The organism is Bradyrhizobium sp. 160 (assembly GCF_023073735.1).
In the GTDB taxonomy this organism is placed as follows: Bacteria; Pseudomonadota; Alphaproteobacteria; order Rhizobiales; family Xanthobacteraceae; genus Bradyrhizobium.
Map to the genome: position 1 here is coordinate 1 of NZ_JADPKD010000028.1, position 56,300 is coordinate 56,300.

Here is a 56,300-nt window from a genome sequence, read left to right on the forward strand (position 1 = left end):
GCGTCCGCAACAACGTCTCGCCGTCCAGCCTGTCCGTCTTGGCTCGCCGGCGCCGGCGCGGCGTCGCGATGGAGGCCGGATCCACCACGTGGCTCTCGATGCCTTCCTGCTGCAGGGCCCGGTGAAGCCAGAACCCGTCCAACCCCGCCTCCTGGATCGTGATGATTGGATAGCTCTCGCCCATTCGCACCTGCGCCTTGCGCTTCAGCTCCGCGAACAGCTTCAGCAGTTCCGCAAGACCGCCGGCCTCCACGCTGTGTTTCGACATCTTCTCGCCCTTGCCCGGCGAGAGCGAGGTCACCAGCCATGTCGAACGACTCAGTTCCAACGACACGAAAATTGCGCCAAACTGCGTGCGGATAGCGGCCGGTCCGTCGATAGGATGATCGAGCAACATCGTCGTCTCCAGGTTGAATGGATGCAACCTCAGTCTGGCCTCAGACTTGGTCGCTATCCACCCCCATGGAATCTTCGCTTCGCTCGCAATGACGAAATCAAGACCGTTACCCGCACGACGCTTCGCCTACGGCTCTCACCGGTGCCCGAAGATCGCACTTCCCACGCGGACATGGGTGGCGCCGAGCATGATCGCGGTCACAAAATCCGCGCTCATGCCCATCGACAGGTTCTTCAGGCCATTGCGCGCCGCGATCTTGGCGGTGAGAGCAAAGTGCGCCGCCGGCGGTTCGTCGATCGGCGGGATGCACATCAGGCCGGAAATCGTCAGCCCATAGGTGTCGCGGCAGCTCGCCAGGAAGGCATCGGCCTCGCCGGGCGCGACGCCGGCCTTCTGCGGCTCCTCGCCGGTGTTGATCTGGACGAACAGCTGCGGGTGCTTGTTCTGGGATTCGATTTCCTTGGCTAACGCTTGGCAAATGCTCGGACGGTCGACCGAATGGATGGCATCGAACAGCGCGACCGCCTCCTTCGCCTTGTTGGATTGCAGCGGCCCGATCAAATGCAGCGCGACGTCCGAGTAGACAGACATTAACGCGGGCCACTTGCCTTTGGCCTCCTGGACCCGATTCTCGCCGAATACGCGCTGTCCGGCGTCGATCACCGGGGTAATCATATCCGCGGCGAAAGTCTTGGACACGGCGATCAGCGTCACGGAGGCGCGATCGCGCTGCGCATCCTTGCAGGCACGTGCAATTTCGGCCTCAACTGCGGCGAGTCCGTTTGGTGAGTGGCCGGTTGCCGGCGCGGCGTTGGCTTCTGTCATGACGTCGATCAGTTGTGGTCGTAACCGCAGGTAAGTCCAATTTTACCGAGTTCAAGAAAGAGTTTTTGAACCCTTCGCTTTACCTTGCCCATGGGGTGGGTAGCGAAGATGGCAAGCGTCAGTCTCAACCGCAAACGAGCCAAACTCAAGCAGGTTCTCGGAATCCGGGCGCGGCTCGCGTTGCTCGCGGTGATTCTGGTCGCCCCCTTGATGCTCGAGCGCATCCGTTCGCTCGAAGACACGCGCGCGCGGCAGATCGCGCAGGCCGCCGCCGAATTCACCACGGTCGCAAGGCACAGCGCCGATGCGCAGCGCGAGGTGATCTCGTCGGTCGAGACCATCCTGAAATCGGAGGCCTTCATCCGGGCCTCCGCCGGCGGCATCAGCAAGAGCTGCGACGTGCTGCGTGCGAGCCTGCCGTCGAGCCTGCCCTGGATCCGCACGCTTCTGATCGCGGGCCAGGACGGCCGCATCCAGTGCGCCACCAACAACATGTATGTCGGCCTCGATCTCAGTGACCGGCCCTACTTCCTGCAGGCACAGGAAACCGGCCGCTTCGTGCTGAGCGACTTCATCCTGTCCCGGCCCGCGCCGACGCCGACCGTCATGGCGGCTTACCCGGTGTCCGCCTTCAGCGGCGTCCCGGATGCCGTCGTGCTCGCCACCGTCAACCTCGACTGGATGTCGAAGGTTATGAGCAATCTCGGCGGACGCGCCGGCATCACGGCGGTTCTCGTCGACAGCGCCGGCGCCGTACTGGCCGCGCCCGCCGACCAGCACAGCGCGGTCGGCCGTCCCCTCGACAACATGCCGCTGATGTCGGCGATCGCCGACAGGGCGCTGCGGTCCGACCAGGATGAAGGCGCGCTGTCCTTTCTAGCTGCCGACGGCTCCCGCCGCGCGGTCAGCTACATCCGCATCGCCGGCACCAATGCGCGCCTGATCGCGAGCATCGACGAGGACAAGGTGTCCGCGGCGGTGAGCCGCGACATCCGCACCGCCTATCTTCAGCTCGCCTTCGTCGTCGTGTTCGTCCTGCTCGGCGCGCTGATCGCCGCCGAGAAACTGGTGATCAAGCCGATCGAGATGCTGGCCGACATGGCCAAGCGTCTCGGCGAAGGCGATCTGTCGGCGCGGGCGGCGCGTACTCGCCTGCCCGCCGAGTTCGTGCCGCTGGCCCGCGCGTTCAATGCGATGGCCGCGCAATTGAGTCAGCGCGAGCGCGAGCTGATCGCGAGCAACGACCGCCTAACGGTGATGGCATCGATCGACATGCTGTCCGGTCTCGCAAACCGTCGCGGCTTCCAGAGCCGGCTCGATTTCGAATGGATGCGCGCCCAGCAATATGGCAGCGACCTCGCGCTTCTGATGATCGACGTCGACCACTTCAAGCTCTTCAACGATACTTATGGCCATCTCGAAGGCGATTCCTGCCTGACCCGGCTCGGCGAATCGCTGTCCGGCATTGCCGCCGACACGATGGGTTTCGCGGCGCGCTATGGCGGCGAGGAATTCTGTCTGCTGCTGCCGAACACCGACGTGGCCCGCGCCGTCGAAATCGGCGAACTCGTGCGCGCGGCCGTGTTGAAACTCTGCCTGCCGCACATCACCTCCGCGCATATGATCGTCACCGTCTCGATCGGCGTTGCAGCGACGAAGCCAAACGAGACACTGCGCCCCGGTGACCTCATCGAAGCCGCCGACGCCGCGCTCTACGCCGCAAAACACCGCGGCCGCAACAACGTCGTCGAGCACGGCGTGCAGGCGATCGAGACCGGCGCGACTGAGATCGCGATGGCAGGCTAGCCGGCCACCCGCCCCGCTCGAGCGCGCGCTCCGCAACGGCGCGATTGCGGGCGCTGAGCTTTGCAAGATAGAGCGCGCGGTTGCCGCGCGCGAGACTGGCGCTCAGCTCGTTAATTGCACCTCAAACTGGACCTACCTCGGTAGCGAACCGGAAGTTTGAAGCGGAAAACGTGAAATCTGTCGGCGTTCGGCAACCCATTGACCCCTTACAGGCTTTTATGGCCTAGTCCGCCGTCTTTAGCCGGCCGAACCCACGAAAACCCAACGATTCCATGACCTCCGAACGCTACAATGCTCGCGACGCCGAACCGCGCTGGCAACGCCTCTGGGACGAACAGGCGATCTTCGTCTCCCGAAACGACGATCCGCGGCCGAAATATTACGTCCTCGAGATGTTCCCCTACCCCTCCGGGCGCATCCATATCGGTCATGTCCGCAACTATACACTCGGCGACGTACTGGCCCGGTTCATGCGCGCCAAGGGGTTCAACGTGCTGCACCCGATGGGCTGGGACGCCTTCGGCCTGCCGGCCGAGAACGCCGCGATCGAGCGCAAGGTGGCACCCAAGGCCTGGACCTACGACAACATCGCCGCGATGAAGAAGCAGCTCCGCTCGATCGGGCTGTCGCTGGACTGGTCCAGAGAGATCGCGACCTGCGATCCCTCCTACTACAAGCACCAGCAGAAGATGTTTCTCGACTTCCTGCGCGAAGGGCTCGCCGAGCGCGAGAAGCGCAAGGTGAACTGGGACCCCGTCGACATGACCGTGCTCGCCAACGAGCAGGTAATCGACGGCCGTGGCTGGCGTTCCGGCGCCGTCGTCGAGCAGCGCGAGATGAACCAGTGGGTCTTCAAGATCACGAAGTACTCGCAGGAGCTGCTGTCGGCGCTGGACGGGCTCCACCGCTGGCCCGACAAGGTGCGGCTAATGCAGCGCAACTGGATCGGCCGCTCGGAAGGCCTGTTGATCCGCTTTGCGCTGGACGCGGCGACGACGCCGGCCGGCGAAAGCGAGCTGAAGATTTTCACGACGCGCCCGGACACGCTGTTCGGCGCGAGGTTCATGGCGATCTCGGCGGATCATCCGCTGGCGCAGGCGGCCGCCGCGAAGAACCCTGCGCTTGCGGAGTTCATCACCGAGATCAAGAAGATCGGCACCGCGCAGGAGGTCATCGACACCGCGGAGAAGCAGGGCTTCGACACCGGCATCCGCGCGGTGCACCCGTTCGATTCCTCCTGGAAGCTGCCGGTTTATGTCGCCAACTTCGTGCTGATGGAATACGGCACCGGCGCGATCTTCGGCTGCCCCGCGCACGACCAGCGCGACCTCGACTTCGTCAACAAGTACAACCTCGGCAACACGCCGGTGGTGTGCCCCGAGGGGCAGGATCCCAAATCGTTCGTCATCACCGATACCGCCTATGACGGTGACGGCCGCATGATCAATTCCCGCTTCCTCGACGGCATGACGATCGATCAGGCCAAGGAAGAGGTGGCGAAGCGGCTTGAAGGCGAGCTGCGCGGCAACGCGCCGGTCGGCGAGCGGCAGGTTAATTTCCGCCTGCGCGACTGGGGCATTTCGCGCCAGCGCTATTGGGGCTGCCCGATTCCCGTCATCCATTGCCCGAAATGCGATGTGGTGCCGGTGCCGGATGCCGATTTGCCGGTGAAGCTGCCGGATGATGCGACATTCGACAGGCCGGGCAACGCGCTCGATCATCATCCGACCTGGAAACACGTCACCTGCCCGAAATGCGGGGCTAAGGCGCAGCGTGAGACCGACACCATGGACACTTTCGTGGATTCGTCCTGGTACTTCGCGCGCTTCACCGATCCCTGGAACGAGAGCGCGCCGACGACGCCTGCGGTCGCCAACCGGATGCTGCCGGTTGATCAGTATATCGGCGGCGTCGAGCACGCGATCCTGCATCTGCTCTACAGCCGCTTCTTCACTCGCGCGATGAAGGCGACTGGACACATCGCGCTCGACGAGCCGTTTGCCGGCATGTTCACACAAGGCATGGTGGTGCACGAGACCTACCAGAAGGCCGACGGCTCCTATGTGCAGCCGGCCGAGGTCAAGGTCGAGGTTGGCGGCAATGGTCGCCGCGCCACGCTGCTCGCGACCGGCGAAGACATCCAGATCGGTCCGATCGAGAAGATGTCGAAGTCGAAGAAGAACACTGTCGATCCCGACGACATCATCGAGACCTACGGCGCCGACGTCGCCCGCTGGTTCATGCTGTCAGACTCCCCGCCCGATCGCGACGTGATCTGGAGCGACGAGCGCGTCCAGGGCGCATCGCGCTTCGTGCAGCGGCTGTGGCGGCTGGTGAACGATGCGAAGGAACTCGGCAAGGACGCGCCGGCGGCCCGGCCGGCTTCGTTCGGAGCAGATGCCACGGCCTTGCGCAAGGCCGCCCATGGCGCCCTGGACAAGGTCACGACCGGCATCGAGCGACTGCATTTCAATGTCTGCCTGGCCCATATCCGCGAATTCGCCAATGCCCTGTCCGAGGTGCTCCAGCGCCCCGGCCAGCCTGCCGCGGACCTGGCCTGGGCCATCCGGGAGGCCAGCCAGATCCTGGTCCAGCTGTTCTCCCCGATGATGCCGCATCTGGCCGAGGAGTGCTGGCAGGCTTTGGGCCAGAGCGGGCTGGTTTCGGAGGCCAATTGGCCCCAAATCGAACGCGATTTGCTGGTTGAAGACAGCGTGACCCTGGTGGTTCAGGTCAACGGCAAGAAGCGGGGTGAGGTCACAGTTGCAACACTGGCCCAGAATCCGGAAATCGAGGCTGCCGTTTTGGCCCTCGATGCGGTAAAGCTGGCCCTGGACGGCAAGCCCGTCCGCAAGGTGATCATCGTCCCCAAGAGGATCGTGAATGTTGTCGGCTAGGATCCGCATCGCAGCCCGCTTGCTGGCGGTCGCCGCCCTGGCGGCGCTGACGGCCGGCTGCTTCCAGCCGATGTATGCCGAACGCAACGACGGCACCCCTGGGCTGCGCGAGAAGCTGATGGGCGTCGAGCTGCCGCCGATCGCCAAAGCGAACGCCTCCCGCGAGGCGCGCGTTGGCGTCGAGGTCCGCAATGCCCTGGCCTTCAAGCTCTACGGCACGGCGACGGGAATGCCGCCGACCCACCGCCTGGAGATCCGCTTCACCACCTCCCGCTCGTCCCTGATCGTGAGCGCCGCGACGGGACTGCCGACCAGCGAAAATTACGGCATCGATGCGCAATACAATCTGATCGACGTCGCGACCGGAAAATCGGTGATGACCGGGACCACCTTCTCGCGTGTGTCCTACGACATGCCCGGCTCCTATCAGCGCTTCTCCCGCAACCGCGCCGTGCGCGACGCCGAAGATCGTGCCGCCAACGAGATCGCGGAGAACATCAACACCCGGCTCGCCTCGTTCTTCACCGCGGGTACCTGACCCTCGCGGTCATTCCGGGGCATGCGAAGCATGAACCCGGTATCCAGAAACTGCAGATACAGATTCCGGGTTCGGCTCTTCGAGCCGCCCCGGAATGACGCCCTTGAGGCAACATGGTCGCGCTGCGCGGAAAAGAGATCGATGCCTTCCTCGCCCGCCCCGATGCGGGCCGAGCGATCATCCTGCTCTACGGTCCCGACGCGGGCCTCGTGCGCGAGCGCGCCGATGCGCTGATCGCATCCGCCGTCGACGATCCCAACGATCCATTCTCGCTGGTCAAGCTCGACGGCGACGAGCTCTCCGCCGAGCCGTCGCGCCTCGTCGACGAGGCCATGACGGTGCCGCTGTTCGGCGGCCGCCGCGCCATCCGCGTCCGCGCCGGCTCGCGCAGCTTTACCAGCGGCATCGACACCCTGGCCGAGATGAACGTAAAGGATTGCCGCATCGTGATCGAGGCCGGCGAGCTGCGCCCGGAATCGCCGCTGCGCAAGGCTTGCGAGCGCGCCAAGACGGCGGTCGCGATCGGCTGCTATCCCGACACCGAGCGCGACCTTGCCAAGCTGATGGAGGACGAGCTCCGCATCGCCAATCTGCGCATCGCGCCGGACGCCCGCGCGGCGCTGATGTCGTTCCTTGGCGGCGACCGCCAGGCCTCGCGCAACGAGCTGCGCAAGCTCACGCTCTATGCCCACGGCAAGGGCGAGGTCACGCTGGATGATGTGATGTCCGTGGTTGCCGACGCCTCCGAGCTGAAGCTCGATCCCATCGTCGATGGCGCTTTTGCCGGCCGGCCCGACATTGTCGAGACCGAATTCGCCAAGGCGATGATCGCCGGCACCTATCCCGGCGTGATCATCTCCGCCGCGCAGCGCCAGGCCGCGTGGCTGCACAAATCGGCGCTCGCGATTGCCGACGGGACGCCGGCCTCAGCCGTGCTCGACGGCGGCTTTCCACGGCTGCACTTCTCGCGCAAGCCCGCGGTCGAAACGGCGCTGCGCAATTTCAGCCCGGCCCGGCTCGCCGCCATCATCGAGCAGCTCGCGACCGCCGCGCTCGACACCCGCAAGCAATCCACCCTCGCCGCCGCCATCGCCCAGCGCACGCTGATGGCGATCGCCGCGAATGCGAAGCGGCGAGGCTGAGCCGGCTCTCTCCACGCGTCATCGCGACCGTAACTCTCGCAACGCCGTCATTGCGAGGAGCCCTTGCGACGAAGCAATCCAGAATCCCTCCGCGGAAAGATTCTGGATTTGCTTTGCTTCGCTCACAATGACGATGTGGAAGTAGATTCGATCAGAAACTCAGCCTCATTCCGGGATGCCTGACGGAGGCGAACCCGGAACGACGCGCAAGCTACAGCGCGCCCTTCGCGAGCCGCTTCATCACCTCGTCGAGCTGATCGAGGTTGCGATAGTTGATCTGCACGGAGCCGCCAGGATCGCGGTGATTGACCGTGACCTTGAGACCGAGCGCGTCGCTGACGCGCTTTTCGAGATCGACCGTATCGGGGTCCTTTTCCTTCGCCCCAGCGCGCGCCTTCTGCGGCTTGCGCTCCGGCACGCCCTCTTCATGCGCAAGCGCCTCGGTCTGACGGACGTTGAGGCCCTCCTCGACGATGCGCTTGGCGGCCGCGAGCGGATCGGGCACGCCGATCAGTGCGCGAGCATGGCCAGCCGTCAGCTCGCCGGTTGCGATCAAGGCCTGCACCTCGGCCGGCAGCTTCGTCAGACGCATCATGTTGGCGACGTGGCTGCGGCTCTTGCCGACGACTTTTGCGATGTCGTCCTGGCTGCGTTTGAACTCGTTGGCAAGCGCGTGATAGCCCTGCGCCTCTTCCATCGGGTTGAGGTCTTCGCGCTGCACGTTCTCGACGATCGCGAACTCCAGCGCATCGCTGTCGCTGATGTCGACCGGGACGATCGGCACTTCATGCAGGCCAGCCATTTGCGAGGCGCGCCAGCGCCGCTCGCCGGCGATGATCTCGTAGCGATCCTGCGCGCCCTTCACCGGACGCACCACGATCGGCTGGATCACACCGTGCTGCTTGATGGAGTCGGAGAGCTCCTTGAGCTCGGCCTCCGAAAAGGTGCGACGCGGATTGCGCGGATTGGCTTTGATGAATTCGATCGGCACCTTGCGCTGCGCGCGCGGGCGATCGACATGCTGAGCCTCGCCGCCGACATCACCGATCAGACTCGCAAGACCCCGGCCCAGTCGCGAACGCGCTTCGTCGGCCATCGCCAGCTCCCTTGGATTCACTTGAGCGCACTCCAGAACTGAATTTCGAATCGTAGGGTGGGTTAGCGAAGCGTAACCCACCTCTTTTGTTTCCGTGGAGATAGACATGGTGGGTTACGCCTTCGGCTAACCCACCCTACAAGTCAGATCAATGCGTCGTCCGCAGCTCGCGCTCGCGCTGGATCACCTCGGTGGCGAGCCGCAAATACGCTTCGCTGCCGACGCATTTGAGGTCGTAGACCAGCACCGGCTTGCCGTAGGACGGCGCTTCCGAGATGCGCACGTTGCGCGGGATCATTGTCTTGTAGACTTTCTCGCCCATGAACTGGCGGACGTCGGCGACGACCTGGTTCGAGAGGTTGTTACGCGAGTCGAACATGGTCAGCACGATGCCGTGGATCGACAGGTTCGGGTTGAGCGTCGAGCGCACCTGCTCCACGGTCTGCAGCAATTGCGACAGACCTTCGAGCGCGAAGAATTCGCATTGCAGCGGTACCAGGATCGCATCGGACGCCGCCATGGCGTTGACCGTGAGCAGGTTGAGCGAAGGCGGGCAGTCGATCAGCACGTACGTGTAGTCGGCATCCGGCGAGACATTGTTGTTGAGCGCACCGATGGCGTCGCGCAGCTTGAAGGCGCGGCCGGGCGTGGTGCCGAGCTCGAGTTCAAGGCCGGACAGATCCATGGTCGAGGGCGCGATGTGCAGCCGCGGCACCGCGGTCGAGACCACAGCCTCGCGCAAGGCGGCTTCGCCGACCAGCACGTCGTAGGTCGAACAGCTACGGTTGCGGCGATCGATGCCGAGGCCGGTCGAGGCGTTGCCCTGCGGATCGAGATCGACGATCAGGACGCGTTCGCCAATCGCGGCGAGCGCCGTGCCGAGGTTAATCGCTGTGGTTGTTTTTCCGACGCCGCCCTTCTGATTTGCCAGCGCCAGGATGCGCGGGTGGCCATGCGGCACCTCAGCTGCCTGTTCTTGCGCGGTCTTTTCTTGCTGCGGCTCGTCAATCACGGTCATCGCAATTCCCCACTCAAACCCCTTAGCGCCTCAGCTCCGCCGTTCGGCGGTCTCAAGCTCCACGATCCAGCCGTCGCCGGTGCGGCTTGGATGAAGCCGAGGCCGAATATTCCAATGTTTAGCGGCTTCGGTCAATTCAGCCTCTACATCTTGACCCTTGAGAAATAACGCTTTTGCGCCCTGGCGTATCAGCGGCTCCGCAAAGCCGATGAGTTGATGTAGCGGAGCGAGCGCACGCGCGGTGACGCAATCGACGGGGCCGGTGATTCTATCCACATTATCCCCGATTTCAGCGAGATGTACGATCCCCGGAGATGTCGTGACGCGGATCGCTTCGCGCAGGAACGCGGCCTTTTTGGCGATTCGCTCGACAAGATGGACGCGAGCATCGGGCCTCCCGGCCATGGCGCAGGCCAGGACGATGCCCGGAAAGCCACCGCCGCTGCCGAGGTCGGCCCATCGTTTTGCCGCCGGTGCGAGATCCACGAGCTGAAGCGAGTCGGCGATGTGCCGGGTCCAAAGGTGCGGCAGGGTCGATGGCGCAACGAGGTTGGTCTTGGCCTGCCACTCGCGGAGCAAGGCGATGTAGCGATCGAGCCGGTCTTCCGTTTCAACCGAAACAGGCGCGAGCTTGAGCGCCGCAATCTTGTCAGCAGCGATGACGGCGTCCAGCGATTGATCGTTGGTGCCGGCGTTGTCGATCTTCGGTCTGATCAGCCTCGGCTCGGGCCGTCGACCGGCACCCTCGCCCGCCGCAGGTTTTCCTGATGACGATCTGCCGCCCCCCGGCCCGCGCTGTTTCACGTGAAACCTCTATGCAATCGCCTTTGAGGTCTTCCGTGCCTCACGCCGCAGATAGGCTGCGAGAATGCCGAGCGCCGCCGGCGTCATCCCATCGATCCGGCCGGCCTGGCCGACCGTGAACGGTCGGGCCTTCTCCAGCTTGGTCCGCACCTCATTGGAGAGACCGGGGACCTGCTGATAATCGACCTCCGACAGCACCATCCCCTCGTCGCGCCGGAAGGCTTCGACGTCGGCGCTCTGGCGCTCCAGATAGACGTCGTATTTGGCGTCGGTTTCGAGGTGGGTCGCGATGACGGGGTCGATCGCCGACAGCTCCGGCCAGATCGCCCGGACCTGGCTCCAGCCGATATCCGGATAGGCCATCAGTTCGAAGGCGGACCGGCGCTGGCCATCGCGGTTCAGGGAGAGTCCGTGCTTGATCGCCTCGTTCGGGGTGATCGCAAGCGACTTCGAGAGCGCGCGGGCTGCGTTCAGCGCATCCATCTTGGCGCGATGATGCTGCATGCGGGCACTGCCGACACACCCCAAGGCGATGCCCTTCTCGGTCAGACGTTGATCCGCATTGTCGGCCCGCAGCGTCAGCCGGTATTCCGCCCGGGAGGTGAACATCCGATAGGGCTCGCTGATCCCGCGGGTGACGAGATCGTCGATCATCACACCGAGATAGCCATCCGCCCGGTCGAACACCGTTAGCGCCGCCCCGCTCGCGGAGAGCGCTGCGTTGACGCCGGCCACGATGCCCTGCCCGGCGGCTTCTTCGTATCCGGTGGTGCCGTTGATCTGCCCGGCCAGGAACAGACCGCGCAGACGCTTGGTCTGGAGGGTCGGATCGAGCTCGCGGGGATCGATGTGGTCGTATTCGATGGCGTACCCCGGACGGACCATCTTCACCCGCTCCAGGCCGGGGATGCTGGCGAGGATCGCGAGCTGGACCTCCTCAGGGAGCGAGGTCGAGACGCCGTTGGGATAGACAGTCGTATCGTCGAGCCCTTCCGGCTCCAGGAAGATCTGATGGCCGTCACGGTCGCCGAAGCGGACGATCTTATCCTCGATTGACGGACAATAACGCGGACCGGAACTCTTGATCTGGCCGGAATACATCGGGGAGCGATGGACATTGGCGCGGATCACCTCATGCGTCGCCGAGGTGGTCCGGGTGATGCCGCACTGGATCTGCGACGTCGTGATCCGTTCCGTCATCACCGAGAACGGCTCAGGCGGTTCGTCTCCGGGCTGCATTTCGACCGCCGACCAATCGATCGTGGTGCCGTCCAGGCGGGGGGGAGTCCCCGTCTTCAGCCGCCCGAGGGTGAAGCCGGCGCGCTCAAAGGAGCCAGAAAGGCCCATCGCCGGTGCCTCGCCGACGCGACCGGCGGGCCAATTCTTCTCCCCGAGATGGATCAGACCGCGCAGGAAGGTGCCGGTGGTGACGACAATCGCCCCTGCCCGAAGCTTCCGGCCGTCGGTCAGGCGCAGGCCGATGACCCGGCCTTCCACCACGATCAGCTCGTCGGCCTCCCCCCCGAGGACGGAAAGACCCTCGGTCTCCCGGATCGCGGCCTGCATCGCGGCCGCATAGAGCCTTCGGTCGGCCTGAGCGCGAGGACCACGGACCGCCGGGCCCTTGCGGCGATTGAGGACACGAAATTGGATGCCGCCGGCATCGGCGACCCGGCCCATCAGACCATCGAGCGCATCGACTTCGCGGACCAGATGACCCTTGCCGAGACCGCCAATGGCGGGGTTGCAGGACATCGCGCCGACGGTCGAGAAACGATGCGTCACAAGAGCGGTTGTTGCACCCATCCGAGCAGCAGCCGCCGCGGCCTCACAGCCGGCGTGACCGCCGCCAATGACGATGACGTCGTAGTTCTCTCGCTCTGTTCGCATGAGCCAACTTCTAGCTCAGAGGTGTGAAAGCCGGAAGTGGAAACTAGGCGGAGATGTTTCACGTGAAACGGAGCATTCGAGGGGAAAGCGATTCCGCGAAAACAACCCCATGCACAGTAGACGAGCTATTGAACCTGCTGCGTTTCAGGTGAAACAAAATCACTGAAATGATCAAAAGATATCGCCGCGACGCGATCCCAGAATCTTTCGTGGGCAGTCTGGATTATCGTGCAGTGATGCTCGTAAGGGCGGCCGGCGCCCCAACCGTTTCACGAGGCAAAGGAACCACAGCATTTGTTCACGTGAAACGCAAAGAGTGGAACAAAGGCTAGTTCTACAATGAAGAACTAATCCTACTTTCCGATGCAAAATTTCTGGAAAATGGCGCCGAGCACGTCTTCCACGTCCACCCGGCCGAGCAGCCGGCCCAAGGCATAGGCCGCGCCACGCAATTCTTCGGCGGCGAGCTCTTCGCCCTCTTCTACAAGCTCCAAACTCCGGCGCAAGCTGTCTGCCGCTTGGCGCAACAGCTCGCGTTGGCGTGCCCGAGTCACCAATGCACCCTCGCTGCTCCCGAAGAATTCAGAGGCGAATTGCACGAGAGCATCGACCAGCTGAGGGATGCCATCGCCCTGGCTCGCGGAGATCGCGAAGTCGCCGTGCCCCCCCGCTTCCCCGCCCCCACCGAGATCGACCTTGTTGCGCACGATCCAGATCGAGCCGCCAGGCGGACCATTCCCGCCGCCGGCCTTCCGCAGCAACCGCGTCGCGTCCGGATCGATGGTCTGCGATCCCTCCACCAGCCACAGCACGAGATCCGCGTCTTCGGCCCTGGCCCGTGCCCGGCGCACGCCCTCTTGCTCGACAGGATCGTCGGTCTCGCGAATGCCGGCGGTGTCGATCAGCGTGACGGGGTAGCCGTCGAGGTCGAGCTGCACCTCGATCACATCGCGTGTGGTGCCGGCGTACGGCGAGACGATCGCAACCTCGCGGCGTGCGAGCTGATTGATCAGCGTCGACTTGCCGACATTCGGCTCGCCTGCGATCGCGACCACCAGGCCATCGCGCAGCCGTTCAGCTTGGCCCTGTGCCGCAATGACTCCTGCAATTTCGCCATGCAGCGCTCCGATCGCCTTGACGGCGGGCGCCAGAAGCTCGGCAGGCACGTCGCCCTCATCCGAGAAATCGATGCCGGCTTCGATCAAGGCCGAAGCTTCGATGATACGTTCGCGCCAATCGCGTGCACGATTGCCGAGCAGGCCCTGCAACTGGCGCAGCGCTTGACGCCGCTGGCGCTCGGTATCGGCGTGGATGAGATCGTCGAGGCCCTCGGCCTCGGTGAGGTCGAGCTTGCCGTTCTCGAATGCACGCCGCGTGAACTCGCCGGGCTCGGCCGCTCGCGTGTTCGGGATTGCAGAAATTGCAGCGAGGAGCGCCGAGAGCACAGCGCGGCCGCCATGGACGTGGAATTCGGCGACGTCCTCGCCGGTCGCACTTGCCGGCCCCGGAAACCAGAGCACGACCGCATCATCGATCGGCTGGCCCGTGGCGTCACGGAGCAACCTGCGGCTGGCGTGCCTCGGCGCCGGCAGTTCACCGGCCAACGTCGTCAGCGCCAAGCCAGCCCGTGGCCCGGAGACGCGCACCACCGCAATCGCGCTTGGCGGACGGCCGGACGACAGCGCAAAGATGGTCTGGTCTTGCGGATGCATGGCCTATTTGTCCGGCTGCCGGAGAAAAGGCAAACCTCCATTTCGGACGCCAGGTGGCATGATTTTGCTGCGCCACATCCCGCAGCGGAAAGATGATATTGCGGTGCAGCATTAGTACAGCATTTTTGCTGCAGAACGCAGCCGCTCAACTCGGCAGGCTCACCGAATTCAAAACATTATCGTCCTATATCAATGACTTAACTAAAATCGGGCTATGTAACAAGCCGCTTGCTATGCTGCAGGTTCACTGCAGCATAGCTGCACAAGAAGGGCGCCCCGAGGGCGCCCTCCAACTTTCCGTTGCACTGCACTCAGGTGTTCATCGAGTCGAAGAACTCCGAATTGCTCTTGGTTGAGCGCAGCTTGTCGAGCAGGAAGTCGATCGCGTCCATGGTGCCCATCGGGTTCAGGATGCGGCGGAGCACGTACATCTTCTTGAGCACCTGCGGATCGGTGATGAGCTCCTCCTTGCGGGTGCCGGAGCGCGAGATGTCGATCGCCGGGAAGGTGCGCTTGTCCGAGACCTTGCGGTCCAGGATCAGCTCCGAGTTGCCGGTGCCCTTGAACTCTTCGAAGATGACTTCGTCCATGCGGCTGCCGGTATCGACCAGCGCCGTCGCGATGATGGTCAGCGAGCCGCCCTCCTCGATGTTGCGGGCCGCGCCGAAGAAGCGCTTCGGGCGCTGCAGCGCGTTGGCGTCGACACCGCCGGTCAGCACCTTGCCGGATGACGGCACCACGGTGTTGTAGGCACGACCCAAGCGCGTGATCGAATCGAGCAGGATCACGACGTCGCGGCCATGCTCGACCAGGCGCTTGGCCTTCTCGATCACCATCTCGGCGACCTGGACGTGGCGCACCGCAGGCTCGTCGAACGTCGAGGACACCACCTCGCCCTTCACCGAACGCTGCATATCCGTGACTTCTTCCGGGCGCTCGTCGATCAGGAGCACGATCAGATAGCATTCGGGATGATTGTGCGTGATCGAATGCGCGATGTTCTGCATCAGCACGGTTTTGCCGGTGCGCGGCGGCGCGACGATCAAGGCGCGCTGGCCCTTGCCGATGGGCGCGACGATGTCGATCACGCGTGCGGAGAGATCCTTTCGCGTGGGATCGTCGATCTCCATGCGGAAGCGCTGATTCGGAAACAGCGGCGTGAGGTTGTCGAAATTGACCTTGTGCTTGGCCTTCTCCGGATCCTCGAAATTGAGCGTGTTGACCTTCAGCAGCGCGAAATAGCGCTCGCCCTCCTTCGGGCTGCGGATATGGCCTTCGAGGGTGTCGCCGGTGCGTAAGCCGAACCGGCGGATCTGCGAGGGCGAAACGTAGATGTCGTCCGGACCCGGCAGATAATTCGCATCGGGCGAGCGGAGGAAGCCGAAGCCGTCGGACAGCACCTCGACGACGCCCTCGCCGACGATGTCGGTCTCGGCCAGCGAAAGCTGCTTGAGGATAGCGAACAACAGCTCCTGCTTGCGCATGGTGCTGGCATTCTCGACCCCGTTCTCTTCCGCGAACGAGACCAGCTCGGCCGGGGTTTTCGACTTGAGGTCCTGAAGTTTAATTTCCCGCATTGGGATGGTCCTGTGGGGTAACCTTGGAAGGGGTGCGAGGAGGCTGAAATGCGGACGTGAGAAGGTAAGGTCCGCAGGTCTGGCAAGGAGAGTGCCGGTGAGGCTTCAAACCTGATGCGGTGTCCGGCCTCTGGAAAGCTCAGACACAACCACATCCGCCTGCGTTGGGTGGGATACGGATAATATAGAAAATCGCTTCCTGCTCCGCAAGCCGAAGCGCCGAGGGATTCGTCGCGCGCGTGCCTAGAACGGCTTCACGATCACCATGATCACGATGAAAATCATCAGGACTGTCGGCACCTCATTGATAATCCGATAGAATTTCTGGGTCCGCGGGCGCCGGTCGCGGGCGAAATCCCTCAGCCAGCGGGAAAAAAAGCCGTGGACCGCGGACATTGCCAGGACCAGTGCCAGTTTTACGTGCAGCCAGCCGGAGGTGAACCAATGGCCGGACCAGGCGAGATAAAGCCCGGCCAGCCAAGTGACCATCATGGCGGGGTTGATGATCGCCTTGAGTAGCCGGCGCTCCATTGTCTTGAACGTTTCGGACTGCTTCGAGCCGATTTCGGTCTCCGAATGGTAGACGAACAGCCGTGGCAGATAGAGCATGCCGGCCATCCAGGCGATGACGGCGATCACGTGCAGCGCCTTGATCCAGAGATAGAGGTCTTCAAACATGTGCCGCCCCGGATTCCTGCCGAGCATTCCAAACGCTGGGGATAGTAAGAACTCGTTAAGGTCTTACCCTGCACACTTATCCGTCCGTAGCGCCTTCCTCAAATCTAGAATCTTAGATTCTTAAGGTTTGAGTCTATGTGACCGTGGATTGGACTCACACAATTCCGTCCGCGGCTTCACGCGCGCTTGTTCACATCCATCAACATATCCTGCGCTAGTCTGGCCTGTCGGAATAATTGACCCGCGCTCAGGGGCTTGCGCCCGCCTGTCGGCAGCTTATCAAGAGGGTTGTTCGCGCAATCCCGTTGCCGTCGCGGAGGACCGGCAAACTTGTCCTGACGGGCAGCGGTGTGAAGAAAATTGGCCGTTGTCCCGCCCCTGCTGTCGCGCAACCCTTTCCGAGGGGTTAAGCTCCACAGAAATCCACAAATCACACCGCCTCCATACAAAGGGTTTTTGTGCCGACCTCGAACAATTATTTCCATCTGCACCTCGTCTCCGACTCCACGGGTGAGACGCTGATCACCGTGGCCCGCGCGGTCGCGGCCCAATACGCCAACGTGACGCCGGTCGAGCACGTCTATCCGCTGGTGCGCAGCCAAAAGCAGCTCGATCGCGTGCTCGATGAGATCGAGGAGGCGCCGGGCATCGTGCTGTTCACGCTGCTGGAGAAGGATCTGGTCTCCAGGCTCGAGAACAAGTGCAAGGCGATCAACGTCCCGAGCCTGTCGATCATCGGCCCGGTGATGCAACTGTTCGAAGCCTATCTCGGCGCCGCGACCACGGGTCGCGTTGGCGCCCAGCACGTGCTCAATGCGGAATATTTCAAGCGCATCGACGCGCTGAACTACACCATGATCCACGACGATGGGCAGCATGTCGAAGGCCTCGACGAGGCCGACGTGGTGCTGGTGGGTGTGTCCCGCACTTCGAAGACGCCGACGTCGATCTATCTCGCTAATCGCGGCATCCGCACCGCCAATGTGCCGCTGGTTCCGGGCATTCCGGTGCCCTCGCAATTGGAAACCCTGACGCGGCCGCTGGTGGTGAGCCTGCATGCGACGCCGGAACGCCTGATTCAGGTGCGCCAGAACCGCCTGCTCTCCATGGGCGCCAATTCCGGCAGTGACACCTATACCGACAAGCAAGCGGTCGCCGAGGAGGTCGCATTCGCACGCAAGCTCAGCGCCAAGCATGACTGGCCACTGCTGGATGTCACAAGGCGCTCGATCGAGGAAACCGCCGCGGCGATCATGAAGCTCTACACCGATCGCCAACGCAACCGGCCTTCGGAATAGTTGTCGCCATGGGTCTGTGGCGCGGCACATCTCCGCTGATCCTGGCCTCGCAGAGCAGCGCGCGGAAAATGCTGTTGGCGAATGCTGGACTCGAATTCGTGGCCGTCACGGCTGATATCGACGAGCGCGGCATCCAGGCGGCCTCGAAACTCTCAAATCCGCGCGAGATCGCCCTGCTGCTGGCGCGTGAGAAAGCCAAGGTGGTCTCGGCTCATCATCCCGGAAGCTATGTGATAGGCGCCGACCAGACGCTGGCCCTTGGCGAGCACCTCTTCAACAAGCCAGCTGGCCGTCCCCAGGCGATGGCGCAATTGTGCGATCTCTCCGGCAACAGCCACGAGCTGAATTCGGCGGTGGCGGTGGCGCATGACGGAAGGATTGTTTTCGAGGATGTTTCCGTGGCCCGTATGACGATGCGGCAAATGACGGAAGCGGAGCTTACGGCCTATCTCGACGCCGCCGGCGCTGCCGTGACCACCAGCGTCGGCGCCTACCAGCTCGAGGGTCTCGGCATCCATCTGTTCGAGCGCATCGAGGGCGACCATTCCACCATTCTCGGCCTGCCGCTGCTGCCGCTGCTTGCGTTCCTGCGCCGCGAGAGGCTAGTTGCGGTGTAAACGACAGACAGGCTGGGCGCTGATGCGGATCCTGGGATTGACCGGCTCGATCGGGATGGGCAAATCCACCACCGCGAAATTGTTCGCGGAGGCTGGTGTTCCCGTCTACGACGCCGATGCCGCAGTTCATCATTTGTATGAGGGCGAAGCGGCTCCCGCGATCGAGGCTGCCTTCCCCGGCACGACCATCAACGGCAAGGTCGACCGGTCCAAACTGTCCGCGCGCGTGGTGCACGATCCCGCCGCGATCAAGCAGCTCGAGCAGATCGTCCATCCGATGCTCGGCGCCTCCCGGCAAAAATTCTTTGCCGATGCGGAAGCGGCCAAGGTCCCCGTCGTGGTCCTGGACATTCCCCTCCTGTTCGAGACCGGTGGCGAGAAACGGGTCGACGCCGTGGTCGTGGTCTCGACCTCACCGGAACTTCAGCGCGAGCGGGTGCTGGCGCGGGGAACGATGGACGAAGCAAAACTCGATGCCATCATCGCCAAGCAGATGCCCGACGCCGAAAAGCGCAAGCGCGCCGATTTCGTAGTGGATACGTCACACGGACTTGAGCCGGTGCGGGCGCAAATCAAGCACATCCTGGCCGAGGTCGTTAAGATGCCGCAGCGGCGAGCCTGATTCGCCGGTTTTACACGGCCATCTCGATCATGCGCGAAATCGTTCTCGATACCGAAACCACCGGCCTCGATCCGCTCCGCGGCGATCGGCTGGTCGAAATCGGCTGTGTCGAGATCTTCAACCGCATGCCGACCGGACAGACCTTCCACCGCTACATGAATCCTGAAAGGGACATGCCGGCCGAGGCCTTTGCAGTGCACGGGCTGTCGGCCGAATTTCTGGCGATCAAGCCGCTATTCCACGAGATCGTCGACGAGTTTCTGGAATTCATCGGCGATGCGCCGCTGGTGATTCACAACGCCTCGTTCGACATCAGCTTCATCAACGCCGAGCTTGACCGGATCAAGCGCGCAGCGATCCCGCGCGAGCGGCTGGTCGACACGCTGCTGCTGGCACGGCGCAAGCATCCCGGCGTGTCCAACCGGCTCGACGATCTCTGCTCGCGTTACGCGATCGACAATTCACACCGCACCAAGCACGGTGCGTTGCTCGATGCCGAGCTTCTGGCCGAGGTCTATGTTGACCTGGTCGGGGCGCGGCAGTCGCAGTTGCTGCTGGCCTCGGAAACCGAGGAAATTCGCGTCAGTGCAAGTGGCGAAGCGCCGCGGCGGCAGCGCCTGGTGCCGCTCGCGCCGCGGGTTTCTGCTGCCGAGCGCGAGGCCCATCGCACCTTCATCGCAACGCTCGGCGACAAGGCGATCTGGAACGAGTACCTGCCCGCACCAGCTGCCGTGGCGGCCGGTCAGGCCTGACCGGCTTGGCCCTGAGCGGCCATCTGCCGCTCCATGTTCTGACGATAGAGGCCGACGAAGTCGACCGGATCCAGCATCAGCGGCGGGAACCCGCCGTCGCGGACCGCGGTCGCGATGATCTCGCGGGCGAACGGGAACAGCAGACGCGGGCACTCGATCATGACCAGCGGATGCAAATTCTCCTTCGGCACATTGGCGATCCGGAACACGCCGGCATAGGCGAGCTCGAACGAGAACATCACCTTGCTCGCAGTCTCGGCCTTACCCTCGACCGACAACGTCACCTCGAACTCATGTTCGCTGAGATTGTTGGCGCTGACATTGATCTGGATGTTGATCTGGGGGGGCTGGCTCTGCTGCTGGAGCGAGCTCGGCGCGTTCGGATTTTCGAACGAGAGGTCCTTGGTATATTGCGCCAGCACGTTGAGCTGGGGAGCCTGGGCCGCCTCGGGAGGGGTGCCGTTACCGTTGGTCATGAAAGTCTCTCCTTACCCGATTTGGGCTGAATTTCGCGGCGGTTGGCTAACATAGGGCCGCCTCATTCCACAAGGACGAACGACCCCAGGCGAGGCATCGGAGTCGCGCCCGCAACTGTGACGTTCACCCCGGTCTTTTGCGCGAAATTGCGCCCTAAACGATTGAAGAAGCGCGATTTCCGGGCAGGATCGGGTTTCCCCTTGAGCATAAAACGCGCTACACTCGGCACTGTGCCAAAAGGCGCCATTGGCCGGGCAAGATTTCGTGCCTACATCCCGGGGACCAGACGCGCGGACCTGAAATGGTGATGTAGACTTGCCGTTCCCCTATGGAACGGTCTACTGGCCGGAACGATTTTCCCGGCAAGGACCCTCGGAAAAGACCAGAAAGCGAATACGACGTGGACATCTACACCATCATCTTCCTGGCGCTGGCGGTCTTCATCTTTCTGCGGCTGCGCAGTGTGCTGGGGCAGCGCACCGGCAGCGAACGGCCGCCGTTCGACCGCAACGCGCTCCAGGGTGCCCAGGACAAGAACGTCGTGACCATGCCGGGCAAGGTGATCGACCAGGCCCCGCTGGCGCCGACGACCGAGCCGACTCCGCCCACCGACCGCTGGAAGGGCCTGGCCGAGCCGGGCACCCCGCTCGCGCAGGGTCTCGACGCCATCGTCGACAAGGATTCCACCTTCGACCCGCGCCATTTCATCTCGGGTGCCCGTGGCGCCTATGAGATGATCGTGCTGGCCTTCGCCAATGGCGACCGCCGCGCGCTGCGCAATTTGTTGTCGCCGGAAGTCTATGAGAGCTTCGACGCCGCGATCAAGGAGCGCGAGAAGAACGAGCAGAAGACCGAGACGCGTTTCGTCTCGATCGACAAGGCCGAGCTCGTCGGCGCCGAGCTGCGCGACCGCACCGCCCAGCTCACCGTGCGCTTCGTCTCGCAGATGATCTCGGTCACCCGCGACAAGGCCGGCAATATCGTCGACGGCAGCGCCGACACGGTCGCCGACATCACCGACATCTGGACTTTCGCCCGCGACACCTCCTCTCGCGATCCGAACTGGAAGCTGGTTGGTACCGGAAGCGCGAATTAAGATCTTCTTGAAGACCAGCGCGACGGCGCTTTGCGCAGGTGTCGTCGTGCTGTCGTCGTTTTCGCTCGGCGCCGAGGCGGCGCGGCGCCACTACCGCAGTCACCACCGTCATCTTCCAACATTGCCTGCCGCTCCGCCGCGCGCCTTGCCCTATCCGCAGCTTTCGCTGCCGTTCGAGATTCCCGGCGCGCAATATCTGCCGCTGGCCTGGGCGGACGTGAAGGGCTGGAGCGACGATAATCATCTCGCCGCCTACAAGACCTTCCGCGCGAGCTGCCGTTCGATCAACACGCAGACCGGCGCGTCCGAGCCGAAAGCCGAAGCCAAAGCACTCGGCGCTTCGCTGGGCGAGCCCTGCCGGGTCGCCAAATCGCTCGAACTCACCGACGACGCCAGAGCCAAGACCTTCTTCGAGGAGAATTTTGCGCCGCTGCGCATCTCCCGTCTCGGTGAGCCCGACGGCTTCGTCACCGGCTATTACGAGCCCGTGCTCGAGGGATCGCGCAGCCAAACCGATGTTTACAACGTTCCGGTCTATCGCCGGCCCTCCAACCTGTTCGTGCGTGGCTACAAGCAGGACTCGGTCAGCCTGCCCAACAAGGGCCCGGTCTATCGCAAGATCGGTCGCCGCAAGCTGGTGCCCTATTACGACCGCGGCGAGATCGAGGACGGCAAGATCGCCGGCCGCGGGCTGGAGATCGCCTGGCTCAAGGACCCGACCGATCTCTTGTTCGCACAGATCCAGGGTTCGGCACGGATCAAGTTCGACGACGGCGGCACGGTCCGGCTCAATTACGACGCCTATAACGGCTATCCTTACACGGCGGTAGGTCGCATCCTGATCGAGCGCGGCATCATTCCGAAGGAGGAGATGTCGATGCAGAAGATCAGGGAATGGATGGCGCAGAATCCGGATGGGGCCAAGGAATTGCGCCGCCAGAACCGCGCCTACATCTTCTTCCGCGAGGTCAATCTCTCCGACAAGGAGGAGGCGGTGGGCGCGCAAGGGATTCCGCTGACGGCCGGCCGCTCGATCGCGGTCGACAAATCGCTGCACGTCTACGGCACGCCGTTCTTCATCGAGGGCGAGCTGCCGATCGAGTCCGAACGCGCCAAGACGCCGTTCCACCGGCTGATGATCGCCCAGGACACCGGCTCGGCCATCATTGGACCTGCGCGCGCCGACCTTTATTTTGGCGCGGGCGCGGATGCCGGCCGCGTCTCCGGGCGGTTGCGCCATCCCATGCATTTCGTGATGCTGGTGCCGAAGAGCCTCGATCCCAGTGTGCGCGGCGCGCGATTGCCGGTGCCGGATCCGCGGCCGTCGGAAAAGATCGCAAAGCTGTTTCCGCAGACCGATCCGGCGAAGCCCGCCTCTCCTGCTGCAGCGGCGACGGTCGGTAAAAACGAAACGGTCGCCACTGCCGGTTCCGTCCCGCTACCGGTGCCGCGTCCGGCGATCGAGCCCGTTCGCGAACCGCAGCGGCCGGTGAAGAATCGCTCGCATCGGCAGCAATGAAGCGATCCTCCCGTCCGCCCGTGCTGGAGCCCCGCCCCGTGCCGCGCCGCCGCGCCCTGAGCGAGGAGGAGCGCGAGCTGTGGGACACGGTTGCAAAGCAGGTGAAGCCGCTGAAGAAGCTTCGGGTGTCGAAGGCGCCGGCGGCGCCGCGCGCTGAATCCTCGCTTGCCGCCCAGGGGGCCAGACCTGCATCACCGTCAAGGCCGGTCGCGGCTGCGCCGGAGCCGCGCCTAGCAAAACCGTCCGTGCCGCCCTTGGCGCCGCTCGGCAAGCGCGAGCGCGCAAAGCTGTCGCGCGGACGACGCGAGATCGAGGCGCGGCTCGACCTGCATGGCATGACCCAGACGCGTGCCCATCGTGCGCTGACCGGCTTCCTGCACCGCGCCCATCACGACGGCCTGACCTTTGTCCTGGTCATCACCGGCAAGGGCCGCAGCGGCGGCGAAAGTGGCGTGCTCCGCCGCCAGGTCCCGGAATGGCTGAGCCTGCCGGAATTCCGTGCCTTCGTCGTCGGCTTCGAGGAGGCCCATATCGGCCACGGCGGCGAAGGTGCGCTGTATGTACGAATTCGGCGGGCAAGGCACTAAACCTCTCCCGCTCGCAGTGGGAGCGGGAGCGCAGCTTCTAAAACGGCCGGATGATTCCGACGCGCGGGATCAGCGTGATGATCAAACCGAAGATGTTGGTGTTGCGATCCTCCGCCTGAATCGGCGGCGCCTTCCGTGCGGCGGGCAGCATCTTCACCGCATGCAGGATCAGGAACATGCAGACCGCCCAGTTCGAGATCCAGCGCGAATAGTCGAACACCATTGCGAACATCACGAGATAAGCGAGGCTGACGCCGATCAGCGCCGCGATCACGAGACGGCGATGCGTTTCGCTGGCGAGCGCGTCGATCAGATTCGCAAAGAAGCGCCATAACGGCGTGTGCAGCCAGATCAAAAGCGCGAAGACCGGCACGCCGAGGATGTTGTGTGGCAGCCGGCCCCAGGTATCGGCAACCTCCTTCGCCAGCGGCTGATACCAGATGTAGCTGAATTGCAGCAGGTCGGTGCGGGATGGATCGGCCATCCGGCTCTTGAGATAGGCGACGAATTCCGCCTCCGGGATCGGCATCGTTCCCAGAAATTGCGCCGCGAAGAACAATGCGGAGACGATCGCGAAAGCGGCGACACCGAACGCGACGTTGGTGCGATGGCAGCCGCAAGCCAGGTAATGTCTGATCACGACGATGGTGATGATCGTCGGCACATACATCAAGAGATGGATGTGGTGGATCAGGACGAGCATGATCGAGAACAGCGCAGCCGTCGCCACGAACAGCAATGAGCCCGCCGGCATCAGCAGCAGGACGGTCGCCAGCGCACAGCCATAGATGTCGAAATGGCCGAGCGTGTGCATGAAGTTCTTGAGGAAGAACGGCGAGCCCGCGGTGAAGACGAACAACGGCAGCGTCTTCGCGGTGAAGCCGAACGTGTTCTGGAACAGTCTTGCGTAAAGGCCCAGCGTGACCAGCCACGTCGCGCCGCCGAGCGCGAACACCAGCCATACCGGTACCTTCGCCGTGAACAGCGCGACGATCGCCCCGATCAGCGCGCGCTTGATGAAGCCGAAATGGTAGTCGACGAGAAGGTGGATATAGGGGACGTAAGGCGGAAGCTGGATCTTGTGGACGAACACGCCGACGAGGACGGCGGCGTTGATCGCGAGCAGCAGGCGCCAGGGGTTTTGCAGGACGCTAGCGCGCATATGGCACTCGAGGCGCGTCAATCTCCGCGGTCCTTCCGGACAAGCGCGCATAGCGAGCGCTGATCCCGGACCCATAACCACAGAAGGTCGTTTGAGCCGAGATCGGAGTCGCCATCTGTTTCAACAAACACCGCCGGGGGGTAATGGGTCCTGGCGTTCGCCAGGACGACAGCGGGATAGATAGCGGACCCCGACCGAATTACAAAATGAACCGGCTCAAATCCGCATTTTTGGCGAGGTCGCCGACGTGCTTCTGCACGTAATCGGCGTCGACCCGGACGGTCTCGCCATTGCGGTCGGGAGCGGTGAACGAGATCTCGTCCAGCACCCGCTCCATCACGGTCTGGAGCCGCCGCGCGCCAATGTTCTCGACGGTGGAATTGACGGCGACCGCGACGTCGGCCAGCGCATCGATCGCGCTGTCGGTGATGTCGAGCGCCACGCCTTCGGTCTGCATCAAGGCGACATATTGCTTGATCAGCGAGGCTTCGGGCTCGGTCAGGATCCGGCGCATGTCGTCGCGGGTCAGCGCCTGCAATTCGACGCGGATCGGCAACCGGCCCTGCAACTCCGGCAACAGGTCGGACGGCTTTGCGACATGGAAGGCGCCGGAGGCGATGAACAGGATGTGGTCGGTCTTGACCGCGCCGTGCTTGGTCGAGACCGAGGTGCCCTCGATCAGCGGCAAGAGATCGCGCTGCACGCCCTCGCGCGAGACGTCGCCGCCGACGCGGCCGTCGCGCGCGCAGATCTTGTCGATCTCGTCCAGGAACACGATGCCGTTGTTCTCGACTGCGCTGATCGCCTCCAGCGTGAGCTGCTCGGTGTCCAAGAGCTTGTCGGATTCCTCGTTGACGAGGATTTCATGCGAGCCCTCCACCGTCAGCCGTCGCGTCTTGCTGCGGCCGCCCAGCTTGCCAAAGATGTCGCCGATCGAGATCGCGCCCATCTGCGCGCCCGGCATGCCGGGGATCTCGAACATAGGCATGCCGCCGCCGGACGACTGCGTCTCGATCTCGATTTCCTTATCATTGAGCTCGCCCGCACGCAGCTTCTTGCGGAACGATTCCCGCGTCGCGGAAGAGGCATTAGCGCCGACCAGCGCATCGAGCACACGCTCCTCGGCAGCGAGCTGCGCCCGCGCATGCACGTCCTTGCGCTTGCGCTCGCGCACCTGGACAATCGCGACCTCGACGAGATCGCGCACGATCTGCTCGACGTCGCGGCCGACATAGCCGACTTCGGTGAACTTGGTCGCTTCCACCTTCAGGAACGGCGCATTCGCGAGCTTGGCGAGCCGCCGCGCGATTTCCGTCTTGCCGACGCCAGTGGGGCCGATCATCAGGATGTTTTTCGGCAGCACCTCCTCGCGCAGGGAGCCTTCGAGCTGCTGCCGCCGCCAGCGGTTGCGCAGCGCGATCGAGACGGCGCGCTTGGCATCGGCCTGGCCGACGATGAAACGGTCGAGTTCAGAAACGATTTCGCGGGGAGAGAAGTCTGTCATGGCACCTTAGCTAGGGTCAGATTCAGGCCGGGACAAGCCGCTTTTTTCGGCCATCAGATGATCGGCGGGCCGGATTGCCATTGCTTCACGGCCTCGATCGGATGGATCAGCATCAGGATATTCAGCGTCAGATTGTCGCGAATGTGGAGCGCCAGCATGATCTCGAAGGCGAGCCCGATCGCCACCGTTGCCGGGACCGGCAGCAGGCGTGCGGCGAGGAAGCCCAGCACCATGAACAGCGTGTCAGAGACCGAATTGACGATGCTGTCGCCGTAATAGTCCAGCGAAATCGTACCAGCACGGTAGCGTTCGATGAAGAATGGCGAGTTCTCGACGATCTCCCAGGCGCCTTCGATCAGCATGGCGATGATCAGCCGTGCCGGCCATGACAAAGGCAGCGAGGGCAGTCGCGCGAACAGCAGCCAGGTCAGGCCGTAGAACAGGAAGCCGTGCAGGACGTGGGAGAAACTGTACCAGTCGGCGACCTGTTGCGAATTTTCCGAGCTGTTCACCACGCCATGCCACAACTTCACATAGCCGCAGGTGCAGATCGGCACGCGCCCCGCCGCGAACAGGATGGAGGCTTGCAACGCCAGCAGCAACAGCGCCATGCCGAGCCAGGCTTGCGGGGGTACGGCGAGCTTGCTCGGTTGCGTGTTCGCCAGCGTCACGGTTGGCGCACCATCAACAGCGCCGGTCCGTCCGGCGTCTCGACCAAGCGGTCGCGCACGAAGCCGGCCTTCGCATAGGCGCGTACCGCGCGTGCATTGAGCGGATCAGGATCGGTGACGATCCGCGGCCGACCGGCGCGCAGCTGCGCGTCGACGAATTGGCGAATGAAGGCCGAGCCATGGCCGCGCGCGATCATGTTGCTTTCGCCGATGAACTGGTCGATCCCACGCGTGCCCTCCGGTTGCGGCCCAAAGCCCGTATTCCAGGCCGTCAGCCGGTAACACTGAAGATAGCCGAAGGGCTTGTTGTCGGCCAAGACGATGAACTGGTCCATCGCCGGCTCGTCAAGATCGCCGCTGACCAGCTCAAGCTGCTCGTCCGGATCGCCCCACCATTCCCGCACATGCGCTTCGCCCAGCCACCGCCGGATCAGCGGCAGATCGGCCGTTGTCATCGGTCGAAAGGTGTAGGTGGGCCTCATCTAGTAGCCACGGGTGGGACTGCGCTCCCTCTCCCGCTTGCGCTACCAGATTCACACATCTCGAAAATAGAATCATCTTCAATGAGTGTAGCAAAAGCCAGGTTTTGGACGCTCACGCGCTGCAGAATCGAGACAAGTGACTCAAATGACTCACTTTTTGGGCTTAATCGGCGAATGGCTCCGACAGAGATGTGTCAATACGGTAGCCCGCTTGCGGGAGAGGGTCGGGGAGAGGGTGCTTCCGCAATGGGACAATCCCCCAGAGGAGAGAGCCCCCACCCGGCGCTTCGCGCCGACCTCCCCCGCAAGCGGGAGAGGTTGCACCGAGCATCCGGACAAGCCTTCGGACAAATGACGCTCCGCCTACCCGCTCGCGAGGCTCTCGATCGTCACATTCCGGTTGGTGTAAACGCAGATGTCGGCGGCGATGTCGAGGGAGCGGCGGACGATGGTCTCGGCGTCCTTATCGGTATCGAGCAGGGCGCGCGCCGCCGCCAGCGCATAATTACCGCCGGAGCCGATCGCCATCACGCCGGCCTCAGGCTCGAGCACGTCGCCGGTGCCGGTCAGGACAAGGGAGACGTCCTTGTCGGCCACGATCATCATGGCCTCCAGCCGCCGCAGGTAACGGTCGGTGCGCCAGTCCTTGGCCAGCTCGACCGCGGCCCGGGTCAGCTGTCCCGGATATTGCTCCAGCTTGCTCTCCAGCCGCTCAAAAAGCGTGAAGGCGTCGGCGGTGGCGCCGGCAAAGCCGCCGATAACGTCGCCCTTGCCGAGCTTGCGGACCTTCTTGGCGTTGGACTTGATTACGGTCTGGCCGATCGAGACCTGGCCGTCGCCGCCAACCACCACCTTATCGCCCTTGCGGACCGTCAAAATCGTGGTGCCGTGCCAGCTAGGCGAGCTGTTCTGGAAATCCTGCATAAATGACCCTCGTTGTCCGCCTGATTTAGGCGGTCGGGGCCAAAGGGACAACCGGCGCACAACCGGCGCACAACGGCCGCTCCGGGCCTAATTCGCTCACCATAGGCAGAAGTAGAGGCCCGGCTAGCCGTTCCCGCAGTAGCGAAGGCGTCATTTGGCTGGTAAAAGACCGGCGTTTTCGGCCCCGAACAGCATGATTTTGAAAAGCGGACACCGCTTTTCCGACCGAGATCATGCCGAAATGACAGCGAAAGCCTTCAATGCGCACCGCGACGATCAAGCGCAAGACCAAGGAAACCGACATCGAGGTCACCGTGAACCTCGATGGCACCGGCGTGGCCAATATCGCGACCGGCATCGGCTTTTTCGACCACATGCTCGATCTCCTCGCCCGCCATTCCCGCATCGACCTCACGGTCAAGGCGGTAGGTGACCTGCACATTGATCACCACCATACCACCGAAGACACCGGCATTGCGCTCGGCCAGGCCGTCAAGCAGGCGCTCGGCAACATGGCGGGTATCACCCGCTATGCCGGCGTGCACATGCCCATGGACGAGACGCTGTCGCGCGTGGTCATCGACATCTCGGGCCGCCCGTTTCTGGTGTTCAAGGCCGACTTTCCCCGCGACAAGATCGGCGAGTTCGACACCGAGCTGGTGCGCGAGTGGTTCCAGGCCTTCGCCATCAACGCCGGCGTGACTCTCCACGTTGAGACCCTATATGGCGATAACAGCCACCATATCGCCGAGTCCTGCTTCAAGGGTCTGGCGCGGGCGCTGCGCACCGCTGTCGCGATCGATCCGAAGGCTGTGGGGGAGATCCCGTCCACCAAGGGCTCGCTCGGCGGCTGACATCTCCGGCCGGCGGCACGCGCCGCTTGCGGTATCACTGAATTTAGAGAACGGGGCATCACCATGCCTGTCTACACAGTTCATGCTCCCTCTCCTGCCGGAGCCGATTTGCGCGCGACCGACAAGTTCGTCTTCGTGCGCGACGGCTTCCACTTCTGGGCGATGATCTTCGGCCCGCTCTGGCTGCTGTGGAATCGGCTGTGGCTGGCGCTGATCGGCTGGGTGATCTTTGTGGCCGCGTTCAATGCGGGGCTGTCCAGCCTGGGTGTTGGACGCAGCTCGATCTTCTTCGCCAATATCATCGTCGCGCTGCTGATGGGCTTCGAGGCCTCGAGCCTGCGCCGCTGGACTCTCTCACGCGGCAAATGGCGGCAGCTCGACGTCGTGATTGCCGACAAGGAAGACACTGCCGAGCATCGCTTCTTCGAGCGCTGGAGCCAGAAGCAGCATGGCATCGTCAATGATCAATGGGCCGTCGATCGCGGCGGCCCGCCGCCGACCCGTAGCGTGCCGGGTCAGCAATTCTCGAACCCGCCGCCGTTGCCGGCGGGCGGCATCATTGGGTTGTTTCCAGAACCGGGAGGGTCAAGATGAGCGTCGCCATCATCGATTACGGTTCGGGCAATCTGCATTCCGCCGCCAAGGCCTTCGAACGTGCCGCGCGCAGCCTGGAGGACCCGCAAAAGGTATTCGTTACCAGCGATCCGGACCAGGCCTACAGCGCCGACCGTCTGGTGCTGCCGGGCGTCGGCGCTTTCGCCGATTGCCGGCGCGGACTTGACGCCGTCAACGGCATGGTCGAGGCCATCACCGAAGCGGTGCGCGTCAAGGCGCGGCCGTTCTTCGGCATCTGCGTCGGCATGCAATTGATGGCGAGCCGCGGCAAGGAGCACGTCACGACGGAGGGGCTGAATTGGATCGGCGGCGACGTCGAGAAGATCACGCCGCGCGACGAAAACCTGAAGATCCCGCACATGGGCTGGAACACGCTGGAGGTGCTGCGCGAGCATCCGGTGCTGAACAAGCTGCCGCTTGGCCCCAAGGGCCAGCACGCCTATTTCGTGCACTCCTATCACCTCAACCCCGCCAACGAGGCGGACGTGCTGGCGCGCGCCGATTATGGCGGGCCCGTCACCGCGATCGTCGCAAAGGACACCGCGATCGGCACGCAATTCCACCCCGAGAAGAGCCAGCGGTTCGGGCTGGCCCTGATCTCGAACTTTTTGCGATGGAAACCGTGATTCTCTTCCCCGCCATCGACCTCAAGAACGGCCAGTGCGTGCGTCTCGAGCAAGGCGACATGGCGCGCGCCACCGTGTTCAATCTCGATCCCGCGGCGCAGGCGCAGAGCTTTTCCGCGCAGGGCTTTGAGTATCTCCACGTTGTCGATCTCGACGGCGCCTTTGCCGGCAAGCCGGTCAATGCGCAGGCCGTCGAGGCGATGCTGAAGACGATCAACATTCCGGTACAGCTCGGCGGCGGCATTCGCGATCTCGCGACCGTCGAAGCCTGGCTCGGCAAGGGCATCGCCCGCGTCATCATCGGCACCGCCGCGGTGCGCGACCCTGAATTGGTGAAGGCGGCGGCGAAGCAATTCCCCGGCCGAATCGCGGTCGGGTTAGACGCGCGCGACGGCAAGGTCGCTGTCGAAGGCTGGGCCGAGACCTCGCAGGTCACAGTGCTGGAGATCGCGCAGCGGTTCGAGGACGCCGGCGTTGCCGCCATCATCTTCACCGACATCGCGCGCGACGGTCTGCTCAAGGGCCTGAACCTGGACGCGACCATTGCGCTGGCGGACGCGATTTCGATTCCGGTGATCGCCTCCGGCGGCCTTGCTTCGATCGAGGACGTCAAGGCGATGCTGACGCCGCGCGCCAGGAAGCTCGCCGGCGCGATCGCCGGCCGCGCGCTCTATGATGGCCGGCTTGATCCCGCCGCCGCCCTCGCCCTGATCCGTAACGCGCGCTAGGAGGCATCCAATGTTCAAGGTGCGCGTGATCCCCTGCCTCGACGTCAAGGACGGAAGGGTCGTCAAGGGCGTGAATTTCGTCGATTTGCGCGATGCCGGCGACCCTGTCGAAGCCGCAATCGCCTATGATGCCGCTGGGGCCGACGAGCTTACCTTCCTCGACATCACTGCGACCCATGAGAACCGCGGCATCATGCTCGATGTGGTCCGGCGCACGGCAGAAGCCTGCTTCATGCCTGTCACCGTCGGCGGCGGCGTGCGTGAGGTCAACGACATCAAGACGCTGCTGCGCGCCGGCGCCGACAAGGTCTCGATCAACAGCGCCGCGGTGTCGCGACGGGAGTTCGTCAAGGAAGCGGCCGAAAAGTTCGGCGAGCAATGCGTGGTGGTGGCGATCGATGCCAAGCGCGTCAAGCGTCCGGGCGGCGACCGCTGGGAGATCTTCACCCATGGCGGGCGCAACTCGACCGGCATCGATGCCATCGAATATGCCCAGGAAGTGGTCTCGCTCGGCGCCGGCGAAATCCTGCTTACCTCGATGGACCGCGACGGCACCAGGCAGGGTTTCGACATTCCGCTGACGCGCGCGATTGCCGACAGCGTCTCCGTTCCGGTGATCGCCTCGGGCGGCGTCGGCAATCTCGACCATCTCGTCGAGGGTATCCGCGACGGGCACGCCACCGCCGTGCTGGCGGCCTCGATCTTCCACTTCGGGGAATTCACCATCCGACAAGCCAAGGAGCACATGGCCCGGCGCGGGCTGCCCATGCGCCTCGATGCCTGACGACTCCCGTTCGTAAAAGTGCTACACGAGCCGTGTGGGGACCGGCTCGTTCGGCCGTATCGCGTTTTCCGAGTATTCCGTATGCCGCGTTTCACGATCCATGATCTGGCCGAGACCATCGATGCCCGCGCGGCCGCCGGTGGCGAGGCCTCCTACACCCGCAAGCTCCTGGACAAGGGCGCCGAGCATTGCGCCAAGAAGTTCGGTGAGGAGGCAGTCGAAACCGTAATCGCAGCAGTCGAAAACGATCGCGCGCATCTGATCGCCGAGAGCGCCGACCTGCTCTACCATTTCCTTGTGCTGCTCAAGGCCCGCGGCGTAAAGCTGGAGGAGGTCGAGGCCGCGCTGGACAAGCGGACGTCGATGTCAGGGTTGGAAGAAAAGGCGTCGCGCAAGAGCGGCAACTAGCCGAGGTGGAAAAGATCGCGTCATGGATATCCGCGCACCCGAGCAGCAGTATAATCCGTACCGCGTCTATACGCGCGAAGAATGGGCGCGCTTGCGCGACGACACGCCGATGACGCTGGAGCCGGGCGAGTTCGACCGGCTGCGTTCGCTGCACGACCGCCTCGACCTCCAGGAGGTCGAGGACATTTACCTGCCGCTGTCGCGCCTGCTCTCGATCTACGTCGATGCGATGCAGCGCCTGTATTACGCCGAGCGGCAATTCCTCAACATCCGCGACCGCAAGGTGCCCTACATCATCGGCGTTGCCGGCTCGGTCGCGGTAGGCAAATCCACCACGGCCCGCGTGCTCCAGGCCCTCTTGGCGCGCTGGTCGCCGCGCCCGAAGGTCGAGCTGATCACCACCGACGGGTTTCTCTACCCCAACGCGGTGCTCGACCGGCAGGGCATCATGCAGAAGAAGGGTTTTCCCGAGAGCTACGACCTGCCACTGCTGCTCAGCTTCCTCTCCGACATCAAGTCCGGACGCCGTCATGTGCGCGCGCCGGTCTATTCGCATCTGACCTACGACATCGTGCCGAACCAGTGGGCCGAGATCGACCAGCCCGACATCCTGATCGTCGAAGGCGTCAACGTCCTGCAGACCGGCAAGCTGCCGCGCGACGGCAAGGCGGTGCCTGTGGTCTCCGACTTCTTCGATTTCTCCGTCTATATCGACGCCGACGAGGCGGCGCTGCGGCAATGGTACATCAAGCGCTTCCTGGCGCTGCGTGACACCGCCTTCACCAATCCAAAATCCTACTTCAACCGCTACGCGCTGTTGTCGGACGAGGAAGCCACCGCCACCGCGATCGCGATCTGGGAGCGCACCAACCTCGCCAATCTCGAGGACAACATCTTGCCGACCCGGCCCCGCGCGACGCTGATCCTGAAGAAGGGCGCCGACCACACGGTGGAGAGCGTGGCGCTCAGGCGGTTGTAATCGCGCCGGTGAACATGGCCCCTGGCTGGTTTGGGCTGAGTGTCTTTTGTTGCAGACCTACAATCGGTATTCCGCTATGCGTTCAAGAACGGCGGAGAGGCACTATGGTTGATCGTCTCAGAAGCGCTGCGGAGCAGCTTGAAGCTCCGATCTGCCCGGACTGCCACATCGAGATGAAGTGGTTCCGCTCCGAACTGCTCGCGGACGAGCCGACGCCGATCATCGCGCATCTTTTCGTGTGCCCACATTGCAAGCGCGCGGCAAAAGCGGACACCATCTTCAAAGCCGACCGAGCGCCGCCTGATAAGCTCACTGCGCCGCGCTTTCTTTCACATGCCGACGCACCGAGTCGCGCCGGACGGCACGGGGCATGCTCGGCGCCCGACCTGGCCGTTACCCTAGCTGGCACGCCGCCGCTGGATGGCTCACTTGCCTGTTTTCGTATTCCAGTCCGCTAGCTTGATGCGCCCCGCAAAGATGGCGGGCCCGGAGCTGCTGGCCTTGTAGACGAAGGCTTCGCCTTCCTGCACGTCGCCGGCCTCCTTGCCGAAGGCATCGGCGATGTTCGTCTTGTGGGTGATCAGGAACGTGTTGGTGCCGGCCTTCGGCGGCGTATCGACGAGATGACGCACGGCTTGGCCCGCCTTTGCATTTGCACCCGTCGGGTTGGCCATTCCCGACGCACTGGCGTTGCTGCTGTCCGTTAACGCATCGACCGGCTTGACCTCGCGGCCGGAGATCAGCTTGCCCGCCTCGACCGCGCGGTTCAGCCGGCTGGTGTAGACCTCGCCGATCGGAATCGCGAGATCCTTGACCGCTGTCCCGATCTGACGCGCCATGTCCCTGCCCTTTTCACTGAGCTGGCGCTGCGCGCTCATGTCGTCGAATTTGAAAGGGTAGACGTCCCTTTGGCTGTCGTCGGTGGCGGTGTGCCGAAACACCAGCACGTAACCGCCCTGCCTGAGGGATGTGATGAGTTCCGGCGTATCCGCCGCGGTGTGTCCAGAAATTCCAGCGAAAAGGACAATGAGTGCGAGGCGGCAAAGCACGTTCATGCGCAAAGTCCCCTATTGCAAAACGTCCCCTCAGGGGATGGTGACGCGCAACGAGGCCGATTTCAATTATCGATTGCCGGTCGGGCCGAGGTTCTCGTGAAATTCTGGATCAGACTGTCAGGTGGCGGGACGTGGCCAGCCCGGCCAGCGCCTGATCCAGCTTCTCGCGGTCGAGCGGCTTGATCAGGAATCCATTCATGCCTGCCTCGAAGCAGGCGTAGCGGTCCTCGACCAGCGTATTGGCGGTGAGTGCCAGGATGGGCACGCGCTGGCGACCCATGGCCGCCTCATGCGCGCGAATGCGCTTTGTCGTCTCAATGCCGTCGAGCTGCGGCATCTGGATATCCATCAGCACGAGGTCATAGGGCGTGCCGGCCGATGAGGCGGCGAGCCAGGATTCCAGCGCCGCTTCGCCGTGGATAGCGATGACGACGCGGTGGCCGAGTTTGGTGAGCAGCGAGCGCATCAACAGCGCATTGATCTCGTTGTCCTCGGCAACGAGGATCGACAGGCCTTTCGCCGGCGTTGCACTTTTGGATTCTGCCAATGGCTCCGGCGCGAGCTCGGGCGAGGCGACCTCCGGCGTCAGCGAAAGGCGTGTGGCGAGCGAGGCGGCGCGCAGCGGCTTCACCAGGAATCCGGTGAAGGCCGGGGACAGTTCCTCATGGCGCGAGCTCGACGTCAGCAGCACCAGGCGCTGCATCGCATGCGCCCGCGCCGTTTCGCCGAGATGGTCGGCAGCGGCGGGACCGATCGCGCGATCGACCAGCATGGCGTGCCATGAACGCTCCGGCAGCAGCGCTTGAGCCACGGCGGCGTCCGCCACCATGCAGGTCTGACCGCCCCAGCGCTCCAGGCGCCGCGCGATCAGCGACGCCTCGATGCCCTCGGCGACGAGGAGAATCGGCTTGCCGGCGAGTTCGGGGCTGGGGAATGCCGTCTGTCCGCTACCTGCTTGTGACGGGGCTAGCGGCACCGCGACCTCGAAGGTTGACCCTTTGCCCGGTTCGCTCTCGAGCGTGATCCGGCCGCCCATGCGCTTGACGATGCGCTCGCTGATGGACAGGCCTAGCCCGGTGCCGCCATAGGTGCGCGCGACGCGCTCGTCCGCCTGCTCGAACTCCCGGAAGATGCGCGATTGCGCTTCCGACGCGATGCCGATGCCGGTGTCGCGGACCAGGAAGCTGATCTCGTTCGGCCGCATGCCGGGCTCGACGATCAGCGCGACGCCGCCGCTCGCGGTGAACTTGATGGCGTTGCCGGCGAGGTTGAGCAGCACCTGGCGCAGCCGCGCGGCGTCCCCCACGACCTCGAGCGGCAGGCGCTCGTCGATATAGGACGCGATCTCGAGACTCTTGGCCTGCGCACGCGGCGCGAGAAGCTCGGTGATCTCCTCGACCAGCGTGGACAAGGCGAAAGGACGCTGCTCGAGATCGAGCTTGCCGGCTTCGATCTTGGAATAATCGAGCAGCTCCTCGATCAGCGCCATCAGTGCTTCGCCCGAGGTTTTCACCGCCCTGGCATAGGTCGTCTGCTCCGGCGTCAGCATGGTGTCGAGCAAGAGGCTGCCCATGCCGATGATGCCGTTGAGGGGCGTGCGGATTTCGTGCGAGGCCATCGCGAGGAAACGCGATTTCGCGCGGTTGGCGGCATCGGCCTGATCGCGCGCGTCGGATAAAGCGCGCTCGGTCTCGGTGCGGTCGGTGACGTCGCGTCCGACGCTCTGCAATTCGGCGGGCTGGCCGGCATCGCGGCGCACATAGCCCTCGCGCCAGGCGATCCAGCGCGCACCGAGCGGGGTTGCGATTTTCTGGTCGTGAACGCGCGTGCCGCTGCTCTCGCGCGCGCTGTCGCCCTGCTCCAGCACGTCGAAGTCGAAGCGTGTGCCGACCAGCGCGCTCCGGGCCTGTCCCGCCAGCGCGCAATAGGCGTCGTTGGCAAAGGTGATGCGGCCGCTCGTGTCGCGCAGCACGATCAGGTCGCCCTGCTGCTCGAACAGGCTGCGGGCGCGCTCTTCGGCTTCCTTGAGCTCCCAATTGCGGTCGATCAGCGCCTCGTTGTGGGCGGCGAGCGAACGCAGCCGCTTGTTGACGAAGCGCAGCCGCATGCTCAGCGTCGCAAGACCAAGGCACGCCAGCGCGAACAGAAAGCTCGCGCCGATCGCAAAGGCGTTGGGATCGTAGCCGGAATTCTCGGACCGGCTGCCGGAGACGAAGCCGTAGGCGGCGCCGAACGTCGCCGAGAAGATAATGAACGAGCGCAGCGCGAAAGCGATACGGGGATGCTGTCGCCTGAAGCGGCGCATGCGCACCTTGATCCGGAACGTCCGACCCATCGCCACCGACCCTTGTCCGAAACCCCGTGCCCGCCGTGTGCGACGATGTCGCGTCGACCTTGCGAACAGCTTGAGGCTTTGGCGCCGCCTCCCAACAGGGTTGACGAGGTGTTAACGCTTCAGAGCATGATCCGCAAAAGTGTGCAGCGATTTTCCGAAAAGATCATGCTCAAGCAAGAAGCTAAAGCGCGATCGTGATCTCAGCGCGCTTTAGAGCGAGGCGGCCTGCAGGTGGCCATGGCCGCCGCGGGCGCCGACGATCAGCGCCGCGGCCTCGCGCTGCGAGAACGTCTTCGAGCGCACATAGATGCGGTAATCGGCCGGTCCTTCGGTGGAGAGATAGATCACCTGGCCGCCGTCGACGGGCTGCGCGGCGATCGAGACCAGGCGTGTCGACGGATTGCCCTGGCAGGAATCCGATTCCGAGCCGAGGCCATCGTCGACCACCGCGAAGTCCGCAGCGTCCGCATTGTCGGTGACCTGGACCCGTACCGTGGCCTGCGCGGGATCATCGGTGAAGGCGACATGCACGCCGGCGGTCCAGAACACGGAGGTGAGCTCGACCGAGGTCTCGCCCAGGGCAATGCAGGGATGCGAGACCGATCCGATCTCGGCGCGGGCGAACACCGCCGCCGCCAACAGGGGAACAACCGACGCCAGGATCTTGAAACGCAACATGACACTCTACTCGCCCGCCCCGCGGGAACTCGTGTTGGAAACACATGCGGCTTATGGTTTGCAGAGCGTAAAGGAAACTCGTTACCGCCGGGTTGATGCGTGCGGGCTTCACGCCATCTGCCGTACATCCTCCGCGAGTGCGCGGTAGGACAGCGCTTCGGCGAGGTGCAGCCGGCCGATCTTGTCCGCGTTATCGAGATCGGCCAGCGTGCGCGCGACCCGCAGCACGCGGTGATAGCCGCGCGCCGACAGCCGCATGGTCTCCGCCGCGTCCCGCAATAGCTTGGCGCCTTGCGCATCCGGTTTTGCGATCTCTTCGAGGACCGAGGCCGGCGCCTCGGCATTGGTGCGGACGTTGGGCAGGCCGGCATCCGCATAACGCGCGAGCTGGATGTCGCGTGCCGCCGCCACGCGCGCGGCGACTTCGGCGGAGCCTTCCGCTGGCGGCGGCAGAATCAAATCGGCCGCGGTCACCGCCGGCACCTCGATGCGCAGATCAATGCGATCCATCAAGGGACCCGAGATGCGCGCCTGGTAGTCGCCGGTGCAGCGGTCGATGCGGCCGCGCTTGCAGGCATAGCCCGGCTCGAACGCGTTGCCGCAGCGGCAGGGATTCATTGCGGCCACCAGCATGAAGCGGGCAGGGTAGGTGACGCGATGATTGGCGCGCGACACCGCGACCTCGCCGTTCTCGAGGGGCTGGCGCAGCGAATCCAGCACGCGCGGATCGAACTCCGGCAGCTCGTCGAGGAACAGCACGCCCTGATGCGCCAGCGAGATCTCGCCGGGCTTGGCGCGCACGCCGCCGCCGGTGAGCGCGGCCATGCTGGCGGAATGATGCGGCGAGCGGAACGGCCGCCGCGCGGTTAGCGCGCCGCCCTCGATCTCGCCGGCGACGGAGGCGATCATCGAGACTTCGAGCAGTTCGCCTGGCGACAGCGGCGGCAGGATCGAGGGCAGGCGGGCCGCCAGCATCGATTTGCCGGCGCCAGGCGCGCCGATCATCAGCAGGTGATGTCCGCCCGCGGCTGCGATCTCGAGCGCCCGCTTGGCGCTCTCCTGGCCCTTGATATCGCGCAGGTCGAGGGACGAGGCGGCGGCCTCATGCACCTTCGGCGAGGGCCGCGACAGCACCTGCGTGCCCTTGAAATGGTTGGCGATCTGAATGAGTGATTGTGCGGCGATGATCTGGATGTCCGGGCTCGCCCAGGCCGCCTCCGAGCCGCAGGCTGCCGGGCAGATCAGGCCCTCCTCGCGCGCATTGGCGCCGATCGCGGCGGGCAGGACACCTGCGACCGGCGCAATCGATCCGTCGAGGCCGAGCTCGCCGAGAACGGTGAAGCCAGCCAGTGCATCGGGCGGGATCGCGCCGATCGCCGCCATCAGCCCGAGCGCGATCGGCAGGTCGTAATGGCTGCCCTCCTTGGGCAGGTCGGCCGGGGCCAGATTGACGATGATCCGCCGCGCCGGCAGCGCCAGCCCCGAGGCGATCAGGGCCGAACGCACCCGCTCGCGTGCCTCCGACACCGCCTTGTCCGGCAGGCCGACGATGGCGAAGGCCGGCAGCCCTGGGGCGACCTGCACCTGCACGTCGACCGCACGGGCCTCAATCCCCTCAAAGGCGACGGTAGAAACCCGCTGAACCATGCTCGAACCAGCCTGCCCTTTCGCGCGATTAGGGGTAGCAGAGTCGGGCGCCTTGCGCAAGAACAATACAGGAACATGTCCAAGGACCGACAAAAGTACTATCCGATCGTAAACGTGAAGCGGACACTACGCCTCGAATGCGAGCGGCTCCCCTCAGCACATTCCAACGAATGTCCGCTACTCCTACGCTTGCGGGATGGGCCGTGGTCTAACGGGTGAAGAATTCAAATGCTTGCAAATCGCCGGAGAAGCGAACGTCGGGTATGCAGCCGGCTCGCCAAAATCCATTTTGGCGCGGGCTCGCTGCCGCGCGACTGCACGATCACGGATATCTCGGATGGCGGCGTGAAAGTGGTGGCGGAATTCCTGGAAGTGCCGCCGCAATTCACCATCATCTTCGCGCCCGATTATTCCCGCCAATGCCGCCTGCGCTGGCGCATCGGCTGCGAGTTCGGCGCGGAGTTCGTCGATTAGACCTTAATGGTCGCGCCTCCTTAACGGGGCTTTAGCGTTAATGGGTAAGCATCTCTGATCAGTCGCCGAGTGATCAGAGTATGTCCAAGCGTCCGTCTCCCGCCTCTCCTTCGGCGAAATTCCTGCTTCCCGCGTTGATGGTGCTTGTCCTCGCCGGCTGCCAGACCAATGGCATCGAGGATGTCACCGGCGCGCTCGGCGTCAGATCTGAAGCCAGTGTGAAGGCCGACGCCAAGCCGGACATGGACACCTTGCGCGAACGCTATCGCGCCACGCCCGGTGATCCCGGCGTTGTGCTCGCCTATGGCAAGGCGCTGCGCGATAGCGGCCAGCGGGCGCAGGCGGTCGCGGTGATGGAGCAGGCCGTGCTCGGCCATCCCAGCAACAAGGCATTGCTCGCCGGCTATGGCCGCGCGCTCGCTGACAACGGCAATTTCCAGCAGGCCTTCGACGTCCTCGGCCGAGCGCATACGCCCGAGGATCCGGACTGGCGCATCCTGTCGGCGCAGGGCGCGGCGCTCGATCAGCTCGGCCGCAATGAGGAGGCGCAGCAATATTATGCGACCGCCTTGAAGATCGTGCCCGACGAGCCGCAGGTTTTGTCCAATCTCGGCCTGTCTTACATGCTCCAGAACAATCTGCCGCGGGCGGAGGAAACGATGCGCCGCGCGCACGAGCGCAATCCCGCCGATTCCCGCGTGCGCGCCAATCTCGCGCTGGTGCTGGGACTGGAAGGAAAGCAGGCCGAGGCCGAGGCTATCGTGAGGACCGACCTGCCGCCGGATCAGGCGGCGGCAAAGGTCACGGCGCTGCGGCAATTGCTGGCGAAGAAGCAGCAGCGGGCGGACAAATAGCCCGCGCCGTTTAGATCTCGTTTTTGGCGCGCTTTCTTGACGCGAACCCGGATCCGTCGCTCGAAAACGCGTCCAGCCCCTACGACGCCTTGCGATGCGGGGCGGATCCGCGGCCCGACCTGCCCTTCAGCTTCTTCAGCAGCGGGCCGAGCAGCGAGCGCCTCGGCTTCTTCACCTCGCCGCGGCCGGCGAGGCGGTTGGCCATGTTCTGGAACAGAAGGGTGGTGCGGTGGCTCTTGGAGATCTCCGCGATCATCTGGCCGTTGTTGGCGGCGGTCGAGAACAGCTTCGAATCGAACGGGATCACCGCGAGCGGCTGGCTCTCCATGGTTTTGGCGAAAGCCTTGACCTCGATCTCCGCGCGCTTGTGCATGCCGACCTGGTTGAGACAGTACAGCGGCGGCCGGTCGTTCGGGCGCGCCGCCTTGAGCACGCTCAGCATGTTCTTGGTGTTGCGCAAATTGGCGAGATCGGGCTCGGCCACGATCACGATGTCGTCGGCGTTGACCAGCGCCCGCCGCGTCCAGCCCGACCATTGGTGGGGTACGTCGAGCACGATGCAGGGCGTGGTCATGCGCAGCGTGTCGAACACCGCATCAAAAGCTTCGGCGCCGAAATCGTAGACGCGGTCGAGCGTCGCGGGGGCCGCCAGCAGGCTGAGGCGCTCGGTGCATTTGGCAAGCAGGCGCTCCATCAGCGCCGTGTCGGGCCGGTCCTGCGATAGCACCGCGTTGGCGATGCCCTGCAGCGGATCCTGATTGTAGTCGAGGCTCGCAGTACCGAAGGCGAGGTCGAGATCGATCACGACGGAATCGAGCGCGAGGTCGCGGGCGATGGTCCAGGCCACATTGTGCGCAACGGTGGACGCGCCGACGCCGCCCTTGGCGCCGACCACCGCGATGACGCGGCCGGTGATGATGGCTTCGGATGCCGAGAACAGGCTACAGATCGAGCGGACGACGTCGAGGGTTTCGACTGGCCCGACCACGTAGTCGTTGACGCCGCGGCGGACCAGCTCGCGATAGGGCGCGGTGTCGTTGGGATTGCCGATCACCACGACGCGGGTGCCGGGGTCGCAGACGCCGGCGAGGTCGTCGAGCCCCTCCAGGATGTCACGCGTGCCGTCGGATTCGATCACGATCACGTTCGGCGTCGGCATCGTTTCATAGACTTCGATTGCCGCAGCGAGACCACCGTCCCTGGCGGTGAGATGCGCCTTGGCGAGCCGCCGATCCTCCCCCGCCGCGGTCACCGCGGCGAGCGTCTGCTCGGTCTCGCAAAAGGCCTGCACCGAGATGCGAGGAACCGGTGCAATGTGTTCGTCGGGGTGCCGCGGATCGTCCGCTTCTTCGTCGTGGATGCCAGTCATTTGCCGGTGTCGCTAAGTTTGGCCTTGTCGGCCTCGGGATAGGAAGTCGCGGTCGTCGAGCCCTTGCGATAGCGGTCGAAGGCGATGTCGCGCCGTGCGGTGTAGGCGGGCGTCTCGGCGCGCGGCTGCTCGAGGTCGGCGGGATTGTCGATCATGGCCGCGAGGTTGCGCTGGCTGGCGCAGCCCAGATTGAAATACGGCCGGTTCTCATTGTAGCCGGGGTCGAGGATGTTCGGACCAACGTCTTCCGGCCACAACCCGCAGGGTCCGGCCACCGCGCTGAGTTTGGAATAGCTCAGCCGGATCGTCGGCAGGAGGCCGGGGTCTTCGGGACGATAGGGATGCTGGAGGATGGCGTGCGAGGGCACGCCGCCGGATGCGAGCGCGGAACGAATTTCTCGATAAGTCGCCGCCGCGGCACGCGAATTCGCGGTGTCGACGGGCACGTCGACGACGACGGAGCCGGTGCCTTCGCGCATCCAATCCCGGGCAATGCCAGCGACATCGGCGTGCTGCGCGGCCGAGAGGCCGCCGCGCGCCTTGCCGACGAAGATCACGATCGAGCGCCTACCCTCCTGCACCGCGATCGGGTGGCGCTGGCGATAGTCGGTCGGCACTGTCTGAGTGACGATTTCACCGGTGGTGTTGCACGCGCCCAGCATGACGGACAGCCCCGTCAGCACCAGCGCGACGCTCAAAGGGCGGCGTCGGTCGGCTATCGTCCTCGTCATCGCTTGATTCCCCTCTTGCCCCGTTTCTGCTCCGGTCCCCAGGCCGTCCGCTCGTCGTCAATCGATGATGAAGCCGAAATCGCCGGGCGTGCCGTTGATGGGATCGACGCGGCGCGTGATGCCATAAAGGCGGTTCATGCGGCCGAGCAGCGCCGTCTGCGCGTCGGAAGCCGGCGCGAAACCGTCGTCGGGCCGCGACAATTCCTTCTGGGCGACGGCGCGCACCACATAGGGCGTCACGATCACCATCAACTCGGTTTCGTTGTTGACGAAGTCCTGGCTGCGGAACAGCGCGCCGATGATCGGCACCTGGTCCACGCCGGGCAGGCCGTTGATCGCCTGCTTGGTCTGCTGCTGGATCAGGCCGGCCATCGCCATCGAGCCGCCGGAGGGAATTTCCAGTGTCGTTTCGGCGCGGCGGGTCTGAACCGAGGGAATGGTGATCGAGCTAGTCTGGCCCGCGGACACCGCCTGCGTCACCGAGATGGCGTTCTGATTCGACAGCTCCGAGACTTCGGTCATCACGCGCAGGCTGATACGTCCTTCGCTCAGCACGACCGGCGTGAAGTTCAGGGAGATGCCGAACTTCTTATAGGTGATCTGGGTGGTACAGACGTGGGTGACCGGATCGCAGGAATAGCCGGCCGGAATCGGGAATTCACCGCCGGCGATGAAGGTGGCGGACTCGCCGGAGATCGCGGTTAGGCTCGGCTCGGCGAGCGTGCGCATGACGCCGGCGCTTTCCATCGCGCGCATCGTGGCGTTGACGGTGGCCACGCCTTTTGCGAGTCCGGTAACACCGAGCCCGTTGCTGCTGACGAGAGGGCCGCCTGAGACCGAGAACGGGTTGGAATTGTTGAAATTCACCACCGCGGTGCCGGCGTTCAGGCTGGCGCTGAGATCGACGCCCAGCTGCTTGACGATATCGCGGCGCACTTCGCCGACCACGACCTTGAGCATCACCTGGTCGCGGCCGCGAACGACGATGTTGTTGACGACCTTGTCCGAGCCGCCGACGAGCTTTGCGGCGACGTCGCCCGCCTGCTGTGCCTCGACCGGGCTCGAGACCGAGCCGGTCAGCATCACGCTGTCGCCGATGCCTTCGATCTGCACGCCCGGCAGCGACTGGCGCAGCGCGGTGCGCATGCCGTTGAGGTCGCGCTTCACCGCGATGTCGTAGGAGGCGACCTGCTGGCCGTCGGCGGTGAAGAACACCACGTTGGTCTGGCCGACCTGGCCGCCGATGATATAGGCGCGCTGCGCCGAGCGGATTACGGCATTGGCGATCTTGGGATCGGCCACCAGCACGTCCTTGACCTCGCGCGGCAGGTCGATGACGACGGACTTGCCGACGCCGAGCGACAGAAAGCGCGTCCGCGCCGGCGCGATCGTCGCGACCGAGGACACACCGAGATCAGGCGCCTGCATCGGTGCCTGATCGCCGACCGGGGCATCCGCGGCACTGAGCCGGTCGGAGGCTGCGAGCAGCCCCAGCAGCAGCATCGTCCCCGCCAAGAACGAGCGCGCGCGCTTCCCCCGAATGCGCAGGCCCGTCCGATCATCCCCGTAGTTCATACTGTCCCCATCATCACTTCTGTGACGTCAGTTGGCGCGCCTGCACGCCATAACGAATTACGTTCACGCCACCGGGACGCTTGACCGCCTGGTCCTCGGGCGACCCGTCGACTGCGTTGGCATCGACGATGCTCCGCAGCGCGAGCTGGAGCGTGCCGCCCTGGCGCGCAGCCGACAGCGTGGCGACCTGGTCGGGCTTGAGCTCGAGCGTGACGGTCTTGCCGATCACGGCGGTCTGGCCGTCCTTTTCCTTCGGCGCCTGGTCGATCGCGAGCACGCGGATGTTGGTCAGGATGACCTCGGACACGATCAGATCGTTGCCGCCGGTCGATCCGTTGGTGTCGGGATTCTTCAGGCGGCGGGTCAGCACGATGTCGACGCGGTCGTTCGGCAGGATGAAGCCGCCGGCGCCGGTCTCGGCTGAAATTTCGGTGGATACGGCCCGCATGCCGGAGGGCAGGATCGCAGCCATGAAGCCGGAGCCTTCGGCCCTGACCAGCTTCTGCTCGCGGATCGGCTCGCCCTGCATCAACGGCACGCGCGCGATCGAGCCGGCGATCTGGGTCTGCGCCTCGGGCCTGCTGTCGCGGCGAATGAACGCATTGCTCGCCGTCGCTGCCGGCCAGACCTGCCATTGCAGGTCCTCGGGCTTCACGGCCTGGCCGAGCCCGATGTCGGTTTTCGCGACGAGAACCTCGACGGTCGGCAGTTTCTCGGTGACGGGCAGAACGGGCGCGGGCGCATTCTGATAGCCGCTCGCCAGATACGCAGCGACGCCGCCGGCAGCGAGCGCGATGACGAGAACGACAAGGCGTGCGGTATTCATACGCTTCTACTCATACGCGGGGCACTCGAACCGCACGTGGCGGGTCCCCCCTGTCGATGAGTAGGGAGTAAAAGTATAAGGGGTGTTGCGAGGCCGGATGTGATGGCCAGTGACGGTGCTGGTTTTCGGCTGATGGTGAACGTGGCGTTATTCAACCGGCCAGCGGCCCCGTAGATTTACGCAAGCCAGCCTATTCGTTCGCATGACCGGTGCGGCGTCATGGTGAACGGGTGGTTAGTGATGTGAGCACGTGCAGCGGCGGGGCTGTCAATGAGGTGGGCCGCGCGCAACACCAAAGGATGTCGTCCGTCCTTCGCCTGGACGAGCTAGCTCGGGGAGATTGCGCGTCCACAGCCCTTACTTCGCCCGCTTCGCTTCGATCGCGTCCCATATCTTCGCCGCCACGTCCGGCCCACCGAGCCGCGCGATGGCGCGGATGCCGGTCGGCGAGGTGACGTTGATCTCGGTGAGATTGCCGTTGATGACGTCGATGCCGACGAACAGGAGGCCGCGCTCGCGCAGCGCCGGACCGACGGTGGCGCAGATCTCGCGCTCGCGCGGGGTGAGCTCGGTCTCCTGCGCCGCGCCGCCGCGCACCATGTTGGAGCGGAGGTCGTCCGCGGCCGGCACACGGTTTACGGCGCCGGCGAACTCGCCGTTGACGAGGATGATGCGCTTGTCGCCGTGCTTCACCTCGGGAATGAACTGCTGGATCACCCAGGGCTCTCTGAACGTCACCGAGAACATGTCGAACAGCGAGCCGAAATTCATGTCCTGCGGCATCACGCGGAACACCGCGGCGCCGCCATGGCCGTGCAGCGGCTTCATCACGACGGCGCCGTGCTTGTCGCGAAACGCATTGATCTCATCTAAGTCGCGCGAGATCAGGGTCGGCGGCATCAGCTGCGGAAAGTTCATCACGAACAACTTTTCCGGCGCGTTCCGCACCGAGGCGGGATCGTTGACGACCAGCGTCTTCGGATGGATGCGCTCCAAAAAATGCGTCGAGGTGATGTAGGCGAGATCGAACGGCGGGTCCTGGCGGAGCAGCACCACGTCAAAGCCGTTGAGCGCTTCGCGCCTGGGCTCGCCGAGCGTGAAATGATCGCCCGGCTCGTCGCGCACGGTGAGGAGCTGAACCGGAGCGACGATCTCCTCGCCCACCATCGAGAGCTTGTCGGGGGTGTAATAGGACAGGCCATGGCCGCGCTTCTGTGCCTCCAGGAGCAGCGCAAAGGTGGAATCGCCCTTGATGTTGATGCGGGCGATGGGGTCCATCTGGACGGCGACGTTGAGTTTCATGGTCTGCCTTTCAGGTCGAGGCGTCGAATGCCGCCAACAAATGGCGTGGAAGTGATCGCGGCGCAATCAGCATGGCGTCGAATCGCAATTCCAATTCGGCATGCTCGGGATGCGCTACGAGCCAGCCTTGCGCGGCGTCGATGATGCGCTGCTGCTGGCGCGGCGTCACCGCGAAGGCGGCGTCATCCAGCGTCGCGCGCGCCTTGACCTCGACGAAGGCGATCAAATTACGGCGGCGCGCCACGATGTCGATCTCGCCATGCGGGGTGCGATAACGTTTGGCGAGGATGCGGTAGCCCTTGGCCATCAGATAGGCGGCGGCGCGGCTCTCGGCGGAGATGCCGGTTCGGAACGCGGCGATGCGCTCGGGCGAGGCGACTTTCGGTTCCGCCGGGACCTCAGTCTTCGCCATCGCCGCCCCGCAGGTCTTTTGCGAGCTCGAGCGCGCGGGCATAGACCTCGCGCCGCGGGCGGCCCGAGAGTGCGACCGCATGCGCCACGGCATCCTTGACGCTGTGCGCGGCCAGCTGCTCGCGCAGGAGCTGGTCCAGCGCATCCGACGTCAGCACCTCGGCGTCGACCGCAGGTGGGGCGATCACCAGCACGAACTCGCCGCGCGTCTCCAGCGTATCCGCCTCGCGAGCCAGCTCGCTCAATGTTGCGCGCGAAATCTCCTCATGCAGTTTGGTCAGCTCGCGGCAGATCGCGGCTTGGCGCGTCCCCATAATCTCGGCGAGATCGGCGAGCGCGTCCTGCACGCGGTTGCCGGATTCGAACATCACCAGTGTCGCATCGATGCGAGCCAGCTCAACAAGGCGCGACCTGCGCGCCGCCGATTTCGACGGCAAGAAGCCCTCGAAGAAAAAGCGGTCGGTCGGCAGCGCCGCGACCGACAGCGCCGCCAGCACCGAGGAGGGACCGGGCAGCGCATAGACCGCATGGCCGGCGGCGCAGACCTCGCGCACCAGCTTGAAGCCGGGATCGGAGATCAGCGGCGTCCCGGCATCGGACACCAGCGCGACCGAGCCGCCTGCGGCAAGCGCCTCCAGGATCTTCGGACGCGCGGCTTCCGCGTTGTGCTCATGATATTGTTTGAGCTGCGCTGCGATGGCGTAACGCTCGGTCAGGCGCCGCGTGATGCGGGTGTCCTCGCAGGCGATGACGTCGACGCCGGCGAGCGTCTGAAGCGCACGCAGGGTGATGTCACCGAGATTGCCGATGGGGGTCGCGACCAGATGCAGGCCCGGCGCGGCCTTCGCCACGGCAAGCCGATGGGCGTCGATGGAGAAGCCGCGCAAGGTGGCGTCTTGAGCTTCAGGCGTATTTATCGGGGCCGGCTTTGCGCGCATAATGAAGTCAACTTAGGCACGATCCGCAGGGCTGGGAACCAGCTCTTCGAAAAAGATCGTGCCGAGGTGAGGGGCGAGGAACGGACGGGAATGTGATCAATGCGGGGTCACGTTGCGCGGGAGCAAGGCCCTCGCGCCATATTCGCGACGGAAACCTCCCTTGATGCTGCGTAAGTGACGGCCAGCGGTTGGCCAGCATAGGAGGGCGGTCGCGTTAAGTGGCGATTATCCTTTTGTTTTGGTTAACTGTTTGCCGACAATATGCCTGAATCCGCGGCTTGCGTCGTGGAGCAATGTGGTGACCGGCTGGCAACGGCCGGTCGGAAGAGAAACTGCGATGGTGGGCCCGTCTAGTTCGAAGTCTTCCGGTCCGGCGCCCCGATGGCCCGGGGCAACCCGCCGGAGCGCGCTTGGCCTGTTGCTCGGCGCCCCCCTGCTGTCGGCCTGCGCCGGCGTGCAGCAGAGTCTCAGCCAGTTCTCCAGCTCCGCGCCACCGGCGCAGCCGGCTGGTCCGCCCCAACAGGGCACGACCGCTGGCACCGGCGGGGTCAAGGTCGCCGTGATCCTGCCGCTCTCGGCGGCCGGCAATGCAGGCCTCGCGGCGCAATCCATGCGCAACGCCGCCGAGATGGCGCTGGCCGAGTTCCAGAACCCGAACATCCAGCTCCTGATCAAGGACGACAATGGCAGCCCGCAAGGCGCGCAAGCCGGCGCGCAGCAGGCGGTCGACGAGGGCGCCGAAATCATCCTGGGACCATTGTTCGCACAATCGGTGCCGGCGGTGGCGCAGGTCGCGCGCACGCGCGGCATCTCGGTGATGGCATTCTCGACCGATTCCAGCATCGCCGGACGCGGCGTCTATCTGCTCAGCTTCCTGCCGGAGTCCGACGTCAACCGCATCGTCGAATATTCTGCCAGCATCGGAAAGCGCTCCGTCGCCGTGCTCGTGCCCGACAACGCCTATGGCAATGTGGTCGAAGCCGCCGTGAAGGCGGCAGTGCCGCGGCGTGGTGGGCGCATCGTCGCCTTCGAGAAATACGGCGCCGACCGCGCCACCCCAGCTCGAACCGTGGCGCAGCAGCTCGGAAGTGCGGACGCGCTGTTCATTGCCGACGACGGCGATGCCGTGGTTTCAGTGGCGGATGCGATGACCGCGGCGGGTGCGAATTTGCGCAACATCCAGCTGCTCGGCACCGGGCTGTGGGACAATCCGCGCGTCTATGCCAGCGCCGCGTTGCAAGGCGGTCTCTACGCCGCGCCGGATCCGGCCGGCTTCCGCGCCTTCTCCGGCCGTTACCGCACCAAATACGGCGCCGAGCCGGTGCGCACCGCAACGCTCGCCTATGACGCGGTCGCCCTCGTCGCCGCACTCGCGCGCACGCAAGGCACGGCGCGCTTCTCGCCCGACGTGCTCACCAACCCCTCCGGCTTTGCCGGCATCGACGGCCTGTTCCGCTTCCGCCCCGACGGCACCAACGAGCGAGGACTTGCGGTGATGAAGGTGACGACCGGCGGCGGGGTTGCGGTGGCAGGCTCGCCGAAGAGTTTTGGGGCGTAGCGCGTTACGCTGCCAGATCCGCAACCACCGCATCCAGCACGGGGAAGCCACTGCTTGTCACGCGCAGCCGGCCCGTGGCGTCCACCGTGATTGCGCCTTCCTCGCGCAATAGAGCGATGCGTTTTGGGTCGAGCGGGCGGCCGGAGAGAGCCTTGTAGCGCTGAGGGTCGATTCCCTCGGCCAGCCGCAATCCCATCAGCAAAAATTCGTCGGCGCGCTCCTCGCTGTTGAGGAGCTCGTCGGTGACCACGCCGTCGCCGTTGGTCTCGACCCGCAGCAGCCAGGCTTCGGGGCGCTTTTCGGTGGCGGTGGCGTGCCTGATGCCATCGATGTCGAGGCGGCCATGCGCGCCGGGACCGATGCCGGCATATTCCTCGCCGCGCCAATAGACCAGATTGTGCCGGCACTCGGCACCGCGGCGCGCGTGATTTGAAATCTCGTAGGCGGGCAGGCCGAGCTTGTCGCAGGTCTCCTGCGTCACGTCGTAAAGCGCGCGCGCGACCGCTTCGTCCGGCGTCTTCAATTTGCCGGCCTGGTGCAGGCCGAAGAACGGCGTGCCTTCCTCGATCGTCAATTGGTAGAGCGACAGATGTTCGGCCGCTTCGTCGATCGCGAGACGCAGCTCGTCCGCCCACATCGCCGGCGTCTGGTCGGGGCGGGCGTAGATCAGGTCGAACGAATACCGGTCGAACGAACGGCGCGCGATGGCGACGGCATCGAGGGCCTCGCGCGCACTGTGCATGCGGCCGAGCGCCTTCAAGGAGGCATCGTCGAGCGCCTGGACGCCGAGCGAGACGCGGTTAACGCCGGCGGTACGATAACCGGCGAAGCGTGTGGCTTCGACGCTGGTCGGGTTTGCCTCCAGCGTCACTTCGACGTCGCCTGCGACATGCCAGTGCTTGCCGATCGCATCGAGCACCGCGCCGACGGTTGCGGGCTGCATCAGCGATGGCGTGCCCCCGCCGAGGAAGATCGAGGTCACTTCACGGCCGGGTGCGCGCTCAGCCGTGGTTGCGATCTCGCGGGCGAAGGCGGATGCAAAGCGCGCCTCGTCGATCGCGACGTGGCGGACATGGCTGTTGAAGTCGCAATAGGGGCATTTCGACAGGCAGAACGGCCAGTGCACGTAGACGCCGAAGGCTTCCTTAGCGCGGCTCAAGGCAGATCTCCGCCAGTTTCACGAAGGCGCGGGCGCGATGCGACAGGCCGAGGCCGAGCGGCGGCAGGCCGTGCTTCTCGATGCTCTCCATCTCGCCGAAGGTGCGGCTGTGGCCATCGGGCAGAAACATCGGATCGTAGCCGAAGCCGGCGGTGCCGCGCGGCGGCCAGACCAGCGTGCCGTCGACGCGCGCCTCGACCTCTTCGCGATGATCGTCGGGCCAGGCGACGCAGAGCGCGGAGACGAAATGGGCCTTGCGCTTGTCGGGCGTGGTCGCGCCGCGCTCCTGGAGCAGGCGCTCGATGTGCGCCATCGCCGCTGCGAAGTCTTTGTTTGGCCCGGCCCAGCGCGCCGAGAAAATGCCGGGCGCGCCGTCGAGCGCATCGACCACGATGCCGGAATCGTCGGCGAAAGCGGCAAGCTTGGTCGCCTGCGCCGCCGCGACCGCCTTGATCGCGGCGTTGCTGCGGAAATGGTTACCGGTCTCTTCGGGCTCGGCCAAGCCGAGCTCACCAGCCGACACCGCCTCGATGCCGTACGGCGCAAGCAGCTCCCGCATCTCGGCGAGCTTGCCGGGATTGTGGGTGGCGATAACGAGCTTGTCCGTGATTCGGCGGTGCATGGCCTATTGACTACGCCACAGCCAGTTTCTGCAAGTCCACCAGACGCGCGACGCCCTTGCGGGCCAGCGCCATCAGCGCCAGGAACTCGGTTTCGCTGAACGGCTCGCGTTCCGCGGTGCCCTGCACCTCGATGATGCGCCCATCGCCGGTCATGACGAAATTGGCATCGGTTTGGGCTTCCGAATCCTCGGCATAGTCGAGATCGAGCACCGGCGTGCCATTATAGATGCCGCAGGAGATCGCGGCGACGTTGTCGCGCAGCACATTGGACTTGATCATGTTGCGCGCCTTCATCCAGTTGATGCAATCGGCAAGTGCGACCCAAGCGCCGGTGATCGCGGCTGTGCGGGTGCCACCGTCGGCCTGGAGCACGTCGCAATCGACCGTGATCTGCCGCTCGCCGAGCGCTTCGAGATCGACGATGGTACGTAGGCTGCGGCCGATCAGGCGCTGGATCTCGATGGTACGGCCGCTCTGCTTGCCGGCGGAGGCCTCGCGGCGGGTGCGTTCCGAGGTCGCGCGCGGCAGCATGCCGTATTCGGCGGTGACCCAGCCGCGCCCCTGGCCCTTCAGCCACGGCGGCAGGCGGTCTTCCAGCGTGGCGGTGACCAGCACATGAGTGTCGCCGAATTTCACCAGGCACGAGCCTTCCGCATATTTGACCACGCCGCGCTCCAGCGTCACGGGGCGCAATTCGTCGGGCGCACGGCGGCTTGGCCGCATGGGAAGTCCTCCAAAAACTCACGGGAAAGGCTGTTCGCGGTGCTTGTAGGTGGGGTGAGGGTGGGCGGCAAGGTTTTTTCACCCCTGATTTCGGGCCCGCAAACGCCACGCTTGTCAGAAGCGTCCGGGATGGACAAATTACGAGTATCTGAGAGGAGTTACCGTCCGTGGCCCATCACGATCCGATCCATCTGATCGCGCCGCGCGCAGGCCTTGCCCAGCTCAACGAGCGTTCCCGCGACATCTTTCGTCAAATTGTCGAAAGCTATCTCGCGACCGGTGAGCCGGTGGGCTCGCGCAATATCTCGCGCCTGATCGCGATGCCGCTGTCGCCGGCCTCGGTCCGCAACGTCATGGCCGACCTGGAACAGCTCGGCCTGATCTATGCGCCCCATACCTCCGCCGGCCGGCTGCCGACGGAACTCGGCCTGCGCTTCTTCGTAGACGCCCTGATGCAGGTCGGCGACCTCACCGAGGCCGAGCGGCAATCCATCCAGAGTCAGCTTTCGTCGGTCGGCCAGGCACAATCGGTCGAAGCAGCGCTGGACCAGGCCTTGATGCGGCTGTCGGGCCTGACCCGTGCCGCCGCGGTCGTGCTGACGCCAAAATCCAACGCACGGCTCAAGCACATCGAGTTCGTCCGTCTGGAACCAGAGAAAGCGCTGGTGATCCTGGTCGGCGAGGATGGCCAGGTCGAAAACCGCGTGCTGACGCTGCCGCCCGGAGTTCCCTCCTCGGCGCTGACCGAAGCCGGCAATTTCCTCAATGCACGGATTCGCGGCCGCACGCTGGCCGAGGCGCGGCTCGAGCTTGAGACCGCGCTCGGCGAGGCCCGGGCCGAGCTCGATCAGCTGACGCAAAAGGTGATCGCGGCCGGCATCGCGAGCTGGTCCGGGGGCGAGAACGAGGACCGCCAGCTCATCGTCCGCGGCCACGCCAATCTGCTGGAAGATCTGCACGCGCTGGAGGACCTCGAGCGGGTGCGCCTGTTGTTCGATGATCTCGAGACCAAGCGCGGCGTGATCGACCTGCTCGGCCGGGCCGAAACCGCGGAAGGCGTGCGAATTTTCATCGGGAGTGAGAACAAGCTGTTCTCGCTGTCAGGCTCCTCCACCATCATCTCGCCCTATCGGGATGCCGCCGGCCATATCGTCGGCGTTCTCGGCGTGATCGGCCCGACGCGGCTGAATTATGCCCGTGTGATCCCGACGGTGGACTACGCCGCCCGCATCGTCAGTCGGCTTTTGGGGGGCTGATCGGCGTTCCTCCGATCACGGGCGCTTGATTTTCGCAAGCTTAGGCACGATATCCGGGCCAACAATCCCTGGAAACGAGTTCGAGATTAGAGCCGATGACCGATCAAGACCGGCAACCCGAAGACACGACCGCGCCGACCGGCGAGCCGGTGGTGTCGAAGCCTTACATCATGCCCGACGATCCCGAGCCGGGCTCGGTCGAGACGTTGCAGAAGGAAGCCGCCGAGGCGCGCGACCGCATGCTGCGGACGCTGGCCGAGATGGAGAATTTGCGCAAGCGCACCAGCAAGGAGGTCGCCGACGCCCGTCTCTACGGCATTACGGGCTTTGCCCGCGACGTGCTGGACATCGCCGACAACCTCCAGCGGGCGCTCGATGCCGTACCGGCCGAGGCGCGGGCCGCAGCCGATCCCGGCCTGATCTCGCTGATCGAAGGCGTCGAACTCACCGAGCGCTCGCTGCTCAACGCGCTGGAAAAGCACGGCGTGAAGAAGTTCGATCCGCAGGGCCAGAAGTTCGATCCTAATTTCCAGCAGGCGATGTTCGAAGTCCCCGATGCGTCGGTGCCGTCGGGCACCGTGGTGCAGGTCGTGCAGGCCGGCTACACCATCGGCGAGCGCGTGCTGCGTCCCGCCCTGGTCGGCGTCGCCAAAGGCGGCGCGAAGGCCGCACCCGCGGCCAACACCAACGAGCCGAACAGCGCGGCAAACTGAGTTTTAGCCTCGTTCCGGGTTCGGCTCTTCGGGCCGCCCCGGAATGACTGCGCGAAGTGCTTACGCGGTCACCGCGATATCCGCAGACTGAATCCGCTTCACGCCGGCCTTGGCCATATCGGCCCAGGCCTTTGCCAGCGAGCCCTGCGTGTCGATGCCGCGGCAGGCGTCCTCCACCACATAGACCTCGAAGCCCGCCTTGCGCGCATCGAGCGCGGTCCAGGCGACGCAGAAATCTGTGGCGAGACCGGCGACGAAGACGCGCTTGATCCTGCGGCCCTTGAGATAGCCGGCGAGGCCCGTCGAGGTCTTGCCGTCGGCTTCGACAAAGGCCGAGTAGCTGTCGACGTCCTTGTGAAAACCCTTGCGGATGATCAGTTCGGCGTGCCGGATCGCAAGATCCTTTGACAGCGCGGCGCCGTCGGTGCCCTGCACGCAATGGTCCGGCCACAACACCTGCTTGCCGTAGGGAAGATCGACGGTCTCGAACGGCTTCTTGCCGGCATGCACCGAAGCGAATGAGATGTGCCCGGGCGTATGCCAGTCCTGCGTCATCACCACGTTCGCAAACGCTTTTGCGATCTTGTTGATGACGGGCACCACCTGCTCGCCTTCCTTCACCGCGAGGCTGCCGCCGGGCAGGAAGCAATTCTGCACGTCGATCACGAGCAGCGCGGAGGCTTCGTCAGGCTTGATTGACGCGGCCGCAAACAGCGCGGTTGGTGCGAGGCCCGCGAGCGCCGTGGTCGCAAGCGCCGCCAACATGTGTCGCCGATCCAGCATCGTTCGTCTCCCCTCCAGGAATGAACCCAATGGAGGCCAAGCCTAGTTCCGCTTGTGTGCGAACAGAAGCCCGAAAATGCAGCCGGTCTTATCGAGTGGTTGGGCTTGGGTCGGCGGATCCTCACCGCTCCCGCGTACCGGAGCTACCCCTTCGGCTGGATGCCGTCGCGCACGGCGCGGAAGCGGGTGAACGCGCTTGGCCATTGGTCGCGCGGGGCGCTGGCGATGATGCGCAGCGAGGTGCCGCCGCTTGAGAAGCGGATCCACTGCACCACCGTCACCGGAACCTTGTCCTTGCCGCTGACGCCGTCGATCCGGGTCTCGAAACCCTGCTGGCCGTTGATGCGGATCGGCTCAGACATGGTGACGCGCGACTCGCGCACGCCGGGGATCTGGAGCGCCGCTTCCTGGGCGAAGCGGGCGCGGTCGTCGGCCTGCTGCGGAGTGGCGCCAATCAGGCCGAGGATCATGAACGGCTTCGACTCATAGCCCGTGCTCTCGTCGCCGTCGGCCAGGATGATGCTCGAGCCCGGCGCCAGCGTACGGATGTCCTTGAAGTCGGCGAGATCGGTGATCTTGAACGGCATCAGCGCGATCTGCTCTTCGGCCGAGACCTGCTTGCGGGTGACGGCGGTCGCAAACATCTGGCGCACCGCTTCATCGCTGTAGATCTTGGTCGCATTCTCCGGGATCTGCACCGCGACATAGCCGGAGAAGCCGGCGCCCGGCACGATCATCGAATAGCGCCTCACCGGGGTATCGCCGGCCTTGCCGCTTTCGGTGGTGAAATAGGCAAGGCCCGCGGGGGTTTCGATCTTGTCCTGCTTGACGCCGTTCGCACCGGCCGGATTGGAATTGAAGGCGCTCACGACCTCGCCATAGGCCGCCGGCGGCAGCTCGGTGATCAGCACCTTGACGTTGCCGTCCTCGCTCTCGAAGCCCGGAAAGGACTTGGCCGTGCTCAGCCCGATCAGCGGCACCATGCCGAGGCGCAAGCCGGGCGGGTAAACGGCGTCGGCGGCAAGGGCCGGAAGCGCGGAGGCAATGAGGACGGCGAGCGCGGCGAGGGGGCGGGTCAGCTTCATGGGCACTCTGATTGGTTCACATTGAGGCCGTTCGATGGTCGGCCACCGGGCCGCTTTGTCGCGCGGAGCGGCTGTGCTGCGGCTGCCCGGCCGGTCCGCCTTTTAGCGGGTTTGGCCCTGTCGTAACAGGGTGGGGCAGATTGCGCGGGCGGGGCTTGCTGAGGCCCGAACCTGTTAATATTTCCTCACCCGCAAGGGCGGTTGAGCCCGGATATGATCTTCCAAAACCCAATGTTTTCACGGCCGAAACTTGCGTTCGGTCCTTGCGGGCCCCTGCCCCCCTCCTATATGAGCCTCAATCATCGCAATATCGCGGATGTTTGATCTTAGGGGGTTTGGATCGGGTGCCTTCTGGGCCCAACCAACCTGCCGCAAAAAGAAGGATATCAGGACCATGGGAAAGGTCATTGGGATCGACCTCGGCACCACGAACTCGTGCGTCGCCGTGATGGATGGCAAGAACGCCAAAGTCATCGAGAATTCCGAAGGCATGCGCACGACGCCTTCGATCGTCGCCGTCACGGATGACGGCGAGCGCCTCGTCGGGCAGCCGGCCAAGCGCCAGGCCGTCACCAATCCCGAGCGCACCTTCTTCGCAGTGAAGCGCCTCATTGGCCGCCGCTACGACGACCCGATGGTCGAGAAGGACAAGAAGCTCGTTCCGTACAAGATCGTGAAGGCTTCCAACGGCGACGCCTGGGTCGAGGCCGACGGCCAGACCTACTCGCCCTCGCAGGTTTCGGCGTTCATCTTGCAGAAGATGAAGGAGACCGCGGAAGCCCATCTCGGCCAGAAGGTCGATCAGGCCGTCATCACCGTTCCCGCCTACTTCAACGACGCCCAGCGCCAGGCGACCAAGGACGCCGGCAAGATCGCGGGCCTTGAAGTGCTGCGCATCATCAACGAGCCGACTGCGGCCGCGCTCGCTTATGGCCTCGACAAGACCAAGGCCGGCACCATCGCGGTGTACGACCTCGGCGGCGGCACCTTCGATATCTCCATTCTCGAAATCGGCGACGGCGTGTTCGAGGTGAAGTCAACCAACGGCGACACCTTCCTCGGCGGCGAAGATTTCGACATGCGCCTCGTGGGTTATTTGGCCGACGAGTTCCAGAAGGAG

The 56,300-nt window shown here is 64.5% G+C and carries 55 protein-coding genes and 1 pseudogene (1 of these 56 running past the window's edge); 25 read left to right on the forward strand and 31 right to left on the reverse strand.

Going from position 1 to position 56,300, the window contains the following annotated elements:
* Positions 1-397, reverse strand: a pseudogene (locus tag IVA98_RS09605) (IS110 family transposase); the annotation flags it as partial.
* Between the two features lie 135 nt (positions 398-532).
* Positions 533-1,222 (reverse strand): YggS family pyridoxal phosphate-dependent enzyme, encoded by a 690-nt coding sequence (locus IVA98_RS09610; RefSeq protein ID WP_247294868.1) that lies wholly within the window; start codon positions 1,220-1,222, stop codon positions 533-535.
* A 108-nt stretch (positions 1,223-1,330) separates the two neighbouring features.
* Between IVA98_RS09610 and IVA98_RS09615 the strand changes: the two genes are divergently transcribed.
* The 4 genes from IVA98_RS09615 (at position 1,331) to holA (ending at position 7,605) form a co-directional block, all read left to right on the forward strand.
* Complete coding sequence (locus IVA98_RS09615; protein WP_247294870.1) at positions 1,331-3,028, forward strand: diguanylate cyclase domain-containing protein; 1,698 nt, start codon at positions 1,331-1,333, stop codon at positions 3,026-3,028.
* A 272-nt stretch (positions 3,029-3,300) separates the two neighbouring features.
* Positions 3,301-5,925, forward strand: a complete 2,625-nt coding sequence (gene leuS, locus IVA98_RS09620) for a leucine--tRNA ligase (protein ID WP_247294872.1) — start codon at positions 3,301-3,303, stop codon at positions 5,923-5,925.
* The gene (gene lptE, locus IVA98_RS09625; protein ID WP_247294874.1) at positions 5,912-6,463 is read left to right on the forward strand and encodes an LPS assembly lipoprotein LptE; all 552 of its coding nucleotides are present in this window, start codon (positions 5,912-5,914) and stop codon (positions 6,461-6,463) included. The genes leuS and lptE overlap by 14 nt, the downstream gene beginning before the upstream one ends.
* 113 nt (positions 6,464-6,576) lie before the next feature.
* A complete protein-coding gene (gene holA, locus IVA98_RS09630; RefSeq protein WP_247294879.1) occupies positions 6,577-7,605 on the forward strand; it encodes a DNA polymerase III subunit delta in 1,029 nt (342 codons plus the stop codon).
* A 211-nt stretch (positions 7,606-7,816) separates the two neighbouring features.
* On the opposite strand, the gene IVA98_RS09635 is transcribed toward holA, so the two are convergent.
* From IVA98_RS09635 to hemJ, 7 genes are all read right to left on the reverse strand, one after another.
* Positions 7,817-8,701 carry a ParB/RepB/Spo0J family partition protein gene (locus IVA98_RS09635; protein WP_247294881.1) on the reverse strand — a complete coding sequence of 295 codons (885 nt, stop codon included), beginning with the start codon at positions 8,699-8,701 and terminating at the stop codon, positions 7,817-7,819.
* Between the two features lie 148 nt (positions 8,702-8,849).
* Entirely contained in the window at positions 8,850-9,719 is an 870-nt protein-coding gene (locus IVA98_RS09640; protein WP_247294883.1) for a ParA family protein, read from the reverse strand.
* Positions 9,720-9,749: 30 nt separating this feature from the next.
* Positions 9,750-10,433 (reverse strand): 16S rRNA (guanine(527)-N(7))-methyltransferase RsmG, encoded by a 684-nt coding sequence (gene rsmG, locus IVA98_RS09645; RefSeq protein ID WP_524536369.1) that lies wholly within the window; start codon positions 10,431-10,433, stop codon positions 9,750-9,752.
* Between the two features lie 99 nt (positions 10,434-10,532).
* Positions 10,533-12,413, reverse strand: coding sequence for a tRNA uridine-5-carboxymethylaminomethyl(34) synthesis enzyme MnmG (mnmG, locus tag IVA98_RS09650; protein ID WP_247294885.1), 1,881 nt, complete (start codon positions 12,411-12,413; stop codon positions 10,533-10,535).
* Positions 12,414-12,766: 353 nt separating this feature from the next.
* Positions 12,767-14,125, reverse strand: coding sequence for a tRNA uridine-5-carboxymethylaminomethyl(34) synthesis GTPase MnmE (gene mnmE, locus IVA98_RS09655; protein ID WP_247294887.1), 1,359 nt, complete (start codon positions 14,123-14,125; stop codon positions 12,767-12,769).
* A gap of 311 nt (positions 14,126-14,436) precedes the next feature.
* Positions 14,437-15,702, reverse strand: a complete 1,266-nt coding sequence (gene rho, locus IVA98_RS09660; RefSeq protein WP_247276610.1) for a transcription termination factor Rho — start codon at positions 15,700-15,702, stop codon at positions 14,437-14,439.
* Positions 15,703-15,945: 243 nt separating this feature from the next.
* Positions 15,946-16,380 carry a protoporphyrinogen oxidase HemJ gene (gene hemJ, locus IVA98_RS09665; RefSeq protein ID WP_247294889.1) on the reverse strand — a complete coding sequence of 145 codons (435 nt, stop codon included), beginning with the start codon at positions 16,378-16,380 and terminating at the stop codon, positions 15,946-15,948.
* A gap of 458 nt (positions 16,381-16,838) precedes the next feature.
* Here hemJ and IVA98_RS09670 point away from each other — a divergent pair, with 458 nt between their 5' ends.
* From IVA98_RS09670 to dnaQ, 4 genes are read left to right on the forward strand one after another with little or no spacing between them, the layout of a single operon-like run.
* A complete protein-coding gene (locus IVA98_RS09670; protein WP_247294891.1) occupies positions 16,839-17,678 on the forward strand; it encodes a pyruvate, water dikinase regulatory protein in 840 nt (279 codons plus the stop codon).
* Positions 17,679-17,686: 8 nt separating this feature from the next.
* A complete protein-coding gene (locus tag IVA98_RS09675) occupies positions 17,687-18,295 on the forward strand; it encodes a Maf family protein (protein ID WP_247294893.1) in 609 nt (202 codons plus the stop codon).
* A gap of 22 nt (positions 18,296-18,317) precedes the next feature.
* Positions 18,318-18,917 carry a dephospho-CoA kinase gene (coaE, locus tag IVA98_RS09680; RefSeq protein WP_247295054.1) on the forward strand — a complete coding sequence of 200 codons (600 nt, stop codon included), beginning with the start codon at positions 18,318-18,320 and terminating at the stop codon, positions 18,915-18,917.
* A gap of 29 nt (positions 18,918-18,946) precedes the next feature.
* The gene (dnaQ, locus tag IVA98_RS09685) at positions 18,947-19,669 is read left to right on the forward strand and encodes a DNA polymerase III subunit epsilon (protein ID WP_247354797.1); all 723 of its coding nucleotides are present in this window, start codon (positions 18,947-18,949) and stop codon (positions 19,667-19,669) included.
* On the opposite strand, the gene secB is transcribed toward dnaQ, so the two are convergent.
* Entirely contained in the window at positions 19,660-20,145 is a 486-nt protein-coding gene (gene secB / locus IVA98_RS09690; protein ID WP_247294899.1) for a protein-export chaperone SecB, read from the reverse strand. The two genes, dnaQ and secB, sit on opposite strands and share 10 nt — an antisense overlap.
* A gap of 401 nt (positions 20,146-20,546) precedes the next feature.
* On the opposite strand from secB, the gene IVA98_RS09695 reads away from it, so the two are divergent.
* From IVA98_RS09695 to IVA98_RS09705, 3 genes are read left to right on the forward strand one after another with little or no spacing between them, the layout of a single operon-like run.
* A complete protein-coding gene (locus IVA98_RS09695; RefSeq protein WP_247294902.1) occupies positions 20,547-21,242 on the forward strand; it encodes a Tim44/TimA family putative adaptor protein in 696 nt (231 codons plus the stop codon).
* Positions 21,220-22,761: a murein transglycosylase A gene (gene mltA / locus IVA98_RS09700; RefSeq protein ID WP_247294903.1), complete on the forward strand. Its 1,542-nt coding sequence runs from the start codon at positions 21,220-21,222 to the stop codon at positions 22,759-22,761. The genes IVA98_RS09695 and mltA overlap by 23 nt, the downstream gene beginning before the upstream one ends.
* Complete coding sequence (locus IVA98_RS09705; RefSeq protein WP_247294905.1) at positions 22,758-23,348, forward strand: Smr/MutS family protein; 591 nt, start codon at positions 22,758-22,760, stop codon at positions 23,346-23,348. The genes mltA and IVA98_RS09705 overlap by 4 nt, the downstream gene beginning before the upstream one ends.
* Positions 23,349-23,385: 37 nt before the next feature.
* Here the strand turns inward: IVA98_RS09705 and IVA98_RS09710 are convergent, their stop codons facing one another.
* From IVA98_RS09710 to hslV, 5 genes are all read right to left on the reverse strand, one after another.
* Complete coding sequence (locus tag IVA98_RS09710; RefSeq protein WP_247294907.1) at positions 23,386-24,510, reverse strand: hypothetical protein; 1,125 nt, start codon at positions 24,508-24,510, stop codon at positions 23,386-23,388.
* A gap of 199 nt (positions 24,511-24,709) precedes the next feature.
* Positions 24,710-26,014 carry an ATP-dependent protease ATPase subunit HslU gene (hslU, locus tag IVA98_RS09715; RefSeq protein WP_247294909.1) on the reverse strand — a complete coding sequence of 435 codons (1,305 nt, stop codon included), beginning with the start codon at positions 26,012-26,014 and terminating at the stop codon, positions 24,710-24,712.
* 53 nt (positions 26,015-26,067) lie between these two features.
* A complete protein-coding gene (locus IVA98_RS09720; RefSeq protein ID WP_247354799.1) occupies positions 26,068-26,685 on the reverse strand; it encodes a DUF2585 family protein in 618 nt (205 codons plus the stop codon).
* A complete protein-coding gene (locus IVA98_RS09725) occupies positions 26,682-27,167 on the reverse strand; it encodes a GNAT family N-acetyltransferase (protein ID WP_247294913.1) in 486 nt (161 codons plus the stop codon). The genes IVA98_RS09720 and IVA98_RS09725 overlap by 4 nt, the downstream gene beginning before the upstream one ends.
* Positions 27,168-27,530: 363 nt before the next feature.
* A complete protein-coding gene (gene hslV / locus IVA98_RS09730; RefSeq protein WP_247294916.1) occupies positions 27,531-28,091 on the reverse strand; it encodes an ATP-dependent protease subunit HslV in 561 nt (186 codons plus the stop codon).
* A gap of 260 nt (positions 28,092-28,351) precedes the next feature.
* On the opposite strand from hslV, the gene hisB reads away from it, so the two are divergent.
* From hisB to IVA98_RS09770, 8 genes are all read left to right on the forward strand, one after another.
* On the forward strand, positions 28,352-28,945 hold the full coding sequence (gene hisB, locus IVA98_RS09735) for an imidazoleglycerol-phosphate dehydratase HisB (protein ID WP_091882569.1): 594 nt from the start codon (positions 28,352-28,354) through the stop codon (positions 28,943-28,945).
* A gap of 63 nt (positions 28,946-29,008) precedes the next feature.
* Complete coding sequence (locus IVA98_RS09740) at positions 29,009-29,539, forward strand: DUF2628 domain-containing protein (protein ID WP_247276594.1); 531 nt, start codon at positions 29,009-29,011, stop codon at positions 29,537-29,539.
* Positions 29,536-30,186: an imidazole glycerol phosphate synthase subunit HisH gene (hisH, locus tag IVA98_RS09745; RefSeq protein ID WP_247276593.1), complete on the forward strand. Its 651-nt coding sequence runs from the start codon at positions 29,536-29,538 to the stop codon at positions 30,184-30,186. The genes IVA98_RS09740 and hisH overlap by 4 nt, the downstream gene beginning before the upstream one ends.
* Positions 30,183-30,914, forward strand: a complete 732-nt coding sequence (hisA, locus tag IVA98_RS09750) for a 1-(5-phosphoribosyl)-5-[(5-phosphoribosylamino)methylideneamino]imidazole-4-carboxamide isomerase (protein WP_247295056.1) — start codon at positions 30,183-30,185, stop codon at positions 30,912-30,914. The genes hisH and hisA overlap by 4 nt, the downstream gene beginning before the upstream one ends.
* Positions 30,915-30,924: 10 nt before the next feature.
* Positions 30,925-31,698, forward strand: a complete 774-nt coding sequence (gene hisF / locus IVA98_RS09755) for an imidazole glycerol phosphate synthase subunit HisF (protein WP_247294918.1) — start codon at positions 30,925-30,927, stop codon at positions 31,696-31,698.
* 81 nt (positions 31,699-31,779) lie between these two features.
* Entirely contained in the window at positions 31,780-32,106 is a 327-nt protein-coding gene (locus IVA98_RS09760) for a phosphoribosyl-ATP diphosphatase (RefSeq protein ID WP_247276591.1), read from the forward strand.
* A gap of 22 nt (positions 32,107-32,128) precedes the next feature.
* Positions 32,129-33,085: a type I pantothenate kinase gene (gene coaA, locus IVA98_RS09765; RefSeq protein WP_200497031.1), complete on the forward strand. Its 957-nt coding sequence runs from the start codon at positions 32,129-32,131 to the stop codon at positions 33,083-33,085.
* Positions 33,086-33,189: 104 nt separating this feature from the next.
* On the forward strand, positions 33,190-33,543 hold the full coding sequence (locus IVA98_RS09770; RefSeq protein ID WP_247332701.1) for a hypothetical protein: 354 nt from the start codon (positions 33,190-33,192) through the stop codon (positions 33,541-33,543).
* On the opposite strand, the gene IVA98_RS09775 is transcribed toward IVA98_RS09770, so the two are convergent.
* The 4 genes from IVA98_RS09775 to IVA98_RS09790 all read right to left on the reverse strand — a co-directional run bounded on the left by IVA98_RS09775 (position 33,511) and on the right by IVA98_RS09790 (position 38,800).
* The gene (locus IVA98_RS09775) at positions 33,511-34,140 is read right to left on the reverse strand and encodes a histidine phosphatase family protein (protein ID WP_247294922.1); all 630 of its coding nucleotides are present in this window, start codon (positions 34,138-34,140) and stop codon (positions 33,511-33,513) included. The genes IVA98_RS09770 and IVA98_RS09775 overlap by 33 nt on opposite strands.
* Positions 34,141-34,249: 109 nt before the next feature.
* Complete coding sequence (locus tag IVA98_RS09780; RefSeq protein WP_247294924.1) at positions 34,250-36,475, reverse strand: ATP-binding protein; 2,226 nt, start codon at positions 36,473-36,475, stop codon at positions 34,250-34,252.
* Between the two features lie 210 nt (positions 36,476-36,685).
* On the reverse strand, positions 36,686-37,153 hold the full coding sequence (locus IVA98_RS09785; protein WP_247332703.1) for a hypothetical protein: 468 nt from the start codon (positions 37,151-37,153) through the stop codon (positions 36,686-36,688).
* Positions 37,154-37,261: 108 nt separating this feature from the next.
* Complete coding sequence (locus tag IVA98_RS09790) at positions 37,262-38,800, reverse strand: YifB family Mg chelatase-like AAA ATPase (protein ID WP_247354801.1); 1,539 nt, start codon at positions 38,798-38,800, stop codon at positions 37,262-37,264.
* A gap of 228 nt (positions 38,801-39,028) precedes the next feature.
* On the opposite strand from IVA98_RS09790, the gene IVA98_RS09795 reads away from it, so the two are divergent.
* Positions 39,029-39,274: a PilZ domain-containing protein gene (locus IVA98_RS09795; RefSeq protein WP_018644993.1), complete on the forward strand. Its 246-nt coding sequence runs from the start codon at positions 39,029-39,031 to the stop codon at positions 39,272-39,274.
* Between the two features lie 80 nt (positions 39,275-39,354).
* The gene (locus tag IVA98_RS09800) at positions 39,355-40,128 is read left to right on the forward strand and encodes a tetratricopeptide repeat protein (protein ID WP_247294942.1); all 774 of its coding nucleotides are present in this window, start codon (positions 39,355-39,357) and stop codon (positions 40,126-40,128) included.
* Positions 40,129-40,207: 79 nt separating this feature from the next.
* Here IVA98_RS09800 and IVA98_RS09805 read toward each other — a convergent pair whose 3' ends face one another.
* The 7 genes from IVA98_RS09805 to rsmI all read right to left on the reverse strand — a co-directional run bounded on the left by IVA98_RS09805 (position 40,208) and on the right by rsmI (position 47,280).
* On the reverse strand, positions 40,208-41,497 hold the full coding sequence (locus tag IVA98_RS09805) for a CpaE/TadZ family protein (RefSeq protein ID WP_247294944.1): 1,290 nt from the start codon (positions 41,495-41,497) through the stop codon (positions 40,208-40,210).
* On the reverse strand, positions 41,494-42,228 hold the full coding sequence (locus IVA98_RS09810) for a CpaD family pilus assembly protein (protein ID WP_247294946.1): 735 nt from the start codon (positions 42,226-42,228) through the stop codon (positions 41,494-41,496). Before IVA98_RS09810 ends, IVA98_RS09805 begins: the two co-directional genes overlap by 4 nt.
* 57 nt (positions 42,229-42,285) lie before the next feature.
* On the reverse strand, positions 42,286-43,803 hold the full coding sequence (locus IVA98_RS09815) for a type II and III secretion system protein family protein (protein ID WP_247294949.1): 1,518 nt from the start codon (positions 43,801-43,803) through the stop codon (positions 42,286-42,288).
* A gap of 13 nt (positions 43,804-43,816) precedes the next feature.
* Positions 43,817-44,629: a Flp pilus assembly protein CpaB gene (gene cpaB / locus IVA98_RS09820; RefSeq protein ID WP_247294952.1), complete on the reverse strand. Its 813-nt coding sequence runs from the start codon at positions 44,627-44,629 to the stop codon at positions 43,817-43,819.
* A gap of 357 nt (positions 44,630-44,986) precedes the next feature.
* Positions 44,987-45,931, reverse strand: coding sequence for a glutathione synthase (gshB, locus tag IVA98_RS09825; protein WP_247294955.1), 945 nt, complete (start codon positions 45,929-45,931; stop codon positions 44,987-44,989).
* Between the two features lie 10 nt (positions 45,932-45,941).
* Positions 45,942-46,343, reverse strand: coding sequence for a YraN family protein (locus IVA98_RS09830; protein WP_247294957.1), 402 nt, complete (start codon positions 46,341-46,343; stop codon positions 45,942-45,944).
* Entirely contained in the window at positions 46,330-47,280 is a 951-nt protein-coding gene (rsmI, locus tag IVA98_RS09835; RefSeq protein ID WP_247294959.1) for a 16S rRNA (cytidine(1402)-2'-O)-methyltransferase, read from the reverse strand. Before rsmI ends, IVA98_RS09830 begins: the two co-directional genes overlap by 14 nt.
* A gap of 337 nt (positions 47,281-47,617) precedes the next feature.
* Here rsmI and IVA98_RS09840 point away from each other — a divergent pair, with 337 nt between their 5' ends.
* Complete coding sequence (locus IVA98_RS09840; protein ID WP_247294962.1) at positions 47,618-48,838, forward strand: penicillin-binding protein activator; 1,221 nt, start codon at positions 47,618-47,620, stop codon at positions 48,836-48,838.
* A 4-nt stretch (positions 48,839-48,842) separates the two neighbouring features.
* Here IVA98_RS09840 and hemW read toward each other — a convergent pair whose 3' ends face one another.
* The 3 genes from hemW to rph are packed head-to-tail and all read right to left on the reverse strand — an operon-like array spanning position 48,843 to position 51,343.
* Entirely contained in the window at positions 48,843-49,997 is a 1,155-nt protein-coding gene (gene hemW, locus IVA98_RS09845; protein WP_247294964.1) for a radical SAM family heme chaperone HemW, read from the reverse strand.
* On the reverse strand, positions 49,984-50,619 hold the full coding sequence (gene rdgB, locus IVA98_RS09850; RefSeq protein ID WP_247354802.1) for an RdgB/HAM1 family non-canonical purine NTP pyrophosphatase: 636 nt from the start codon (positions 50,617-50,619) through the stop codon (positions 49,984-49,986). Before rdgB ends, hemW begins: the two co-directional genes overlap by 14 nt.
* Positions 50,620-50,629: 10 nt before the next feature.
* Positions 50,630-51,343, reverse strand: a complete 714-nt coding sequence (gene rph, locus IVA98_RS09855) for a ribonuclease PH (protein ID WP_247354803.1) — start codon at positions 51,341-51,343, stop codon at positions 50,630-50,632.
* 167 nt (positions 51,344-51,510) lie between these two features.
* Here rph and hrcA point away from each other — a divergent pair, with 167 nt between their 5' ends.
* Both hrcA and grpE read left to right on the forward strand, forming a co-directional pair.
* Positions 51,511-52,599 carry a heat-inducible transcriptional repressor HrcA gene (gene hrcA, locus IVA98_RS09860; RefSeq protein ID WP_247294970.1) on the forward strand — a complete coding sequence of 363 codons (1,089 nt, stop codon included), beginning with the start codon at positions 51,511-51,513 and terminating at the stop codon, positions 52,597-52,599.
* Positions 52,600-52,694: 95 nt separating this feature from the next.
* Positions 52,695-53,312, forward strand: a complete 618-nt coding sequence (gene grpE, locus IVA98_RS09865; protein ID WP_247276574.1) for a nucleotide exchange factor GrpE — start codon at positions 52,695-52,697, stop codon at positions 53,310-53,312.
* Positions 53,313-53,372: 60 nt separating this feature from the next.
* Here grpE and pncA read toward each other — a convergent pair whose 3' ends face one another.
* Together pncA and IVA98_RS09875 are read right to left on the reverse strand one after the other, a co-directional pair.
* A complete protein-coding gene (pncA, locus tag IVA98_RS09870) occupies positions 53,373-54,095 on the reverse strand; it encodes a bifunctional nicotinamidase/pyrazinamidase (RefSeq protein ID WP_247354804.1) in 723 nt (240 codons plus the stop codon).
* A 143-nt stretch (positions 54,096-54,238) separates the two neighbouring features.
* Entirely contained in the window at positions 54,239-55,180 is a 942-nt protein-coding gene (locus tag IVA98_RS09875) for a hypothetical protein (protein WP_247332713.1), read from the reverse strand.
* 394 nt (positions 55,181-55,574) lie between these two features.
* On the opposite strand from IVA98_RS09875, the gene dnaK reads away from it, so the two are divergent.
* On the forward strand, positions 55,575-56,300 hold the 5' portion of the coding sequence (dnaK, locus tag IVA98_RS09880; protein ID WP_247276571.1) for a molecular chaperone DnaK. Its footprint extends 1,176 nt past the window's final position; the window shows 726 of its 1,902 coding nt (coding positions 1-726); its start codon is at positions 55,575-55,577; its stop codon lies beyond the right edge, outside the window.

Bases quoted from the DNA above. Each gene is read 5' to 3' on its own strand.
- hisH (WP_247276593.1), top strand. From the start codon at position 29,536: ATGAGCGTCGCCATCATCGATTACGGTTCGGGCAATCTGCATTCCGCC.
- mnmE (WP_247294887.1), bottom strand. From the start codon at position 14,125: ATGCATCCGCAAGACCAGACCATCTTTGCGCTGTCGTCCGGCCGTCCG.
- grpE (WP_247276574.1), top strand. From the start codon at position 52,695: ATGACCGATCAAGACCGGCAACCCGAAGACACGACCGCGCCGACCGGC.
- IVA98_RS09705 (WP_247294905.1), top strand. From the start codon at position 22,758: ATGAAGCGATCCTCCCGTCCGCCCGTGCTGGAGCCCCGCCCCGTGCCG.
- IVA98_RS09675 (WP_247294893.1), top strand. From the start codon at position 17,687: ATGGGTCTGTGGCGCGGCACATCTCCGCTGATCCTGGCCTCGCAGAGC.
- IVA98_RS09760 (WP_247276591.1), top strand. From the start codon at position 31,780: ATGCCGCGTTTCACGATCCATGATCTGGCCGAGACCATCGATGCCCGC.
- secB (WP_247294899.1), bottom strand. From the start codon at position 20,145: ATGACCAACGGTAACGGCACCCCTCCCGAGGCGGCCCAGGCTCCCCAG.
- gshB (WP_247294955.1), bottom strand. From the start codon at position 45,931: ATGAAACTCAACGTCGCCGTCCAGATGGACCCCATCGCCCGCATCAAC.
- IVA98_RS09810 (WP_247294946.1), bottom strand. From the start codon at position 42,228: ATGACGAGGACGATAGCCGACCGACGCCGCCCTTTGAGCGTCGCGCTG.
- rph (WP_247354803.1), bottom strand. From the start codon at position 51,343: ATGCGGCCAAGCCGCCGTGCGCCCGACGAATTGCGCCCCGTGACGCTG.
- IVA98_RS09795 (WP_018644993.1), top strand. From the start codon at position 39,029: ATGCTTGCAAATCGCCGGAGAAGCGAACGTCGGGTATGCAGCCGGCTC.
- hemJ (WP_247294889.1), bottom strand. From the start codon at position 16,380: ATGTTTGAAGACCTCTATCTCTGGATCAAGGCGCTGCACGTGATCGCC.
- cpaB (WP_247294952.1), bottom strand. From the start codon at position 44,629: ATGAATACCGCACGCCTTGTCGTTCTCGTCATCGCGCTCGCTGCCGGC.
- IVA98_RS09830 (WP_247294957.1), bottom strand. From the start codon at position 46,343: ATGGCGAAGACTGAGGTCCCGGCGGAACCGAAAGTCGCCTCGCCCGAG.
- coaE (WP_247295054.1), top strand. From the start codon at position 18,318: ATGCGGATCCTGGGATTGACCGGCTCGATCGGGATGGGCAAATCCACC.
- IVA98_RS09785 (WP_247332703.1), bottom strand. From the start codon at position 37,153: ATGTTGCGTTTCAAGATCCTGGCGTCGGTTGTTCCCCTGTTGGCGGCG.
- IVA98_RS09770 (WP_247332701.1), top strand. From the start codon at position 33,190: ATGGTTGATCGTCTCAGAAGCGCTGCGGAGCAGCTTGAAGCTCCGATC.
- mnmG (WP_247294885.1), bottom strand. From the start codon at position 12,413: ATGCGAACAGAGCGAGAGAACTACGACGTCATCGTCATTGGCGGCGGT.
- IVA98_RS09775 (WP_247294922.1), bottom strand. From the start codon at position 34,140: ATGAACGTGCTTTGCCGCCTCGCACTCATTGTCCTTTTCGCTGGAATT.
- IVA98_RS09710 (WP_247294907.1), bottom strand. From the start codon at position 24,510: ATGCGCGCTAGCGTCCTGCAAAACCCCTGGCGCCTGCTGCTCGCGATC.
- hslU (WP_247294909.1), bottom strand. From the start codon at position 26,014: ATGACAGACTTCTCTCCCCGCGAAATCGTTTCTGAACTCGACCGTTTC.
- rdgB (WP_247354802.1), bottom strand. From the start codon at position 50,619: ATGCACCGCCGAATCACGGACAAGCTCGTTATCGCCACCCACAATCCC.
- dnaQ (WP_247354797.1), top strand. From the start codon at position 18,947: ATGCGCGAAATCGTTCTCGATACCGAAACCACCGGCCTCGATCCGCTC.
- IVA98_RS09790 (WP_247354801.1), bottom strand. From the start codon at position 38,800: ATGGTTCAGCGGGTTTCTACCGTCGCCTTTGAGGGGATTGAGGCCCGT.
- hisF (WP_247294918.1), top strand. From the start codon at position 30,925: ATGTTCAAGGTGCGCGTGATCCCCTGCCTCGACGTCAAGGACGGAAGG.
- rsmI (WP_247294959.1), bottom strand. From the start codon at position 47,280: ATGCGCGCAAAGCCGGCCCCGATAAATACGCCTGAAGCTCAAGACGCC.
- IVA98_RS09725 (WP_247294913.1), bottom strand. From the start codon at position 27,167: ATGAGGCCCACCTACACCTTTCGACCGATGACAACGGCCGATCTGCCG.
- IVA98_RS09805 (WP_247294944.1), bottom strand. From the start codon at position 41,497: ATGACTGGCATCCACGACGAAGAAGCGGACGATCCGCGGCACCCCGAC.
- IVA98_RS09800 (WP_247294942.1), top strand. From the start codon at position 39,355: ATGTCCAAGCGTCCGTCTCCCGCCTCTCCTTCGGCGAAATTCCTGCTT.
- pncA (WP_247354804.1), bottom strand. From the start codon at position 54,095: ATGCTGGATCGGCGACACATGTTGGCGGCGCTTGCGACCACGGCGCTC.
- IVA98_RS09615 (WP_247294870.1), top strand. From the start codon at position 1,331: ATGGCAAGCGTCAGTCTCAACCGCAAACGAGCCAAACTCAAGCAGGTT.
- hslV (WP_247294916.1), bottom strand. From the start codon at position 28,091: ATGCAGGATTTCCAGAACAGCTCGCCTAGCTGGCACGGCACCACGATT.
- hisB (WP_091882569.1), top strand. From the start codon at position 28,352: ATGCGCACCGCGACGATCAAGCGCAAGACCAAGGAAACCGACATCGAG.
- IVA98_RS09815 (WP_247294949.1), bottom strand. From the start codon at position 43,803: ATGAACTACGGGGATGATCGGACGGGCCTGCGCATTCGGGGGAAGCGC.
- IVA98_RS09780 (WP_247294924.1), bottom strand. From the start codon at position 36,475: ATGGGTCGGACGTTCCGGATCAAGGTGCGCATGCGCCGCTTCAGGCGA.
- holA (WP_247294879.1), top strand. From the start codon at position 6,577: ATGGTCGCGCTGCGCGGAAAAGAGATCGATGCCTTCCTCGCCCGCCCC.
- rho (WP_247276610.1), bottom strand. From the start codon at position 15,702: ATGCGGGAAATTAAACTTCAGGACCTCAAGTCGAAAACCCCGGCCGAG.
- lptE (WP_247294874.1), top strand. From the start codon at position 5,912: ATGTTGTCGGCTAGGATCCGCATCGCAGCCCGCTTGCTGGCGGTCGCC.
- IVA98_RS09610 (WP_247294868.1), bottom strand. From the start codon at position 1,222: ATGACAGAAGCCAACGCCGCGCCGGCAACCGGCCACTCACCAAACGGA.
- IVA98_RS09840 (WP_247294962.1), top strand. From the start codon at position 47,618: ATGGTGGGCCCGTCTAGTTCGAAGTCTTCCGGTCCGGCGCCCCGATGG.
- coaA (WP_200497031.1), top strand. From the start codon at position 32,129: ATGGATATCCGCGCACCCGAGCAGCAGTATAATCCGTACCGCGTCTAT.
- IVA98_RS09635 (WP_247294881.1), bottom strand. From the start codon at position 8,701: ATGGCCGACGAAGCGCGTTCGCGACTGGGCCGGGGTCTTGCGAGTCTG.
- IVA98_RS09875 (WP_247332713.1), bottom strand. From the start codon at position 55,180: ATGAAGCTGACCCGCCCCCTCGCCGCGCTCGCCGTCCTCATTGCCTCC.
- leuS (WP_247294872.1), top strand. From the start codon at position 3,301: ATGACCTCCGAACGCTACAATGCTCGCGACGCCGAACCGCGCTGGCAA.
- IVA98_RS09640 (WP_247294883.1), bottom strand. From the start codon at position 9,719: ATGACCGTGATTGACGAGCCGCAGCAAGAAAAGACCGCGCAAGAACAG.
- IVA98_RS09740 (WP_247276594.1), top strand. From the start codon at position 29,009: ATGCCTGTCTACACAGTTCATGCTCCCTCTCCTGCCGGAGCCGATTTG.